The sequence below is a fragment of the Stenotrophomonas sp. a6 genome, assembly GCF_030913325.1.
Lineage (GTDB): Bacteria > Pseudomonadota > Gammaproteobacteria > Xanthomonadales > Xanthomonadaceae > Stenotrophomonas > Stenotrophomonas maltophilia.
Genome location: NZ_CP133161.1, coordinates 4,078,824 through 4,133,001, shown reverse-complemented (window position 1 = coordinate 4,133,001; position 54,178 = coordinate 4,078,824). Strand labels below are relative to the sequence as shown.

Here is a 54,178-nt window from a genome sequence, read left to right as displayed (position 1 = left end):
TCGGCGTCGGACAACGCCATCTGCCGGCTGCGCAGGTGATGCTGCTCGGGCCAGGGTTGGCCGTCGGCCGCAGCGCCCGCGCCGATGGCGTGCAGGATGGCGATGAGGCTGTTGCGGTCTGGGGCCGAAGCGCGTGACGGCGCTTCCTGGATCGGGCGCGGGGGAGGGGAGTGCGGCGTGGTCATGGCGGGCTCCGTGCAAGCAGGCAGAAGCCGCCACCGATAAAGGTGGCGGGCAGAGCGTGGCTCGAAAACCGGATGTTGGGAACCGGCGGGTACAAGACCCCCACGCCCCGCCCGCCATAGCCGGCAGACGGATTGCCAGCCGGCACCACGCGCGGTGGTGCCGGCTGGCAAGCGCAAACTACTTCCCAACAAAACGGGTTTTCGAGTCCCGACCACCGATGCACGGTGGCGCAGTAACGATTACCTGCTGTTGTTCGGAATGCCAACGAGTAGGGGTCAATGCCGCCAAAACCCGAGACGCTTTTGGCATTGTCGCATAGCGTGGAAAGGGGCGAGAGCCTTGGTGTGCTAGGCGCAGCGGCACTTCTGGAACGGAGTCGTCAGAACCTTCCGTCAGAGATGTAGGGCGCGGCAAATGCGACAGCATTGGTCTGACGGTCGCTGATGGATGCCGCGTAATTCGCCTCCATGCGTGAGTGACTTTCTGCCTATTGACCCCGTGGGGCGTCACGCAGAATCTGACTACCGTTGTAGTCACCAGGAACTATCCTGCCCGCAGCAGGAAGGTTCTGCGGCGTTTGAACGGACTCCACCCACTGGCGCAGGCCGCTACAAGGATCACTGGACGTGTTACGCCGCAATCGACTTCTTCTGTCTGCGGGTCTGCTCCCGCTTCCGTGGTTCCTGTTCTGGACCAGCGTTGCTGCCCTGTTCGCGCCGGGTTACAACCCGCTTGCCCAGCACGCCAGCGAGCTGCTGCAGGCGCCAACGCTTGCAAGCATCTGCGCCAGGATCGCCGCCATCGGCTCTGGCGTAGGCTTCGTGGCGTTTGCCATCGGGACATGGCGGGAGTCCGGTCGGCGGATTGCAGTAGGTGCAATCTGCTGGCTGGTCTTTGGCATTTCCATGCTGACCAACGGGCTCTGGCCCATGGGCCATCCGATGCACGGCTTCTACACCATCGGTATCGCCAACATCATTGCACCGGCGATGTCGCACATCGAACTGAGCGCGTGGTCGGCCAACCGAAGGGCGTACGCCGTGACTGCTATGGTGAGCATCGCGGGGATTGTCTATCTCTGGTTGAACGTGGTGGGAGCGGATCCGGAGGGCTTCAGGGGGCTGACCCAGCGGCTGTTCTCGTCGATCAACTCGCTGTGGCCGTTCCTGGTTGCGCTGTACCTGATGCGCAGGGATTCAAGCGCGCTGAAGGCGGAGCCTGTGCATTGATGGCGGCGCGCGACAGGAACATAGAGGGCCGAACAAGGGCTTCTCGATTCTCCGGCCCCAGCTCAAGGTGATCTTCTCGGGATTCATGCCAGGGTGCTCACTGTTCAAGCCGTGGGTGCTCTTCAACCATCTGTTCCTTGATGCTGGCACCACGGGTGGTAAGAGGGGAAAGGTCGTGCGCGCCTTCTGCTATAAGTAGGGACCGCGCCCAGAGGGCCTTTTGGAAGATTGTGGGCTCATGGAGTTGTACTGGCGCTTGTTCACCAGTTGCACATCGCAGCAGGCGGCTCTCAAGGTCGCGGCGCGGATGTTTGAGCAAGCAGGTCTTGAAGTCAGCAATCTCCACGCCGAGCCATATCACAAGGGCGGCTTCATGGTGAGTGCCTGCTCCCGTCATGCTGCGCAATCGTGGCCTGAGTTTGTGGTTCTTGCCCTGGCTTCGGCACAGTGCACCGGCCGCGGATGGCTCCTGAGTGGTTCAATTGCGGAAGAGCTGGATGCTTGGTCCAATCATTCCTTGGTTTCCGGTGTTTCGTCTATCCATATCCAGGCGGAAAGGCGGGAATGACGAATCGCTGAAGTAGATGCCTAGTTCCGGCTTGGAGCTGCTCCAGAGACCAAAGCCGCTAGCCGGTAATCGCCTTGCAGTAGCGTGTCACGAAGAATGAACTCGTAGGATTCCAGGTGGTTGCCATGCGTAGTGGGATGAGTCTCTGCGTACTCTCCACGTGGAAGCAGCAGCATGAAGACGAGGACTTTTTGGACATGTTCAAGTAGGGGCCGGCTCGAACATTCTCTCAGGGCCAAACCGCTTCGTGGCTGGGCGTGGTTGAGATATTGCGAGTGTCCGCATCTGGCCACAGGGCGTCATGCGAAACATAAAGGACATTGGCTCGGTCAATGAGCCCACCGCCGGGTCCGGGTACGCGCTGGCTTGTCAGCTGCGCATGGTCGGTCTAGGATCGAACTGCATTAAGGTGAAAGGCCGCCATGCGCTGTTTTGCGGATAAGCTGTATAGCCGGACCCTGGGGTCGTCTATTAGATAATTGGCCGAGAGGAGCAATTGATGGAGCTTGATGGGCTGACAACCCCGGGGCAAATAGACGCGAAAGTTCGAGACTTTTGCAAGTCAATCAGCAAGGGGGCGCCCATATTCGTTGATGTTATCCCCGAGCTTTGGTGTCGACAGTCATGTTGCGAGATGAATGTCGATAAGCTGATAGAAGGGCGTGGTGGCGAAAAGGTGCTTGGGTACAAGATCTGGTACCTGCCCAAGTCTTACATTGAGGCTGAGCGCCACGTAGTTCACAAGCTGGGCGATGTTTTTCGTGACCCTACTTTTAATGCGGATGGTGAAGATAGGATTCTTTTTGTCGCTGACGATGATCAGAGGGGCGGCTATATGGGGCGCCCAATGAAGATTCGGCGTGGTTTCACCAATCAAGCCAGAAGATTCGTTGAGGTTTCCAATGCCCATGAGTCGAGTTCTCGCATCCAGCAGTTGGATAATGATCAGTCTTGGAAAAGGATGATTACCTATGCGGATTGGTTGAATGGCAAGCGGCAAGCGAACATGTGGATTGAGCAAATCGGCTAACAATTCATCCAGGCCGACGCCGCTTCGCGGCGCGGCTTAACTAAAATTCTAGAAGGCTATGGCCAATCTTCCAGCGACCATTGAAACATCTGTTGTAGAGTCAATGAAAAGCCCGTCTTTAATTGACCTCACCCTGGAGGTTGGGGAGGTCGCTATCGACTCCCTTCTCGATGATGGGCTTGCCAAAGACATCCCTTTCTTTGGCTTAATAATGAAGGCTAATGATGCGGTTACATCAATCAGTGCCAGGATATTTGCTGCAAAGATATACAAATTTCTTAAGGTTATTGGACAGACATCAAAAGAGGAGCGGGATCGCGTCATTGACGATATATCCCGAAAAAAGGGCGGTACCGAGGCGGCGGGAACAGCTATCCTCGACCTGATTGATAGACTTGATTCAGAGAAAAAGCCAGAATTCGTTGGCAAACTATTCAATGCATGTGCTAGAAGGGATATTGCCGTCGATGAGTACCTTCGTCTCGCAGATATCATATCGAAAGTATATTTGAAAGACATTGAGCTGCTCTCAGATCCGCACCCGGGCGGACTCGCTACATCCCAGCAGAAGAATATATTCATGGCCAACGGTTTGATGATCATGGGGATAAAGAATCCGTCGCGCGGCAGTGAGTCAGGTGCAAATATGTTGAAAATTGCGTCGGACATATACGAGAAGCCGTTTGATTTGACCTATAAGCTCACGCGATCGGCGGCGCAAATATCTCTGCACTGCTTTGGGCTGGATCGCTTTTCTGATCGCGGCATTGAAGGTTTCGTTAGCTAGTCGTCGAATAATTCATTCAGGGTCGATGGCGGGTAACTGATCTAACGTCGATGAGACGTGTGGATTGGAAGAGATTCCGAAGGGACAACTGGATTCCCATGTCAGCATTCGATCATTCCCTGGTAACCCTCCGATTCTTCGGAGACGGCCTCCTGCCCGAAGAAGTCAGTGCCTTGCTCGGAGCGACTCCAACCGCATCGCATCACAAGGGCCAGGAACTCAGAGGCAACCAATCAGGCACCGTGCGTATCGCCAGGACCGGGGGCTGGCGACTTGATGCGGAGCGTCGTGAGCCTGAAGATCTGGAAGCGCAGATCTTCGAGATCCTCGATCAACTCACCGGCGATCTCGCCGTATGGCAGGCTCTGGCACGCTTCCGGCCTGATCTGTTCTGTGGCCTTTTCATGGGCAGCAGCAATGATGGTGTCTCGCTTTCGCCTCGCGCGCTGCTCGCCTTGGGTGAGCGCGGCATTGAGCTCGGGCTGGACATCTATGAAGCCGATGAAGAAGTGCGCAACGCCCAGCGCCAGCAGGCCATCAGTTGATGATCTCTCCACTCCCCGAAGCAACGAACGCCTTCAACTGCCGAATAAACTCCGCGTCGTAGAGCTCCCACTCCGTAATCTCCCCAACCACCCGCAACGGCTGCGCACTCCGATACGAACGCGTCGGGTTCCCGGGAAACTTCTTGTTGGTCACGTTCGGGTCGTCCTCGAACGGCCCGGTCGGCTCCACCACATACACGCGCGGTCGCCCTTCACCCCGGGCCATCTCCGCAGCCAACCCGGCGCCCTTGGCGATCGTGGTGAAGTAGATGTGGTTCATCACCACACTGTCGCGATAGTTGGAGCGGAAGCCCGCGCTCAGCAGCTCGCCCACCGCCAGGTCAGCGCGGGTGCCGTGATAGAACGGCCCGGCGACCTGGTCGCAGGTGTCATGCGAAACGGGCGTCCAATCGGTGTCCTGCGCCATCACTGCTGCCCCTCTCTGTGCTGCCGGATCGACAGGCCGGCGAGTCTAGGGCGCCCGCAGGGCCTTGCTGCAAGGCCCCATCCGGGAAATAATCTGTAAACGGGAGGCGCGGTGCGCCTCCTTTTTTCATTCTGCGGCGCCGCGCCCTTCCAGCTCGCGCACGGCCGTTTCCAGCGCATCCAGCTTTTCGCGGGTCTTCAGCAGCACGGCGCGCTGCACTTCGAACTCCTCGCGGGTGACCAGGTCGAGCTTGGCAAGGCCGGCCTGCAGCGCGCTCTTGAAGGTGGCCTGCAGTTCCTCGCGCGATTCGCGCAGGCCCGGCGGCACCAGGTCGCTGAGGCGACGGGCGAGGTCATCGATTTGGTTCAGGTCGATCATGGGGTGCTCCGTGGGGGTGGGCCCGTGCATCCGGCGCGAGCAGGCCATTCGGGCACAAGGATACTGCTGGCACCCACTGCCCGGACAGGCGGCAGCGGCTTCGCACGGGCCGCGTTCAGGCGCTATCCTCCACGCCGGAAGACAGGAGATAGACGATGAAGATGGTCATGGCGGTGATCAAGCCGTTCAAGCTCGACGACGTGCGCGAAGCGCTGGCCGAGCGTGGGGTCACCGGGATCACGGTGACGGAAGTGAAGGGCTTTGGTCGCCAGAAGGGCCACACCGAGCTGTACCGTGGCGCGGAGTATGTGGTCGATTTCCTGCCGAAGGTGAAGCTGGAAGTGGCGGTGACCGATGACCAGGTGGAGGCCGTGGTTGAGGCCATCGTGAAGGCCGCCGGCACCGGGAAGATTGGTGACGGCAAGGTGTTCGTGTACGACCTGGGCAGTGTGGTGCGTATTCGTACCGGTGAGTTGGACGCGGACGCGTTGTAAGCGCGCCGCGGGCTGCCGGCACACGACAGGGATGCCGGAATGGGACGAGGTAGAGTCGACTGTTAGTCGACTTGCGCGCGCAGCGCGGGGTTTTTCGGCTTCGGAACGAAGAGCAGTCGACTAACAGTCGACTCTACCTGATAGGGCGCACACAGCCGCCGAGATGTCGTCCCCATCGGCGCACGCACCCCCCGAGGCATCGTCCCCATCGGCGCACGCAGCCCGCCGGCGCTGTCCCATGTCATCGCGCGATCCATCGCCGCCCGAAAGACGCGGCGCTTACCGCCGCTTGGCCCACTTGTAGAACCGCTTCCAGCCCTGCCGCACGGCCGCGACCCAGCCCGGGTCGGCCACCAGTGCGGCCTGCGCGGCACTTGGCGCCTGGCCGGTCACGCGCTGGCGGATCTTCAGCAGGTTCTTCATGTCGCTGCGGCTCAGTTGCCGGCTCAGCGGGTTGCGGCGCAGCCAGCGTGGAGCGCGCCAGGCCGAGGTGAAGTCCAGCAGCACCGGTACGCCGCCGCTGACCACCACGTTGGTGCCATGCAGGTCGTTGTGGCTGATGCCGGCGGCGTGCAAACGGCTGAGCGCGTGCTGCAGCTGCTCGAACACCTCATTGCCCACGGCCTGTGCGGTGCTCAGGGTCTGGCCGGGGATGAACTCCATGCCCAGCGCCAGGCCACCGAGGGTGCCGAGCAGCGCGGGGGCGTGCTTCCAGCCGCCGAGGCGCTGCAGCATGCGGGCCTCGCGGCGCACCATCAGTCGCGCGATCAGCGAAACGGGAGTGCCGCGGTAGCGGGAATAGTCCTTGATGACTGCCTCGCGCCCGTCCAGGCAGGTGCGATAGACGTCAGGGGCCAGGAAGCGTTCGCCGCGCTTGAGCAGCAGCGGGGTGGCGGCCTCATCGCCGCAGGAGGAGGGGGGCAGAGCAGGAAGATACATGTCGGGGTCTCGGACGACCCGGTGGGTGGCGCAAAGCGTCAAGCGAACCGGTGTTACAGGGAGTTACTAAGTTTTCGTTAATTTTAGTACTCGCCAGTTCGCTATTCCACGATTTGTCGGAGAAATGTCAGGGGCGTGGCTGGAACAGTTCGTCGCGCTCAATCGGACAATTATGTCTCACTTGGTCGACGGTTCTTTCCGAATCAATAGGTTGGGCGCCGCATCGGTTCGTTCATCCGCGGCCCGCTGAACGTCGCGCACGTCCGGCTTGACCCCGACGCACGGCCTGCCGACCATAAGCTGTTAATTCGCGACATCGGCGGCCGCACCCTTCGGCACGTCCCCGTTCCCTGCCGCGTTCCTTACCGATGCTGGCCACCAGGCCGTGCATCGCCCCGATTCCCGTTCCGGCCGCGGCTGGAGGAAAGTGCTTTGATCATCAAAATCGTCATTGCAGCGCTGTTCGTCGCCTGCGTGCTGTACATCCACTTCCGTGGCAAGGTCCGCGCGCGCTGGTCGCGCCAGCTGCTGGACCACTCCAGTTTCATGGCCCCGATCAACGTGGTCATGTACATGTTCTCGAAGGTGCCGACCACGCCGTTCCTGGACCCGGCCAAGGAGTTCCCGCAGCTGGAGCCGCTGCGCCAGAACTGGCAGATGATCCGCGATGAAGCGCTGGCGCTGCGCGATGCGCAGAAGATCGCCGCGTCCAGCACGTTCAATGATGCCGGTTTCAATTCGTTCTTCCGCCGTGGCTGGAAGCGCTTCTACCTGAAGTGGTACGGCCCGTCGCACCCGTCGGCGAAGGCGATGTGCCCCAAGACCACGGCGTTGCTGGAGTCCCTACCGGACGTGCGTGCGGCGATGTTCGCGCAGCTGCCGTCGGGCAGCGAGCTGCGTCCGCACCGCGACCCGTTCGCCGGTTCGCTGCGCCTGCACCTGGGCCTGGCCACGCCGAACAACGACGGCTGCTACATCGAAGTGGACGGCATCAAGAAGAGCTGGCGCGATGGCGAGTGGATGATGTTCGACGAGACCTACATCCACCACGCGCACAACGAGACGCCCGACGACCGCGTGATCCTGTTCTGCGACATCGCCCGCCCGCTGCGCTTCGGCCTGCCGGGCCTGTTCAACCGCGCGGTGGCGGCCACGCTGCTGGCCGGTGGTGCCTCGCCGAACCTGCCGGGTGACCCGACCGGTGGCGTCAACAAGGCGTTCGGCAGCGTCTACAAGGTGCGCCTGAAGGCCAAGGCACTGCGCGAGCGCAGCGTCGTGGCCTACCAGCTGATCAAGTGGGGCCTGGTGGTGGCGGTGATTGCCGGTATCTGGGCGCTCTGATCGTTGCATGAGGTTGCCGGCCAGCGGCCGGTACTACCGGAACATGAAAAAACCCGCGCTGTCGCCAGCGCGGGTTTTTCTTTTGCATGGGTGGGTGCCGACCGTTGGTCGGCACGCCTTACTTCAGTGCCGCCTGCACGAACGGCGGGGTCACCAGCACGCCGGTGTGCAGCGCGGCGGTGTAGTACAGGGTGTTGAAGGTCTTGGCAGCCGAGTCGGCCTGGCGGAAATCGAAGCTGCTGTCGCCCTTGCGCGCCATGGTCACGCTCCACCAGCCGGTGGGGTAGCACGGCTGCGGGAATGGCAGGGTCTTGAACGAACCGAAGCCGGCCTTGCCCATCTCGGCGCGCATTTCGTTGATCAGCTCCAGCTGCATCAGCGGCGACTCGGACTGCTGCACCAGGATGCCGTCGTCCTTCAGGGCCTTGAAGCAGCTCTCGTAGAAGGCCTTGTTGAACAGGCCTTCACCCGGGCCGACCGGGTCGGTCGAGTCCACGATCACCACGTCCACGCTGCCCGCCGGGCAGTTGGCCATGTAGGCCACGCCGTCGTCGAACAGCAGCTCGGCGCGGGCGTCGTCGTTGGAGTCGCACAGTTCCGGGAAGTGCTTGCGCGCCATCACCGTGACCTGCTCGTCGATATCGCACTGGGTCACGCTCTCCACGCCCTTGTGCTTGAGCACTTCGCGCAGGGTGCCGCAGTCGCCGCCACCGATGATCACCACGCGCTTGGGCGCGGCGTGGGTGAACAGCACCGGGTGGCTGATCATCTCGTGGTAGAAGAAGTTGTCCTTGCTGGTCAGCATGATGGCCCCGTCGATGGTCATCAGGTTGCCCCAGTCGGTGGTCTGGAAGATCTCGATCTTCTGGAACGGCGACTGCACCTCGTCCAGCTTGCCGGTGATGCGGTAGCCGATGGCCGAGCCGGTGCGCTCGAAGTGTTCGATGTACCAGTTGTTGCTGTCAGTCATTGGAAAACAGTCCTGTTCGGAGGGGTGGAGCCGGGCTGGCGGGCGGGGCCGCGTGGCACAGATGCCACATCCGGACGGATCGGCCCGTTCAGGTTGGAACCTGTCACGGGCGCGGGCGCGCATGATAACGAACCTGTGGGCATATAGGCGTTATCATGCCCCCCCTTTTATTGCCAACAAGGCCGACTGAAATGACCGATTGGTCCCTCGACCAAGCCCGCAAGACCTACTCGATCCCGCATTGGGCGGACGGTTACTTCGACGTGGATCAGGCCGGGCACATGGTGGTGAGACCGACCGGGGCCGACGGCCCGGTGGTGTCGCTGCCCAAGGTGGTCGATGCTGCGCGCGCGGCCGGTGCCAAACTGCCGCTGCTGGTGCGCTTCCCGGACATCCTCGGCCAGCGCCTGGGCAAGCTGCAGGCGGCCTTCGCCCAGGCCCAGCAGGACTGGGAGTACAGCGGTGGCTACACCGCCGTGTACCCGATCAAGGTCAACCAGACCCGCGGCGTGGCCGGCACCCTGGCCAGCCACCACGGCGAGGGCTTCGGCCTGGAAGCGGGCAGCAAGCCCGAGCTGATGGCCGTGCTGGCGCTGTCGCGCCCGGGTGGCCTGATCGTCTGCAACGGCTACAAGGACCGCGAGTACATCCGCCTGGCCCTGATCGGCCGCAAGCTGGGCCTGCAGACCTTCATCGTCATCGAGAAGCCGTCCGAGCTGAAGCTGGTGCTGGAAGAGTCCAAGGCGCTGGACGTGAAGCCGGGCCTGGGCGTGCGCATGCGCCTGGCCTCGCTGGGCGCCGGCAAGTGGCAGAACAGCGGTGGCGACAAGGCCAAGTTCGGCCTGTCGCCGCGCCAGCTGCTGGACCTGTGGAAGTCGCTGCGTGACACCGAGTACGCCGACTGCCTGAACCTGCTGCACTTCCACATGGGCTCGCAGATCTCCAACGTGCGCGACATCGCCAACGGCATGCGCGAAGCCACCCGCTACTTCGTGGAGCTGTCGCGCCTGGGCGCGAAGATCACCCACGTCGACGTGGGCGGTGGCTTGGGCGTGGACTATGAAGGCACCCGTTCGCGCAGCTTCTGCTCGATCAACTACGGCCTGCATTCCTATGCCAGCAACATCGTGCAGCCGCTGGCCAATGCGTGCGAAGAATTCGGCCTCACCCCGCCGCGCATCGTGACCGAGTGCGGTCGCGCGATGACGGCACACCACGCGGTGCTGATCGCCAACGTCTCGGAAGTGGAAGAGGCGCAGGAAGGCCGCGTGCCGGACCAGCACGACGATGAGCCGGCGGCGATTCGCCACCTGCGCGAGATCCACGACGAGCTGGACGTGCGCCCGGCGGTGGAGCTGTTCCAGGAAGCGCAGCATTTCCATGCCGAAGGCCTGGCCAGCTACGCGCTGGGCCAGATCGACCTGCCGCAGCGTGCGCGCATCGACGACCTGTTCTACGCCATCGCCCACGGCGTGCGTGCGCGCCTGAGCTATGACGAGAAGAGCCATCGCCCGGTGCTGGACGAACTGAACGAGCGCCTGGTCGACAAGTACTTCGTCAACTTCAGCGTGTTCGAGTCGATCCCGGACGTGTGGGCGATCGACCAGGTGTTCCCGATCGTGCCGATCGAGCGCCTGGACGAAACCCCCGACCGCCGCGGCATCATCGCCGACATGACCTGCGACTCGGACGGCATGGTGGAAACCTATGTCGAGAACGAGAGCCTGGACAGCTCGCTGCCGCTGCACAAGATGAAGCCGGGCGAGAGCTACCGCATCGGCTTCTTCATGGTCGGCGCCTACCAGGAGATCCTGGGCGACATCCATAACCTGTTCGGTGATACCGACGCGGTGGAAGTGCTGGCCGATGCCGATGGCTACGCGATCACCCAGCAGCGCCGTGGTGACACCACCGACGTGATGCTGGATTACGTGGGTTACCGCCTGGACGAACTGCGTGCGACCTATGCGCAGCGCGTGGCCGAGGCCCAGTTGTCGCCGGAACGTGCGCAGGAGTTGTCGGAGGCGCTGGAAGCCGGCCTGACCGGTTACACCTACCTGTCCGACGAACCGCTGGTCTGATGTAAACGGGAACGCCGGGCGTAGGCCCGGCGCTACCGGCCCCGATGAGCGCGCGCGCGATCTTCCACCTGTTCCTGCATGCCGCCGTGCCAGCCCTGCTGGCATGGCTGTTCTGGCGCAAGCGCTTTGCTTCGGCGTGGCTGCTGATGCTGCTGGGCTGGATCATCGACCTGGACCACCTGCTGGCCGACCCGATCTACGCACCGAACCGCTGCAGCATCGGTTTCCATCCGCTGCACACCGCACCGGCGATTGCCGTGTATGCAGGCCTGTGCGTGCCGAAGAAAACGCGGTTGTTCGGCATCGGTTTGATCATCCACATCGTGCTGGACGCGATTGATTGCTGGTGGATGCATCACCGTTGATGTTTGATGTGTGTCGACCAAGGTCGACACCTACCGGGTGTACGGCGACCGGTCGGATTGGCGCTTGGTAGAGCCGGCCGCTGGCCGGCTTCCGCAGGGCGTTTCCGGTGACCACGTGGTTGCCGGCCAGCGGCCGGCACTCCCCATCGTTGGGTTGGCCAATGTCGACGCCTACCGGGCGTACGGCGACCGGCCGGATTGGCGCTTGGTAGAGCCGGCCGCTGGCCGGCTTCCGCTGGGCGTTCCCGGTGATCACGTGGTTGCCGGCCAGCGGCCGGCACTCCCCATCGTTAGGTTGGCCAATGTCGACACCTGCCGGGTGTACGGCGACCGGCCGGATTGGCGCTCGGTAGAGCCGGCCGCTGGCCGGCTTCCGCAGGGCGTTCCCGGTGACTACGTGGTTGCCGGCCAGCGGCCGGCACTACCCACCGTGAGGTTGGCCAATGTGGACACCTACCGGGTGCACGGCGACCGGTAGGATTGGTGCTTGGTAGAGCCGGCCGCTGGCCGGCTTCCGCAGGGCGTTTCCGGTGACCACGTGGTTGCCGGCCAGCGGCCGGCACTACCCACCGTTAGGTTGGCCGCTCCACCCCACCGGCAACCACAACGTTGCGCGCAGGCCGGGCTGCGCATTTTCCAGCGCCAGGCGCCCGCCATAACTGGCGGCGATATCGCTCACAATCGCCAACCCCAATCCACTGCTGCCCTCGCGCTCATCCAGGCGTACACCACGCTGTGTGACCTGTGACAGCGCATCCGCCGCCAGGCCAGGGCCGTCATCACGCACTTCGATGCGCAACTGCCCGTCGTGGGCTTCCGCTTCGACAGTGACCTGCTGTTGCGCCCACCGCCCGGCGTTGTCCAACAGATTACCCAATATCTCTTCCAGATCCGCACTGGCACCGGCGAACTGCAGCGCCGGATCAATGCCTTCCGCTGTGAACGCAATGCCGCGTTCGCCATGCACGCGTGCCATCAGCCGGCACAGCGCCTGCGCGACAGTCGCCACGTCGGTGCGTTGGCGATGGTCGGCGGCCAACCCAGCGGCCAGGTAGCGGTCGACACTGGCCTGCATGCGGGCGCTCTGCTCACGAACGGTCGCCCGCCAGTCCCTGCCGTCGCCGTCGGCCTCGGTGGCCAATACGCTCATCGGGGTTTTCAGCGCATGCGCCAGATCCTGTGCGCTGGTGCGCGCGCGCGCGACCATGCGTTGCTGGTGGTCCAGCAGCGCGTTGAGTTCATCACCCAGTGGTGCGACTTCCGCCCCAAGTCCCCGCGTCTCGATGCGCTGCACATCGCCGCGCCGAACCCGTTCCAGCTGTGCACCGAGGCGGTGCAGTGGACGCAATCCAAAGTGCACCTGGCTGGCCAGCACCGCCAGCCAGGCCGCGACCAGCACGCCCAGCGCGATGGCGGTGCGCTTGCGGAACGCGGCTACATCCGCATCCAGCGCGCTGCGGTCGGTGGCAACCACGGCCACGAACGGTGCGCTGGCGCGCGGCAGGCGCACCTGTTGCACGCGTGCACGCAGGGACTGCTGGAGTGGCCCAGCCAGATTGCGCGTGGCCGCACCTGTGGCCATGGCCGGCAGGGTTTCATCCCACAACGAGCGTGACTGCAGCAGCACGCGGCCGTCGGCACCGGCGATCTGCCAGTACGCACCGGAGAACACCCGCTGGAAGCGCGCATCGTTCGGTTCCTGGCGCAGCTGCAGCTGGTTGTCGGGGGTGACTTCCATCTGCGCGACCAGGGTCAGCATGTCCTGCTGCAGTTCGTGGTCCAGCCGATCACGCGCGCTGCGCTTGAACAGTTCGCCCAGCAGCGCACTGGCCAGCAACGAGACCAGCAGCAGGCCGACGCCACCGGCCAGCAGCAGGCGCCGCCGCAGCGAGGGCTGCCGCGTCACGGCGCCGCCAGCCGCCAACCCTGGCCGCGCACGGTCTGGATCAGTTCGGTACCGAGCTTGCGGCGCACGCGCCCCAGCAGCACATCCAGCGCGTTGGAGTCGGGATCCAGCCCGCCCTCGAACACCTGTTCGCCGAGTCGATCACGGCCGATCACCTGGCCGCTGTGGTGGATGAAGTAACTGAGCAGGCGGAACTCCTGCGGGCTCAGCGCCAGCGGCTGTCCGTCCAGTTCGAAGCGACCGGCGTTGACGTCCAGCTGCAGCGGGCCGCAGTGCAGGCGCGGGCTGGCGTGGCCGTGGCTGCGGCGGATCAGGGCGCGCAGCCGCAGCACCAGCTCGTCGGCCTGGAACGGTTTGGTCAGGTAGTCGTCGGCACCGGCATCGAAGCCGGCCAGCTTGTCGTGCCAGCGCCCGCGCGCGGTCAGCACCAGCACCGGGAAGCCGCGGCCGTTGCCGCGCCAGCGTTCGATCACGCTCAGTCCGTCCAGGCCGGGCAGGCCAAGGTCAACGATGGCCGCCTGCAGGTCCTCGATCTGGCCGGTTTCCTCGGCCTCGCGCCCGTCGGCAACCTGGTGCACCACGTAACCGGCCTGCTCAAGCAGGGGCACCAGGCGCTGTGCCAGCGCGGCATCGTCTTCGGCCAACAGGATGCGCATCAGTCGTCCAGCTCCGTCTTCAGCAGCTTTCCGCTGCGCGCATCATAGTCCAGCTCGACCACCACGCCATCGCCGCGCAGGATCTCCACTTCGTAGACGCCGTCGTCCAGCTCCACTTCCAGCAGCTGCCCCGGGTAGCGCTTGAGCGCGTCGCGCACCACGCTTTCCAGCGGCACGTAGCGGCCCTGCTGCACAGCGCGACGCGCGACCTGCTGCGCCGGATCCTGCACGGGCGCAGCGGCGGACGGGGCGTTGGCCAGGGCCAGCAGCAGGGGCAGGGTGGCGAGCATCGCGGGCGTGTGAGGGAAGGGGACCAGGCGTGAGTGTGCAGCGGCCGACTAACAGCGGGCTAACAGCGCCGGCTAAGGGGCTGTTAACCACCCCGTGCATCGTGGCGTTGCCGGGATGGTCCGGCCATGAACACGAACAGGAGAATCCCCATGTTGAAGTCGCTTGCCCTCGCCACCGTCGCCGCCCTGGCCATCGTACCGGCCGCTCAGGCCGCACCGCTGGGCATGGCCCAGGTTGAACAGACCCTGCGCAAGGCCGGTTACACCCAGATCCACGAGATCGAGCGTGATGACAGCCTGTGGGAAGCGGACGTGAGCCGCGCCGATGGCCGCTTCAGCGAGGTCTACGTGGACCCGAAGACCGGCGAGATCTTCGACGAGCACAACGGGCGCGCGCTGCTGACCACCGAGCAGGTGCTGGCACGGGCACAGGCACATGGCCTGCGCGAGATCCATTCGCTGGAACGCGATGGTGCCACCTGGTCGCTGGAAGCGCGCAATGCCCGCAACCAGAAGGTGGAAGTGCGCCTGAGCGGTTATGACGGCCGCATCCTGCACAGCGAGCGCGATGGCTGGCTGGATTGATTCCAGATCCGGTAGATGCCGACCTTGGTCGGCATACGGGGAAGAAGCGTGTCGACCAAGGTCGACACCTACCGGGCATAGGCACCGGTGGTGGCCGACCTTGGTCGGCCCAGGCGCGGGTGCCAGCCCTTACCAGCCAAACGGCGGCGGGTAATCCCAATAGCCCGGGCCGCGGCCGTAGTAGCCGCCGTACGGGCCGAAGAAGCCCGGGCCCTTGCCTTCGCTCACGTGGATGTTGACGTTGACCCCGTGGGTCTTGCCCTCATCGGTGGTGTAGTTCTTGCTCAGGTTCAGCGTGGCGGCGTTGTAGTGGCTGTTGCCACCGTTCTTGGAATAGCCGATACCGGTGGTGAAGCTGCCGGATACCTTGACCTTGTCATCGGTGACGTCGGCGATCTTCGCGTCGTCGTGCACGCGCGGGCCGCTCTTGTCACCGTAGTACGTGCCCGGCGGGTCCTGCTGCAGGGCCGGGTCGTTGAGGTAGCGCATCGGCGCCTGCGGCAGCGTCAGGTCCAGGCCGGCAGCCTGCGGCGCGGTGGCGCCGGCGGCGGACTGGGCCAGCACGGTTCCCGGCAGGGCCAGGCACAGCAGCAGGGTCAGGGGGCGGATCATGACGGTGCTCCAGCGGACAGATGGCCGCGCAACACGCGGCGGTACAGGCCGACGCTAGCAGGGGCTGCTTGAATGATGCCTGTCGGCGCCCGCTCGCGGTAGAGCCAGGCCATGCCTGGCTGCAGGCTACAACCGCCCGAACCCGAACAGCCCCGCCAGCGGATGCGCCCGCCGCTCGATCCCGGCCCGCAGCAGCTGCGCGCCGATCATCGAATAGGTGATGCCGTTGCCGCCGTAGGCCATGGCGAAGTGCACCCGCGGCCCCCACTGATCGTGCGGGCCGAAGAACGGCAGGCCGTCCGCCGTTTCGGCGAAGGTGCCGGCCCAGGAAAACGCCGGCACCGGGTCCAGCCGTGGGAACCAATGCAGCAGCTGCTTCATCAGCTTGTCGGCCTTGCTCTGAACGCGCCGGTCGCGGCGGGCGGGGATGTCGATGGCGTCGTCCAGCCCGCCCACCAGCAGGCGACGGTCGCCGGTGGCGCGCAGGTACAGGTAGGGGCGGGCGCTCTCCCACACCATGGTGGTGCGCAGCCGGCCGAGCACGTCCGCATCGATGGGATCGGTGATGAAGGCGTAGCTGCTGCGGTTGCGTGCAACCCGTTGCTTGAGCCAGCGCTGGTTGGCATAGCCCATGGCCAGCACCACGTGGCGTGCGCGGATGGTGGCACCGTCTTCGGTACGGGCGGTCACCCCGCGCGCAGTGGCGTCGAGGCTGTGCAGCACCGTGCGGTCATGCACGTGGCCGCCGCGCCGACGCAGGCGCTGCAGCAGTGCATAGGTCAGCCGATACGGATCGACCCGCGCCGCCTGGCGCGTGAGCAGGGCACCACCGGCGTCCACGTCGAAGCGTTCCTGCAGTGCCTCCGGGCCCAGCCAGCGGGCATCCAGACCGATGCTGCGCCGCGCCTCACCTTCGGCCATCAGGCGCGGAACGTCGCGATGGCGGCTGGCCAGGTACAGGCTGTCCATGCGCTGGAAATCCACGTCCTTCAACCCGCGTGCCACGTCGCCCAGCGCTGGGATTGCTTCCGCACACGCCCGGTAGGCAAGCGCCGCGGCGTCCTGGCCATAGCGCTGGGCCAGTTCCAGCAGGTGGGTGTCGATCTCGTACTGCAGCAGCGCGGTGCTGGCAGCGGTGCTGCCCCAGCCGATGTCACGCTGCTCGATCACCGCCACGTCGTGGCCATGCCCGGACAACTCGTCGGCAATCAGCGCACCGGTGATGCCGCCGCCGACCACCAGCACGTCGCAGCGCAGATCCCGCTCCAGCGGTGGGAAGGCGTGGATCAGGCCGTTGCGCACCGCCCACCACGGGTAGCCACTCTTCAGGTCCATGAGTGGGCGGCTCAGGCTGTGGGGCGACCGGTGTGCGGGGTGTGGATCAGTTCGGACAGATCGAAGCCCTGCAGGCGGGCGGTGGCCAGATAATGATCCTGCACGGTGGCGTCCAGCTGCGGTTCGCGGGCCAGCAGCCACAGGTACTTGCGGTCCGGGCTGCCGACCAGCGCCACGCTGTAGTCCGGAGCGACCTGGATCACCCAGTAGTCGCCCTTGGCGAACGGCAACCAGCGCAGGCCCTTGGGCAGGAAGCTCACCTCTAGGCGCGCGCTGTCGTTGTCGATGGCACAGGCCTCGCCGGTGGCTTCCTCGACGTCGCCGTCCATGCGGCAGCGGTTGGTGACGCCGACGTTGCCGTTGTCGAGCAGGGTGTAGTGCGCCGATACGTCGGTGCAGCCTTCCGGCTCGTGGCGCATCGGCAGGCGTGCGATTTCGTACCAGGTGCCCAGGTAGCGAGGCAGCTTGAGGTCGGCGACGGTCTTCAGCGGCGGGTGGTCGGTCATCGGCGGTCGTGGCAGGGGTGGGCCTCCACGATGCCGATGGCCTTGCCATGGGCGGGTGAAGCCGGGGCGATGGCCGTGTCCAGAACGTTCCGTCGCCGCTGCGGCGTGCCCGTTGTCACCGGCGTGGCGGTATGCTGCCGCCAGCGCCGTGTTTTCCTGATCCAACCGAGGTGGAGGTGCCGATGTACCAGGTGATCCTGTTGAAGAGTGAATCCGCGTTCGCACGCGAGCAGTGGCCGCAGGTTGATGACCTGGTCGACTACGAGGGCGTCAGCTACAGCCTGCGTGCCGGCCCGCGCCAGCCGCTGCCCACCGACCACGACTGGCACCCGGTGGCGGTGTACGCGCCCGATGAGATCACCGAGGAAGAGTTCCAGGACTGGTACGCGCTGCAGCAGCCGGCCGTCGAAGAGCTGCGCCTGAAGTACTGACTTCGCCGGCGTGGCGAGCGTGCGCGCGGAAACGCAGGCGGGGTGAACCGACGGGGTAGAGTCGACTGTTGGTCGACTGCTCTTCGCTGGACGCTGTGCAAAGCCCGCGCTGCGCGCGATAGTCGACTAACTGTGTAAACCCACCACGTTGTTCAGCAGGACTCTGGAAATAGGTGGCTGGCCACCGATCCCCATGTGAGGGCGGTGCCAGTTGTAGTGGTGCAGCCATTGGGTCAGCACGGAATTGCGCTGGTCCGAGGAGGCGTATTCGCGGGCGTAGGCCCATTCGCGCAGGCTGGTTTGGATGAAGCGCTCGGCTTTGCCATTGGTCCGCGGCGTGTAGGGCTTGGTTCTGATGTGCTTGATCCCAAGGGATTTGAGCAGCTTGGCAAAGGCGGTGGAGCGATAGCAGGCACCGTTGTCGGTCAGGATCCGCTTGAAGGTGATTCCCAGGCTGGCGTAGTACTGCAGAGCGCCCAGCAGCGCCTGGCAGGCGGTTTCGGCCTGTTCGTTGGGGTGGACGCTGCTGAAGGCGACCCGGGAGTGATCGTCGATGGCCACGTGGACGTAGCCCCAGCCACCGCCAGCGGCGTTTCCCCGACGTTTGGCATCGGTTCTGTGCCCTGGCCGCTGGAAGTTGCCCAGCTTCTTGATGTCCAGGTGCAGCAGCCCTCCGGGCTGATCGTATTCGTATCGGATGACCTCCTTGGGCGGTTCAAGCCGACACAGCCGATTGAGGCCGTGGGCACGCATCAGCCTTGAAATCGTACTGTGGCCGACCCCCAGCGCCTTGGAGATGGTCAGGTAGGTCTGCCGTTTACGGCGGTGCTCCTTGATTTGCTCGATTACCGGAGCAGGTGTGGCATGCGGCGTCTGGTGAGGCCGTGAGCTGCGGTTTTCCAGCCCCGGTGCCCCGAACTGGCGGAATCGGGCCAGCCATTTGTAGGCCGTACGCACACTTACGCCGCATGCTTGGGCTGCTTCCTCTGGGCGCAGGCCCTCGTGGAGGATGCGGCGAATAAGAAGTGCTCGACTATGGACGGTCAAACGGGCATTTTTATGGTGGTTCATCCGGGCTCTTTGGGGTCTGGAGAGGTGTGGTAACCACCATTTTCCAAAGATGTCCCGGATGAACAACGTACAGAGAGATCACAACTAACAGTCGACTCTACCCAGTCGATTCGCCCGGCCACGATCACCCCGCCGCAATCGCCAGGCCGTTATCGCCCCGTCGTGACCACCCCGCGCCATCACCCCGTCGAAGCTCCCATCGCGGTGGGTGTGGTCCTCTGCCCCACCATCCGGCCTTTACCGCCTGTGCCGTATAGTCGCGCGCAGGCGCGGTGGTCCGCGCGAAACGGTGTGGCTGGCGTGTCTTCTTTCCTGCGATCGATCCGTGCACGGGGGCCTTGGCTGGCCCTGCTGCTGTGCACTGCCTTCCTGCTGTCCGCACCGGTGCTGGCCCAGGATGAGGACCCCACGCCGAAGCAGCAACTGGCGGACATCGATTCCAGGCTGAAGGAGGTCGAGCGCAAGCGGGGCGATGCAGAGGCCATCGAGACACTGGCGATGCTGTCCGAGAATGCCTCGCAGGCCCGGCGCGATGCCGAAGCGCTGGAGAAGGCGTTGCAGCCGCAGCTGGATCGGATCAGCGAACAGCTGGCGCAGCTGGGCACGCCTGCGGAAGGCACCACCGAACCGCCGGAACTGGCCGCGCAACGACGCACCATCACCAAACAGCGCGACGGCCTGGCCGCGTCGGTAGCGCAGGCCAAGGCCAGTGCCGTGCGTGCCCAGCAGCTGGCAGCCGACATCGACCAGCAGCGCACTGCGCAACGCGCCGAAGACATGGGGAAGAAGGTCGCCTCGCCGTTGTCTCCGGCGCTGTGGAGCAAGGTGGCCGAGCGCCTGCCGATCGATATCGCACGCGTCGCGCCGTTGGCCGAGCAGGGGCGCGATACGTTTGTTGCTGGTGTCCGGGCCAATGGCTGGGGCACGCCGTTGCTGGGCCTGCTGGCCGCGTTGGTGATGATGTTCCCGCTGCGGCTGTGGCTGCGCAGGCTGGGGCGGCGCTTTGCGGCGTCCGAGCGTGCGCCGGACGGTCGCCTGCGCCGCTCCGGCCTGGCCATGTGGCTGCTGCTGGTCGGTACGCTGCTGCCCGGCTATGCCGTGGTGGTGCTGATGGCAGCGCTCGATGCGATCGATGCGATCGCGCCGCGCCTGCAGGTGGTGGCCGACGGCCTGGAGACGGCCACCTTCCGCGCCGCCTTCATTGCGGCGCTCAGCGCGTGCATGCTGGTACCCAAGCGTCCGTCGTGGCGGTTGCTGAATCTGGATGACACCGCCGCACTCAAGCTGCGCAAGTACGCGTGGGGCGCGGCGGCGCTGGCCTGGCTGAGCACGGTGCTGGTCGCCCTCGATCAGGCCACGCGTACCAGCGACGTCACCACGGTGGCGCTGGACGGCCTGATTGCGCTGACCTACCTCGGCCTGATCATGGCCATGCTGGTGACCCTGGCACGTCTGCATCGCCGGCAGACCGCCGAGGCCGAGGCCAAGCTGGAGGCACAGGCCGATGGCGTGGGCGCGGCCACGCCGGTGCGTCGCAGCAGCTGGCTGGTACTGGCCCGGGTAGCGGGCAACATCGCGGTGGTGGCGGCCATCATCGCCACATTGCTGGGCTACCTGAACTTCGCCAAGTTCGTGAACCAGCAGCTGATCGGCGGCAGCATCGTAGTGCTGGCCGCGACCCTGCTGTTCAAGTTCGTCGATGACCTGAGCACCTGGATGCTCAACGCCGACAGCAAGGTTGGCCAGACCATCCTGCTCAGCACCGGCCTGAGCGTATCGCGGCTGGAGCAGGCCGGTGTGCTGCTGTCGGCGGCGTTGCGTACCATCGTCGTACTGATCGCGCTGCTGGCCCTGGTGGCGCCGTTCGGCAACATCGGCGCAGTGGTGGAGCGCTTCACTTCACTGTTCACGACCGGATTCGATATCGGTGGCACCAAGCTGGCACCGGCGGGGATCGTGTTGGCGGTACTGGCGCTGCTGGCCGGCCTGGCGATCACCCAGCTGGTGCAGCGCTGGCTGACCGACACCTACCTGCCCAAGACCGAACTGGATCTGGGCGCACGCAATTCGGTCAGTACGGTTGCCCGTTACGTGGGCATCATCATCGCGGTGATCTGGGCGCTGAGCGCGATGGGCCTGCAGCTGAGCAAGCTGGCGTTGCTGGTCAGTGCGCTGTCAGTGGGTATCGGTTTTGGCCTGCAGGTGATCACCCAGAACTTCGTCTCCGGCCTGATCCTGCTGGCCGAGCGCCCGGTGAAGATCGGCGACTGGGTGAAGCTGGGCGACCAGGAGGGCGACATCCGCCGCATCAGCCTGCGTTCGACCGAGATCCAGGTGGGCGACAAGTCGACGCTGATCGTGCCCAACTCCGAGCTGGTCACCAAGACCGTGCGCAACATGACGATGGGCAACAACCAGGGCCGCATCCAGATCCAATTCGCGGTGCCGCCCAGCACCGATGTCGGCAACCTACGGCAGGCGTTGCTGGATGCGTACACCGCGCATACCAACGTGCTGAAGCAGCCGGCGCCGACGGTCTACATCGACAGCATTGCCGGTGGCCAGATCACCATCAACAGCTTCGCGTACGTCGCCAGCCCGCGGCAGGTCTACGCCACCCGCAGCGATCTGTACTTCAGCCTACTGCAGATACTGGCGGAGCGGAACATTCCGCTGTCGACCCCGACCGATATCCACATCACCCGCGATCCGCAGGAGTAGAGGGTTTTTTGCAGGGCGCAGCCCTGCAAAGAACCCTATCCCCGCGGTCGGCCGCGCGAGGGCACCAGTGCGAACGTATCCACCGCCAGCTTCTCGGCATGGTTCAACCACGCGCGGATCTCCAGATCATCCACTTCGTGGTCCAGCCCGAACGACACGTTGATCTTGCCATTGGCATCGGGCTGCACCCACTGCTGGGCCAGCACCACCTTGCGCTGCGATGACACCGCCTCGATCCAGAAACCACGATCCGGGCGCGTGCTCGCCACCAGCTGCAGCATGTACTGGCCGGCACGGGTGCGGCGGCCCTTCTGCGTGATCATGTGCGCCTGGCGCACGCTCGGGCGCGGGCCCTGGAACGCATCCAGCGGCGCATCCACGGCAATGCCGCCGCGCAGGTCATCGTCGCGGTACAGCTTGATGCCGTTATCGCGGTTGACCAGCAGGGCGCACCAGTCACCGTCGGCCGAGCCGTCCTCGAACGCGGTGCAGCGATCGACATAGGCCAGGGTGTTGTCCGGGTCGGCATCATCGAACTGGCGTGACGTGTTCTCCAGGTACACCGATTTCAGGCCCCAGTCCTTGTCGTACTCCAGCAGCACCGGTGGCTGCACGTGCTGCAGGCCGACCACCACCTGGTCGTCGCCGTCGATCTTCAATTCACGGGTCGGTTCGCCCAGCCACAGCGAGCGGGCGAACGCCAGATACTGTGGATAGTCGCGGCCACCGTCGCGGTGCGCGGCCACGCTGGCGCTCGGTGCGCGCTTGTCATCCAGCAGCGAGCGGCCAAAGCCCATGGTCTGCAGGTTCGGGTCGAGCAGGCTGAGCAGGGTGGCGCCGGAATCCAGCGTTGAACCGTCTTCCACCGCCAGCTGGCGAGGCGCCACGCCGTCGCCGAGGAACAGCAGCAGGTTTTCGCGCTGCTGCTTGGCCAGCACATGGCTGAGGTCGTTGGGCATCGCCAGATGATCGGAAGCGATCACGATCAACGTGTCCTTGCCATACGGGCTGGCCTGGATGCGTTCGACCAGCTGCGAGATCAACCGGTCACTGCACTTGAGCGCGTTGAGCATGTTGATGTTGCCGTACTGGCTCTGGTAGCGCTCGCCCTTGCACGACACCGGCAGGTGGCCCGCCGGGTGGTGGGTGTCCATGGTCAGCGTGGTGAGCATGAACGGCGAGCCGGCGCGCGAGAGCTGTTCGAAGCGCTGGTAGGCGGTATCCAGCAGCACGTCGTCGTGCACGCCCCAGGCGGAGTAGTGGATGCGCCCGATCTTTTTCTGCTGCTTGAACCAGGCGAGGTCATGCACTTCGTCAAAGCCGTGGCTGGCGAGGAACTGGCCCTTGCCGGCGAACTGGCCGTTGGCCCCGCCCAGGTAATGGTTGGTATAGCCCTGCTGCTTCAGGTAGTCGCCCAGGCACACCGCCTTGGGCAGGAAGCTGCCCATCCGGTCCATGCTGTTCTCATCGCCCTGCGAAGTGGTCAGCGGCACGCCGCACATCGACGACACCAGGCCGGCGATGGTCCAGCCGCTGCCCTCGGCCGAGGCCAGGTTGCGCACGTCCAGCGACTCGGACGCCAGCCGGTTGAGATTGGGCATCAGGCCTGGGAATACGTTTTCGTCCAGGTACGTGCGCTCCAGGCTCTCGCCGTAGATCCAGACGATGTTGCGCGGGCGCTGCAGCGGCTGCGTCGGCACCTGGTATTCGGGGGCGATGCGGGCGAAGTCGACCGGGCGCAGCTGCTGGTACAGGCGTTGGCCGTCGCGGGCCAGCGGGCTGATCATGATAGTGGCCACCCACACGGCCGCGAAGCCCGCGAACAGCGCGCCACCGTGGCCGGGCCGGCGCCAGCGCTTCACCCGCGTGGCGAACAGCGGCAGCAGCGAGACCAGCGCCAGCACGATGAAGCCGGCGATGTAGCCCTTGAAGTCGGAGACTCCGGCGCCTTCCATGTCGGCGCCGAGGTGGTACAGCGTGGCGGCGTTGAGCCCATCACCGGACAGCTTGTCGATCAGCCACCATGCGCTGAGCGTGAGCAGCAGCAGCGAGAACGCACTGGCCTTCCACCACACCCATTTGCCGGACGCGAGGAACAACCAGCACAGCAGCAACAACGACAGCAGCAGTATCCAGAGCATAGGCAGCTTCGGCAGTGACGGGGTGGTGGTGATGGACGTCGTACCGACGCGTGTCCATCCGACCGGCGCTGCCGCAAGCACATGCATGTGACAGGCCGATGACCCGATAGTGCATGCACGAACCTGACTGAAATGTTTGTTGGAATGACGCGCGCGAAATCGCGCTCAGTAGGTAAAACGAGCGTGAAAGGCTTCGTTGGATTGCATTAAAAACCGCATGAATACGGTTGTTTTCGCAGATTCGCTAGCGATGCCCGCGCTCTTCGCGTGCCCGCGCGCGACGATCGAACAGCAATGCACTGGTCACGATGCCAAGGCCGAGCACTACGCCGATGAACAACAGAATCAGGGCGATGAGCGGGTAGCCGAACAGATGCCAGCCGGTGTCGATCTTCATCATCATCGCGGCGGCCATGATCAATGCCGCGCTGATGATGCCGGCCGCCACGCGGTTGGCGATCTTCTGCAGGTTCTCCATCAACCGCGATTCTTCCAGGCCCGTCACCTTCATCTGCAGACGGTTCTCGGCCAGCAGCGCCATGATGTCCGACAGCTTGCGCGGCCCATCGCGCAGCAGCTGCTGCAGCTCCATCGCCTCGCTGGCGATGTTGGCTGCCGACAGGGACTTTTTCAGGCGCGCACGCATCACATGCTGCAGCTGGCGCTCGACGATGCGGCGGGTCTCCAGTTCGGGTGCCAGCAACCGGCATACGGTTTCCAGGTTGAGCAGCGCCTTGCCGAGCAGGCTCAGTTCCGGCGGGGTGCGCAGGCCGCAGGCGGTGGCGATGCGCACCATGTCCAGCACCACGCGGCCTTCGGAGAAACTGCCGCTGGCGGCGTAGCGCGCGATCAGCTGGCCGGTCTCGCGCAGGTAGCGCTCTTCGTCGAAGGCCTCCAGCCGCGTGCTGATGCTGATCAGATCGTCGGCTACTTCCTCGCCACGGCCATCGACTGCGGCGAACAGGATCTTCAGCAGCCGCTCGCGCAGGCGTGGCGGCATGTGCGCGACCATGCCCAGGTCGAAGATCGCCAGCCGTCCATCGGGCATCACCCGCAGGTTGCCGGGGTGCGGGTCGGCGTGGATCTCGCCGTGCACGAAGATCTGGTCCAGGTAGCCGCGGATCAGCGCCGCCGCCAGCGGGTCCATCGATTGTTCGGTGCGGCGCACGTCGGGAATCGCATCCACGCGCACGCCGGTGGCCAGTTCCATGGTCAGCACGCGCTGGCTGCTGTAGTCCCACAGCGGCTGCGGAATCCACAGGCGGCGGAACGGCTTCAGGTGTCGGCCGAAACGGGCCAGGTTCTCGGCCTCGGCGTGGTAGTCCAGCTCCTGCATCAGGGTCTTTGCGAACTCGTTGAGCCAGTCGCGCAGGCGCACGCGGCGGCCTACCTGGGTCAGGTGGTCGGCGGCCAGCGCGAAGCTGCGCAGCGCCTCCAGGTCCGAGCGAAGTTGTGCAGCCACTTCAGGCTTCTGCACTTTCACTGCCACCTGGCGTCCGTCGTGCAGCACCGCGCGATGCACCTGCGCGATCGAGGCACAGCCCAGCGGTTCGGGATCGAATGAGGCGAACAGCTTGTTCACCGGTGCGCCCAGCTCCTGCTCGACGATCGCATGGATACGCTCGACCGGAATCTCGGCCACCTTTTCCTGCATGCGCTCCAGGGCTGTGGCGAACTCCACCGGCACCATGTCCGGGCGCGTGGACAGCATCTGGCCCAGCTTGACGAAGGTCGGGCCCAGCGCTTCCAGATCGCTGACGAACTGTTCCGGGTTGCCGTCCGCGGGAACGTCGGCTGGATTGCCTGCGGCATCCAGGTTCATGCCCGAGAACACCCCTGAATGGCGATAGCGCATCAGCAGGCGCAGGATCTGGCTGCGCCGGTTCATGCCTTTGACCAGCGGAGGATTGCCATTGGCGGTGGGCGGATTGCTCAAGCGGAACTCCCATGCGACGAAGACAGGTAGCGCCGGCCACGGGCCGGCAATGTCCGGATTCCGCAGTGTCGCCGGGGGGCGGTGGGCACGCGGTGAATCCGACGTCTTCCGCAGTCCACACCGGATCGGTCAGAATCCGCTCATTCCCTCTCTGGACTTCCCATGGCCGGTGCCAGCCTGTTCGCCCTGCTCGACGATATCGCCACCCTCCTCGACGATGTCTCGGTCCTGACCAAGGTCGCGGCGAAGAAAACCGCCGGCGTGCTGGGCGACGACCTGGCGCTGAACGCGCAGCAGGTCACCGGGGTCAACGCCAACCGCGAACTGCCGGTGGTGTGGGCGGTGGCCAAGGGCTCGCTGGTCAACAAGGTGATCCTGGTGCCGGCAGCATTGGCGATCAGTGCGCTGGAGGCCTGGCTGCACAGCCGCGGCTGGAACGTGCCGCTGATCGTACCGCTGATGATGATCGGCGGCGCGTTCCTGTGCTTTGAGGGCGTTGAGAAGCTGGCGCACCGGTTCCTGCACTCAGCCGAGGACGACGCCGAGCATCAGGCCGAGCGGCGCAAGGCGCTGGCCGACGCGCAGGTGGACATGGTGGCGTGGGAGAAGGACAAGGTAAAAGGCGCGATCCGCACCGACTTCATCCTCTCGGCCGAGATCATCGTACTGACCCTGGGCGTGGTCGCCACCGCATCGTTCACCAACCAGCTGGTCACGCTGGCCGTGGTTGCACTGGCGATGACGGTCTTCGTCTATGGGCTGGTGGCGGGCATCGTGAAGCTTGATGACGTCGGCCTGTACCTGTCGCGCAAGGGTGGGGCCGTGGCCGCCTTCGGTCGCGGCCTGGTGGCCTCGGCGCCGTGGCTGATGAAGTTCTTGTCGGTGGCCGGCACCATTGCCATGTTCCTGGTGGGCGGCGGCATCCTGGTGCACAACGTACCGGCGCTGCACCACGCAGTACAGGCGATGGGCGGCGAGGGGCAGTGGGGCTGGCTGGTCAGCGCGGTGGGTAACATGGTGGTCGGCATCATCGCCGGCGCCATCGTGCTCGCGGCCGTGACCGGGTTCCAGAAGCTGCGCGGCAAGTAATCACCGGCGGGTCGCAAGGTAGAGGCCGACCTTGGTCGGCGCTTTGTTTCCTGCGTGTGCCAACCAAGGTTGGCACCTACCAAAGCGGTTCGCGACGGGCCGGACGGTCAGCCCGCCTGCACCCGGTTCTTGCCCTGTCGCTTGGCCGCATACAACGCGTCATCCGCACGGCGCAGCAGGGCCTCGGTATCGTCGCCCGGCTGCCATTGCGCCAGCCCGGCGCTGAAGTGCACCGGCACGCGGCGGTCCTGCACGGTCAGCACACGGTGCGCCAGTGAGCGTTGCAGGCGCTGCACGGTGGCCATGCTGTCGGCACCCTGGGTTTCCGGCAGCACCAGCACGAACTCGTCGCCACCCAGCCGTGCGATGCCGTCAGTGGCGCGCAGCAGCAGCCTGCAAACGGCCACCAGGTGCTGCAGCAACGCATCGCCGCCGGCGTGGCCGTGCGCCTCGTTGGTCAGGTGGAAATCATCCAGGTCGATCACCGCCACGCCCAGCGGTGAGTTGTTGCGCGCAGCACGCGCCAGTTCACGCTGCAGCAGTTCGTCCAGGCCGCGGCGGTTCAGCGCCTGGGTCAGCGGATCGATACGCGCCAGGTCACCGGCGGCACGCAGTTCCTGCTCCAGCTCGGCAATGCGCTGTTCGGCGCGTTCCACTTCCTGCCGCGCATTGGCCAGGTGATCGCGGGCCTGCGCGGCCTGTTGCTGCACTTTGCCGGTGTCGCGCATCACGTCCTGCAGCAGCTGGTTGAGGTCGGCGATGCTACGCGCCTCGCGCAGCTGCAGTGCGTAGCTGCCGATGCGGTCGTGGTATTCGCCGGTGCTGGTGGCCATGCCATCCATGCGCTCGATGAACTCGCCCATCAACCCGCGCATCGCCGCCTTCGAATCGTCGATGCCCTGGCGCAGCAGGCCCTGCTTGTAGATCACTTCGCGCAGTTCGGCACGGGTGCGCTCGACTGCCTCGGCTTCCAGCGGCCCGTCCAGCAGCTGGCGCACCGCCGCGATCTGGCCCTGCAGCCAACTGCGGTCGTCCAGCAGCTCGCTCACGTTTTCCAACAGCAGCGCGAACAGTTCCAGCAGCAGCGCCTGCTGCTCCTGCCAGCTCTCGGCACGCACGCCGACCTGGTGCCCGAGTTCGCGCACGCCCTGTTCGATCGGCTCCAGTGCGGTACCCGGCTGCCACTGGCGCAGGCGCGTGGCCAGCGCCTGCGCTTGTTCGCGCAGATCCGGGTCGTGCTGCAGCAGGGCCACCACGGCGCCACCCAGCAGCAGCCGCAGCTGCTCGGACAGGCGCAGGCTTTCCGGCTGTCCGTCCGGCGAATGCTGTTCGATGGTGCGGATGTACTTGTCGATCAGCTGCCGCATCGCACGCCCGTAGCGCGGCCAATCGGCACTGGCCTGCGCCGACTGCAGGCGGTCGCCCATGTCACCCAGTTCGCCGGGCAGGGTGGCCATGCCGTTGGCGAAGGCGGCCAGCAGCGGTTCCGGCGCGTCGGCGCCGGCGAACAGCTGCTGCAGTGCCACGCCACCACCGCCCTGCAGTACCACGCGGTCGCCCAGCCCATCGTCCACCACCGCGCGCACGCGTGCCGGCGGCCCAAGGGCGGTACCGGGGGCAGGGCGGTGGTCGGGCTGGTCCGTCATGGAGCGAATCCTGGGGGGTGGCAGGGACTGGTTCCAGCATATCGGCGCGGCCGCCGACGGCTTGAACGGCTAGGATGGGCGACAGGATGCCGCAGTGGAGGTGGTGATGCGCGTGATGTTGCTGGGGGCAACCGGCCTGGTCGGCGGGCTGACCCTGTCCCGGCTGCTGGACGACCTGCGCTGCAGCGCCGTGGTGGCACCCACCCGCCGCCCGTTGGGCATGACCCACGGGAAGCTGGAGAACCCGGTGCTGGCCTTCGATGCGTTGCCCACTTCGCCAGCATGGGCGCGCGTGGACGCGGTCATCTGCGCGCTCGGCAGCACCATTGCCCAGGCCGGCAGCCGCGAGGCTTTCCACCGCATCGATCATGACTACCCGCTGGCGTTCGCCCGCCTGGCGCAGGCACAGGGTGCACAGACTTATGTGCTGAATTCCGCGGCCGGCGCCAATCCACAGTCGTCGATCTTCTACAGCCGGGTGAAGGGCGAATTGGAACGTGACCTTCGTGCGCTGGGCTTCCATTCGTTGACCCTGGTCCGCCCAGGGCTGATCGGGGGCGAGCGCAACGAGGTGCGTCGTGGCGAGCGCCTGGCGCTGACGGTGCTCGGTGCTTTGGGGCCGATGTTGCCACGGGCGTGGCGGATCAACCCGGCCAGCGAGATCGCCAAGGCACTGGTCGAGGCCGCGCTGGCCCCGCAGCCGGGTGAGCACGTGGTTGCATCGAGCGCACTGGTCGGCTGATGTCGCGTGCGCTGCGCCTGACCCAGTTGCTGCAGCTGCTGCGCCGCCATCGGCGGCCGGTGGGCGGGCAGACGCTGGCCGAAGCGCTGGGCATCAGCCTGCGCACGCTGTACCGCGATATCGAGACCCTGCGTGAGCAGGGCGCTGACCTGCGTGGCGAGGCCGGCGTTGGCTACCAGCTGGCGCCGAGCGACACCCTGCCACCGATGACCCTGCCGCCGGCCGAGATCGATGCGCTGGTGCTCGGCCTGCGCTGGGTCGCCGCGCGCACCGAGCCGGCGCTGGCCGAGGCAGCGCGTGATGCCCTGGCGCGCATCGCGCATGTGCTGCCAGCAGCGCGCCGGGAAGCCTTGCGTGACAGTGGCCTGCGCGTTGGCCCTTCGCGCGCTGCGGCCAAGGTGCCGGCTGCGCGTCTGCAGGCCGTGCGCGAAGCAGTGGGTTCACAGCAGCGCCTGAAGTTCGGCTACGAGGACGCGCACGGCCAGCGCAGCGAGCGCATCGTCTGGCCGTTCGCGCTGGGCTACTTCGATGAGGTGCCGATGCTGGCGGCGTGGTGCGAGCGCCGCGAGGATTTCCGCCATTTCCGTCTGGACCGCATCCGCCAGGCGCGTGTGCTGGAGGATCACTACCTCGTGCCACGCGCCACCCTGCTGCGACGCTGGCAGAAGGCGCAGGGCATCGCGCCGGACTGGCTGGACCGTTCATAACCACAGCAACAGCCGGGATCCGGGGCGTGTAGAGTCGACTGTTAGTTGTGTAAACCCACCACGTTGTTCAGCAGGACTCTGGAAATAGGTGGCTGGCCACCGATCCCCATGTGAGGGCGGTGCCAGTTGTAGTGGTGCAGCCATTGGGTCAGCACGGAATTGCGCTGGTCCGAGGAGGCGTATTCGCGGGCGTAGGCCCATTCGCGCAGGCTGGTTTGGATGAAGCGCTCGGCTTTGCCATTGGTCCGCGGCGTGTAGGGCTTGGTTCTGATGTGCTTGATCCCAAGGGATTTGAGCAGCTTGGCAAAGGCGGTGGAGCGATAGCAGGCACCGTTGTCGGTCAGGATCCGCTTGAAGGTGATTCCCAGGCTGGCGTAGTACTGCAGAGCGCCCAGCAGCGCCTGGCAGGCGGTTTCGGCCTGTTCGTTGGGGTGGACGCTGCTGAAGGCGACCCGGGAGTGATCGTCGATGGCCACGTGGACGTAGCCCCAGCCACCGCCAGCGGCGTTTCCCCGACGTTTGGCATCGGTTCTGTGCCCTGGCCGCTGGAAGTTGCCCAGCTTCTTGATGTCCAGGTGCAGCAGCCCTCCGGGCTGATCGTATTCGTATCGGATGACCTCCTTGGGCGGTTCAAGCCGACACAGCCGATTGAGGCCGTGGGCACGCATCAGCCTTGAAATCGTACTGTGGCCGACCCCCAGCGCCTTGGAGATGGTCAGGTAGGTCTGCCGTTTACGGCGGTGCTCCTTGATTTGCTCGATTACCGGAGCAGGTGTGGCATGCGGCGTCTGGTGAGGCCGTGAGCTGCGGTTTTCCAGCCCCGGTGCCCCGAACTGGCGGAATCGGGCCAGCCATTTGTAGGCCGTACGCACACTTACGCCGCATGCTTGGGCTGCTTCCTCTGGGCGCAGGCCCTCGTGGAGGATGCGGCGAATAAGAAGTGCTCGACTATGGACGGTCAAACGGGCATTTTTATGGTGGTTCATCCGGGCTCTTTGGGGTCTGGAGAGGTGTGGTAACCACCATTTTCCAAAGATGTCCCGGATGAACAACGTACAGAGAGATCACAGTTAGTCGACTGTCGCGCGCAGCGCGGAGTTTTAGGCAGGTTGAGGGAAGAGCAGTCGACTAACAGTCGACTCTACCAACAGTCGACTCTACTGACAGAATCTGTCAGCAGGCTCGTTCCACCATGATTGCTCCCAACAACGGAGCTTCCCCATGTTCACGCCCAGCACCCTGCTGCAGTACGTGCGCGACGTCGCCGCCAGCGCCACCTTCTACGGCGGCATCCTCGGCAAGCCGCCGGTCGAGCAGTCGCCCGGCTTTGCCCTGTTCCTGCTCGGCGATGGCGCCGCACTCGGCCTGTGGCAACGCGACGACGTGCAGCCTCCGGTGTCCGCGCAAGCAGGCGCCGCCGAACTGGCAATGGTGGTGGCCAACCCCGACGCCGTGCAGCAGATGCACGATGCGTGGCGCGCTCTTGGTGTGGAGATCCTGCAGGCGCCGGTGACGCTGGAGTTCGGCCATACTTTTGTCGGGGCAGATCCTGATGGCCACCGCCTGCGTGTGTACAGCCGCGCCGAGGGCCTGGTCGCGCGCGATTGATCGCCCGCATTGTGTAGATCCACGCCATGCGTGGATGGAGCGCGACGGAGCAGGCACAAAAAAACGCCGGGCAATGCCCGGCGTTTTCTCCAAGTCATGTGCCAACCAACGGTTGGCACCTACCGGTCAGGTGGCCGATCAGCTGGCCAGTGCCAGGTCGTCCATCATCGCGCGCAGGAAGCGCGCCGCTTCGCCGCCGGTGGCCGCGCGGTGGTCGAAGGTGACCGACAGCGGGATCACCTTGTGCGCTTCCACGCCGCCCATCACCGGGGTCATCTGGTGGCGGGCACGGCCGGCACCGACGATGGCCACGCACGGCGGCACCACGACCGGGGTCGCGTAGCGGCCGGCGAACATGCCGAAGTTGGACAGCGAGATGGTGTAGCCGCTCAGTTCCGAGGCGGCGATGGAACGCGATTCCACTTGCTCGCGCAGGCGGTTGACGCCTTCGCGGATGCCACGTGCATCGAGCATGTCGGCATTGCGCAACGCCGGCACGAACAGGCCGTCGTCGGTGTCCACGGCGATGCCGATGTCCACCTGTGCGTGCAGGGTGCGGGTCAACGCTTCACCGTCGAACCAGGCGTTCATCGCCGGCACCTTCTGCGCGGCGACCACGATCGAACGCACCAAGCGCGCGGTGACGTCGTTGCCCGGCAGCCAGGCGTGGATGTCGGCGTCGTCGTTCAGCGTGGTCGGCACCACCTTGCTGTGCGCATCGGCCATCACGCGTGCCATGTTGCGGCGCACGCCCTTCAGCGGTTCCGGCTGGCCCTTGGCGACCACGCCCGGCGGCTGGGTGCGCATCGGCTTGCCGGCGGCGGACAGCGGGGTGCGGGCTTCGCTCTGCACCGGGGCAGACACCTGCGCCGGGGCCGGCGCGGCATAGGCAGCAGCGGCAACCGGTGCCGGAGCACCGCCGAGCTTGGCGGTGCCGTTGGCGGCAGCCTGCTTGACGTCGGCCATGGTGACCGCGCCATCGGTGCCGGTAGCGGCCACGCGGCTCAGGTCCACGCCCAGCTTGCGCGCCATCGCACGCACGGCCGGCACGGCCTTGACGCCACCGACGGCCAGCGCCTGTTCGGCGTGCACGGCGTTGGAGCTCTGCATGGCGCCGACCACAGTACCGGCATCATCGCGCTCGGCAGCGGCGGGCTTGGCTTCCTCTGCGGCAACCGGAGCGGCCGCAGCCGGCAGCGGCGGCGGGGTCGGTGCGGCAGCCGGCGCGGCCGGTGCGGCATGACCATGGCTGTGGCCGGTGTCCTGGCCATCGGCACGCTGCGGCAGGTTCGGGTCCAGTTCGAAGCTGGCCAGCACCGAGCCGGTCGGGATGATGTCGCCGGCACCGCCGGACAGCTTCAGCACCTTGCCGGAGAACGGCGAGGGCACTTCCACCACGGCCTTGGCGGTCTCCATCGACACCAGCGGCTCGTCCAGCTTGATCACATCGCCTTCCTTGACGAACCACTCGACGATGGTCGCGTCCGGCAGGCCTTCGCCCAGGTCGGGCAGGTTGAAGTTCTTGGTCTGGCTCATTTGCAGTTCTCTTCCAGCAGTTCCAGTTCGCGGGCCGGCAGCCAACCCGTCGCGCCATTGGCGCGCTCGGACCACCACCACCCGCCGTGTTCGTGATGAAGCTTCACCATCTCGCCGCTTTCCACATCCAGCTCGCGGGCGTCGTAGTCGCACAGCGCTTCGGCGCGACCCTCGTCCAGCAGCTGCAACCAGGCGATGGGCGCCCATCCAGCGCGCCCATCGTTGGTGCGTACCCAGGCAAACGCCGGCCATTCCTCGTCACGGACACCTACTTCGACGATCTGGCCGGTGTGGAACCGGAGCGGGTTGGGATACTGGCTGCGGTAAGCCCCCAGAAGGCGGGCCCGCATGTCAGCCGGCCGCCACCGCGCGCTTGGCCGCAGCCACGATCCGCTCAACGCTCGGCAGGTACTTCATTTCCAGGCGGAACAGCGGAATGTGGGTGTCGTAGCCAGTGACGCGCTCGACCGGGGCCAGCAGGTCGTAGATCGATTCCTCGGCCAGGCGCGCGGCGATCTCGGCGCCGAAGCCCGCGGTTTTCGGGGCCTCCTGCACGATCACGCAGCGGCCGGTCTTGGCCACCGATTCGGCGATGGTGGCGAAGTCCAGCGGACGCAGCGTGGCCACGTCGATGACTTCGGCACTGATGCCTTCGCCGGCCAGCTTGTCGGCCGCTTCCAGCGCTTCCTTCACCTGCGCGCCCCAGGTCACCAGGGTCACGTCGGTGCCGTCGCGCAGCACGAAGCAGACGTCCAGCGGCAAGGCTTCGCCGTCGTTGACGACCACTTCCTTGTACTGGCGGTAGATGCGCTTGGGCTCCATGTAGATCACCGGATCCGGTTCGCGGATCGCGGCCAGCAGCAGGCCGTAGGCGCGCTGCGGCGACGACGGCAGCACCACGCGCAGACCCGGCACGTTGGTGAAGATCGCCTCGTTGGCTTCGCTGTGGTGTTCCGGCGCGCGGATGCCACCGCCCCACGGCACGCGCAGCACCATCGGGCAGTGCAGGCGGCCACGCGTGCGGTAACGCAGGCGTGCGGCGTGGCAGACGATATGGTCGACCATCGGGTACATGAAGCCATCGAACTGGGCTTCGGCCACCGGCTTCATGCCCTGCGCGGCAAGACCAATCGTCAGGCCGGCGATGGTGGTTTCATCCAGCGGGGTGTCGAGGATGCGGTCCGAGCCGAAGCGCTGCTGCAGACCGGCAGTGGCGCGGAACACGCCGCCGTTGACGCCCACGTCTTCGCCCAGCACCAGCACCGACGGGTCGTGTTCCAGCTCCCAGGCCAGCGCCTGGGTGATGGCTTCGATGAGGGTGATCGGGGTGGTGGTCATGCTCTCTTCTCCGCGCGCGACCGCAGCGCTGTCGGCGGCGTTGGTGTGCGCGCCGGGCGCGCCGTTCTTGATCTCATCCATGGCGCTTCTCCAGGGCGATCGCCTGGGCACGCTGGGCCAGCAGGTCCGGCGGCGGATCGGCATACAGGAAGTCGAACATCGCCTCGACCGGCTGCACCGGCGTGTTGAGGTACAGGTTCACTTCCTCGTCCACGCGCGTGCCGCACTCGGCGACCCAGGCAGTCTCTTCGTCCTCGCTCCACACACCGGCGTTGATCAGGTACTTGCGCAGGCGCAGCATCGGCTCGCGCTGCCAGGCATCCTTCACTTCGGCGTCGTCACGGTAGCGGCGCGCGTCATCGGCAGTGGTGTGGTCGGACAGGCGATAGGTCATCAGTTCCAGCACGGTGCCGCCGTCGCCGGCCAGCGCACGTTCGCGCGCCTGCTCCATTGCCGCCAGCACCGCGATCAGGTCATTGCCGTCCACCTGCAGGCAGTGCAGGCCACCGGCCAGGCCTTTCTGCGCCAGCGTTTCGGCACCGGTCTGGGCCGAACGCGGAACCGAGATGGCCCAACCGTTGTTGACGATGCACAGGATCAGCGGGAGCTTGTAGGCGCCGGCCGAATTCAGTGCTGCGTAGAAGTCGGTCTTGGAGCTGCCGCCGTCGCCGCACACGGCCACCGCGATCTGCGCTTCCTTGTTGAGCTTGAACTTCAGCGCCGCGCCTGCGGCATGCAGGCACTGGGTGGAAATCGGCACGCAGAACGGGAAGTCCTTGGCCGCGTTGCCGCCGTAATCGTTGCCGCGTTCGTCGCCGCCCCAGTACATCAGCACGTCGTGCGGACGCACGCCACGCATGAACATCGCGCCATACTCGCGGTACGAAGGCGCGAACACGTCGTCCTTCTGCATCGCAGCGCCGATACCCACGTGCGCGGCTTCGTGGCCCAGGCAGGCGGCATAGGTGCCGAGCTTGCCGGTGCGCTGCAGCGCGATGGATTTGCTGTCGAACGTACGTACGAACAGCATCTGCTTGAACAGCGGTACCAGGACCTTGGGGTCGCGCAGCGACGCGGGCAGGTCATCGCGGACGAGCGTGCCGTCCGTATCCAGGTACTGCAGGTATTCGATCTTGAATTCAGCGGCAACCGTCATTGCGTACTGCACCTTCGACAGAGAAGTTACAAATGATATGAATCGCCATGTTAAGGAACGCGTACGGAATAGCCTTCCTGCGCCGCAACACGGCGATTCCCCGTTTTACCCCTGCCGGCGGGTGGGGGGCCAATAACAACAACGTATTCAGTCGTTGCTGCAAAGCATCAGAATACGCCTCTGGCTGACCGCCAGTACAACGCCCTGGACGGTTCCACGCGCAGGCCCGGGATCGGCCGATGCTCCACGGCCAACCGCACGCCCGGGTATGGATCTGGCGGCTGCCAGCGCGGCGGCAACGCGCTACCCTTGCCGCCCCCGATCTGGTCCCGCCCATGTCCGTCGACAACAACCAACGCGATCTCGAAGCCGGCATCCACACCGACCTGCAGGGACGCCTGACCTACGGCGGCTACCTGCGGCTGGACCAGCTGCTCAGCGCGCAGCAGCCGCTGTCCAACCCGCCGCACCATGACGAGATGCTCTTCATCATCCAGCACCAGACCTCGGAGCTGTGGCTGAAGCTGCTGGGCCATGAGCTGCGTGCCGCAATCGGCTTCCTGCAGCGCGATGAAGTCTGGCAGTGCCGCAAGGTGCTGGCGCGCAGCAAGCAGGTGCTGCGCCAGCTGACCGAGCAGTGGTCGGTGCTGGAAACGCTGACGCCGTCCGAGTACATGGGCTTCCGCGACGTGCTGGGCCCGTCCTCGGGCTTCCAGTCGCTGCAGTACCGCTACATCGAGTTCCTGCTGGGCAACAAGAACGCGCAGATGCTGCAGGTGTTCGAGCACGATGCGGCCGGGCAGGCGCAGCTGCGCACCGTGCTGGAGGCGCCCAGCCTGTACGAGGAATTCCTGAAGTACCTGGCCCGCTTCGGCCATGCGGTGCCGGCGGTGTACGAGGCTCATGACTGGACCCAGCCGCATGTGGCCGACGACGCACTGCAGCCGGTCTTCGAACGCATCTACCAGGACACCGACCGCTATTGGCGCGAGTACTCGCTGTGCGAGGACCTGGTGGACCTGGAGACCGCCTTCCAGCTGTGGCGATTCCGACACATGCGCACCGTGATGCGGGTGATCGGCTTCAAGCGCGGCACCGGCGGCTCGTCCGGCGTGGGCTTCCTGGCCAAGGCGCTGGAACTGACCTTCTTCCCCGAACTGTTCCAGGTGCGGACCAGCCTGCAGGCCGCGCCCCCGGCAGAACAGGGCTGATCCGTATTCAGCTTGGATCCCGGCCGGTGGCTGGATCGTTTCAGATGCAAGTTCAGGGAGCAGGCTGGCACCTGCCTCAAACGGCGTGTATTTGACGTGAACGCCAGAAGTCGGTGATCCTCGCGCGTTGCTCCATCTGCACACCGGACGTGCTCGTCATCCACCGAACCAGGAAATCCGCATGAGCGTAAACGCCACTGCGAACACCCCAGAGCCGGCGCTGCCGGACTTCAAGACCACGCTGGGCCACCCGCGCCCGTTGTGGATGCTGTTCATGACCGAGTTCTGGGAGCGCTTTGCGTTCTATGGCATCCGCTGGGCCTTGGTGCTGTACATCGTCGCCCAGTTCTACAACGGCAGCGCTGCCGGTGAAGGCGACGCCAGCCGCATCTACGGCGCCTACCTGGCCCTGGTGTACGCCGCGGCGATCTTCGGTGGCTACGTGGCCGACCGGGTACTGGGCTACCAGCGCTCGATCCTGACCGGCGCGATCATCATGGCCGCCGGCCTGTTCATGATCTCGCTGCCGCAGGAGCACATCTTCAAGCTCGGCCTGGCCACGATCATCGTCGGCAACGGCCTGTTCAAGCCCAACATCTCGACCATGGTCGGCAAGCTGTATGGCCTGAAGGACGAGCGCCGTGATTCGGGCTTCACCATCTTCTACATGGGCATCAACATCGGCGCGATGATCGCCCCGGTGCTGACCGAGTACCTGGCCCGCAAGGTCTTCGGTACCGACGCGATGCCGTCCTACAAGGTCGTGTTCATTGCCTCGGGCGTGGGCATGCTGATCTCGCTGGTGTGGTTCTACATCGGTCGCGCCGGCCTGAAGGGCATCGGTGCACCGCCGGCCGGCGCTGAAGGTTTCGGCCGCATCATCATGGTGCTGGTCGGTGCCGTGGTCGCCATCCCGGTTGCGTACTTCCTGCTGGCCACCGGCGCCACCGCGCTGGCCTGGATCCTGGGCGCGATGTTCACCGCGCTGGCCATCCTGCTGCTGGTCGAGGGCATCCGCGAGGGCAAGGTGCAGCGCGACCGCGTGATCGCGATGCTGATCATCTTCGCCTTCAACGTGATGTTCTGGATGTTCTTCGAACAGGCCGGCAGCTCGTTCACCTTCCTGGCCGAGAACATCGTCAACCGCCAGTTCGGTGACTGGACCTTCCCGACCGCGTGGTTCCAGTCGGTCAACTCGGTGGCGATCATCACCCTGGCCCCGGTGATCGCCTGGATCTGGGTGGCCATGGGCCGCGCCAATCCGTCCATCCCGCGCAAGTTCGGCCTGGGCCTGCTGTTCAACGGCGCCGCCTTCGCGCTGCTGATGTTCGCCCTGTCGCAGATGGTCGTGGACGGCAAGATCCCGTTCTGGACCCTGTTCATGGTCTACGTCATCCAGTCGGTGGGTGAGCTGTGCCTGTCGCCGATCGGCCTGTCGATGGTGACCAAGCTGGCCCCGGTGCGCCTGGTCGGCTTCGGCATGGGCGGCTGGTTCCTGTCCACCGGCATCGGCAACAACCTGTCGGGCATCTTCGCTGGCGTGGTCAGTGGTGAAGGCGGCATGACGGTCGAGTCGGCCCTGAAGGGGTATACCTTCGGGTTCTGGGCCCTGATCGGCTCCGGCGTGGTGCTGTTCCTGATCGCCCCGCTGATCAACAAGCTGATGCACGGCGTCAAGTAATGATGAGAGGGTAGAAGGCATGCGTAGCAAGCTCGGTACTGCGGCAGTGGTGGTCTGTGCGGCGCTGATCGGCGCCTGTTCCCAACCGCAACCGCCTGCCACCGCCGAGCCCACGCAGCCCCTGGATACCCGACCCACCGAGCCACCGGTCGCTGACCCCAGCGAACCGGTGGCCTCGGGCAACACCCCGGTGGCGGCAGACATCGCCGCCATCGCCGGGCTCGGTGCGCAGTTCGACCCGGCCCGCAACCCCGCCGATGATCTGGCCACCGCCAAGGTGGAAGCCCAGCGGGGCAAGAAGCGCATCCTGCTGGAGGTCGGCAACGCCGCCTGCGAGCGCTGCCGGGCGCTGGACGATGTGGTGGAAGGCAACGGCGACCTGCGTCGCTTCCGCGATGCCCACTACGTGTGGGTGAAGGTCAACGCCAGCGACGAGCAGCCCAACACCGCCTTCTTCGCCCAGTTCCCGGTGATGGAGCGCGACTACCCATACATGCTGGTACTCGATGCCGATGGAAGCCTGCTGGTCTCGCAGGCCACCGGCGAACTGCGCAGGGGCCAAGCCTTCCAGCCGGCACGGGTGAGCGCGTTCCTGAAACAATGGGCGCCTGACAAACCGGAATAGGGGTAGTGCCGGCCGCTGGCCGGCAGGGGTGGTGGTGGGTGGGTGCCGACCGCTGACCGGCAGGAGTGGTGGTGGGTGGGTGCCGACCGCTGACCGCCATCCCCGGTGTGTGCCGACCGTTGACCGCCATCCCGGTGGGTGCCGACCGTTGGTCGGCACAGAAGTGCATCCACGCATGGCATGGATCTACTGTGGTTGCGGTCACATTCCCGGAATCGGCATCTCAATATCGCAACGCGCTCGCCGTTACCGGCAAGGACCTCAGTCGACATCCCGTCGATGCAACCTTCCGGAACGCCCATGCACAGCGACCACGCCGAACGACTGCCCGAACCCGCCAGTGAGTTGGCCGAGGGTGGAGCAGGCGAGGGCGTAACCTTGCCGCCGCAGGAGGCGCTGCTGGATGACACCGGAACCGGCGAGGCCACCGTCGACCTGGCGCCGCCGCGTCATCGCCTGCCGCAGATCGCGCTGCCCGACAACGTGGTGCTGAAGGGGGCGGTGCAGAAGCTGGTCGAGCAGAAGTCCCGGCTTGATGCGCTGGCCGCCGACGGCCAGCTGGCCGGGCTGCTGCCACCGGAGTGGCAGGGGCACGGCGTGCGTGCGATCGAGCTGTCCACCTTCATCCAGGGCGTGCTGCCGTTCCTGCAACCCGGCGAACGTGGCGAAACCGCTCCCGCGCGCCTGCCGGTGCGCCATGTGCTGGGAGACGACAGCCGCTGGGGCCTGGACGATGTCGCCGAACCGAAATCGCTGGCCTGGTACCTGGCCAGCGACGAACGCGCCACCGCTGGCAGCAAGGACGTGGCCGAGGCCTATCTGGTGGGTGCGCTGGGACTGGCGTGGATGCAGGAAGGGCGCAGCCGCCCCGGCTTCCTGCGCGCGATGGGGCAGGACAGCCTGGCCGCGCGGGTGACCATGCTCGGCTACCCGCCGGCCAACGAACTGGCGCTGTACAGCGTCACCGCGCATGGGCATCAACAGATCTGGTGCGTGCATGGCCGCCGTCGCATGCGCCCGCTGGTGGCGCCGTGGCTGAGCGTGCCGGTGCTGACCGCGTATGGCGTGCCGGCGCCGGTCGCGTGGCCGTCCAGTTTCCCGCCGGTGGAGGCCGTAGCCGAGCTGCTGGCGACCGCACGGCAGGGGCGCGCGCTGCCGGAAGTGGACCTGGCCAAGGCGGTGGCGAAGATCGCCGAGGACGCCGCCTCGGAAGCCTGGCAACCGGTCAGCCTGCTGCAGCTCAATACCTGGTCACCGCGTTGGCATTTCTTCCTGGGCACCTTCGTCGGCCTGCCGTCGCTGCTGCTGGTGGCGGCAGCGCTGGCGCTGCCGGGGGCAGTCGAAGCCGCCACGGTTGCGGCTTCCCTCGGCTTCGCCGGTGGTGCCATCGCGGCGCTCGCGGTGCCGTGGATCCATGCACGGCGCAAGCATCTGAGCTGAAGCATGAACGCCATCCGCGCGTGGCGTAGATCTACGGGAGGCCGGGCGCCGCGGTCTGCAGCTGCTGCCGCGCCCGCTCCATGGCAGTCTGCAATCTTTGCTTGAGGACCTCACGGGAGGGCAGCGTGGTCAGGTACTCCGCAACATGGATGCCTGAGCGGTCCAGCTCCAGCAATTCAATCTGGCCCGCCTTCTTCCCTGTGCAGAGGATGATGCCCAACGGCGCCTGCTCGCCGTCCTCACGTTCGTACCGGTCCAGCCAGCGCAGATAGAGTTCCATCTGTCCCTTGTAGGCCGGCTTGAACTCGCCGATCTTCAACTCGATGGCAATTAGTCTGCGCAGGCGCCGGTTGTAGAACAGCAGGTCCAGGTGGAAGTCATCGCCGTCGATCTGGATGCGCTTCTGGCGGGCGACGAAACTGAAGCCCGTGCCAAGTTCAAGCAGGAAGCCCTGCATCTCGCGAAGGATCGCGGTTTCAAGGTCCTGCTCGTCCCAGCTGTCCTTGAGGCCAAGAAAGTCCAGTACGTAGGGATCACGCAGTACCAGCCCTGGAGACAGCTGCTGGTTGCCGCGCAGTGCCGCCAACTCTTCGGCGATGGTCTGCTCTGGCTGACTGGAGAGTGCCGTGCGCTCATACAGCATCGAATCGACGCGCTGGCGCAGCGTACGTACACTCCAGCCCTCGGTGGCGGCCATCTGTGCATAGAAGTCGCGCTTGAGTGGGTCCGCCAGTGGGATCAGCGCGATGAAATGGGTCCAGCTCAATTGTCGTATCAGCGATACGACAATCTGCTCGTCTGCAAATGCGATGGAGAACTGCACCATCCGGCGCAGGCTCTTCTCACCGAAGGATGTGCCGAACTCGGCAGACAGCGCCTTGGCGATCCGGGTGAAGAGAACCTCTCCGTAGCGCGCACGTCGCCCAGCCATCTGGTCAACATGGATGCGACGACCGATTCGCCAGTACAGCAGCGTCAACTCGGCGTTGATGGACCTGTGCATCCTGCTGCGCGCTGCGCAGATCAGCTCTCTGAGATCGGCCAGCAATTCCTGGCCATGCGGCGACGTTGAACGCGAGTCATCCATGAGGGAGCCCGTTCGATGTGGATGGCCGGGCTGTACCCGTTGAACGTGTACCGTCCGGCCGCACACGTGAGCAGTCCAATAGGAGAATTCACTGGATCAGCCCGTTTCGATACACCAGCCTGGCGGAAACGGGCCGTATCGGGCCAATGCGGAAATGCCGCTGGGCGAGGGCGACACTTCAGGGCGGGATCTGCGGAAGGTGAATGCGTCCGATGGCATCGTTTGCGGTCGGTCCGCAGTCCGCCAAAGAGCGGGTCCCGTCAGATCAAAGGGAGTGGACGACAATCGCCCAGCCACTGTTCCGCTACCGGCCGGGGTCGGCACCCGCGACTTGGGGCCCAAAACGACTTAATCCCCTCCGTCCCCTTTTTCTTTCAGACCCCTTCGCCCATCCGTTCCAGGCCTTCGCCGGCCAGGCGCAGGATCAGCTTCTCCAGCACCTGCTCTTCCTCTTCGCTCAGCACCGACATCAGCTTGCGGGTGATCTCGATCACCATCGGCGCGATGGTCTCGTACACCTCGAAGCCGGCTGCCGACAGCGCCAGCACCGAGCGGCGGCGGTCGTCGCCGTGGGTCTCGCGCTTGATGAAGCCGCGCTCCAGCAGGCGGGCCACGGCGCGGCTGACCGCCACCTTGTCCATCGCCGTGCGGTCGGAGACCTCGCTGGCCGAGGAGCCCGGGTACAGCGCCAGGATGGTGATCACCCGCCATTCGGGAATCGCCAGACCGTAACGATCGCCGTATAGCTTGGCGATGTTGCCGCTGACCCGGTTGGACAGCACGCTCAGCCGATACGGCAGGAACTGTTCCAGGTCGAGCAGGACGTGCGAGGAACGCAGGCGGGTCGAAACGGGATCGGCGGGGCTCATGTTGCGGTGCACCTTGCTGGTGGTTTCAAGTGTAACTATAAGGGGTAGGTCCAGACCCTGCATTCTCGCCGGGTCCCTACCTGCCCGCACCTGGTTTGTACCGATGCGGTACCGATTCGGAGCCACGCCATGAATACCGCAGTCCCGACCGCCTCGCATCCCAACCCCGGCATGCAGGTCACCACCTTCGAGAACCCGATGGGCATCGACGGCTTCGAGTTCGTCGAATTCGCCGCCCCGGCCGGCCGTGGCCAGGAGCTGCACGAGTACTTCCGGAAGATGGGCTTCAGCGCGGTGCTCAAGCACAAGCAGCGTCCGATTACCGTCTATCGCCAGGGCGACGTCAACTTCCTGGTCAATGAGGACCCCGATTCGTTCGCCGCCGACTTCGCCGAGAAGCACGGTCCGTGCGCCTGCGGCTTCGCCATCCGCTTCAAGAAGCCGGGCCAGGAGGTCTACCAGACCGCGCTGGGCAACGGCGCCGAAGCCATCGCCTTCAAGCCGGACAGCAAGGCGGTCAGCGCGCCGGTCATCAAGGGCATCGGCGACTGCATGCTGTACCTGGTCGATCGCTACGGCAGCGCCGGCAGCATCTACGACGGCGACTACGAGCCGATCGCCGGTGCCGACCTGCACCCGGTGGGCTTCGGCCTGACCTTCATCGACCACCTGACCCACAACCTGTATTTCGGCAACATGCAGCAGTGGTCGGACTACTACGAGCGCCTGTTCAATTTCCGCGAGATCCGCTACTTCGACATCAAGGGCCTGAAGACCGGCCTGGTGTCCAAGGCGATGACCGCGCCGGACGGCATCGTGCGCATCCCGCTGAACGAATCGTCCGACCCGAAGAGCCAGATCAACGAATACCTGGACGCGTACAAGGGCGAGGGCATCCAGCACATCGCCTGCTTCACCGAGAACATCTACGAGACCGTCGAAGCGATGCGCGCGCAGGGCGTGGACTTCCTCGATACGCCGGAGACTTACTTCGACGTGATCGACCAGCGCGTGCCGAACCACGGTGAAGACGTGCCGCGCCTGGCGAAGAACAAGATCCTGATCGATGCGGATCCGGAAACCCACCAGCGCAAGCTGCTGCAGATCTTCACCCAGAACTGCATCGGCCCGATCTTCTTCGAGATCATCCAGCGCAAGGGCAACGAAGGCTTCGGCGAAGGCAACTTCACCGCACTGTTCGAGAGCATCGAGCGCGACCAGATCCGCCGCGGCGTGCTGTAAGGTCTGCAGGCAATGTCGGCGTCCCGCCGGCATTGCCTGTCCGAATGGTCGTGCCGGCCGCTGGCCGGCAATCTCTGGAGTTCCCATGTCCCCCGCCATCACCGCCCGCGGCTACCAGTCCGGCTTCGGCAACGAATTCGCCACCGAGGCCGTTGCCGGCGCGCTGCCGGTCGGGCAGAACTCACCGCAGAAGGTGGCCCACGGCCTGTACGCCGAACAGTTGACCGGCACCGCCTTCACCGCGCCGCGTGGCAGCAACCGCCGCAGTTGGCTGTACCGGATCCGCCCGGCGGTGACCCATGGCGAGTTCACCCCGTTCGCGCAGTCGCAGCTGCAGTGTGATTTCGGCGCACAGCCGGCTTCACCGAACCAGCTGCGCTGGAGCCCGCTGCCGCTGCCGGAGCTGCCGACCGATTTTGTCGAAGGCCTGTACACGATGGGTGGCAACGGCTCGCCCGATGCGCATGCCGGCGTGGGCATCCACCTATACGCTGCCAACCGCGACATGGTCGGCCGCTACTTCTACGACGCCGACGGCGAGCTGCTGATCGTGCCGCAGCTGGGCGCGCTGCGCCTGCTGACCGAGCTGGGCGTGATCGAGATCGAGCCGCAGCAGATCGCGGTGATCCCGCGAGGCGTGCGCTTCCGCGTTGAACTGCCCGATGGCCCCAGCCGCGGCTATATCTGCGAGAACTACGGTGCGCTGCTGAAGCTGCCCGACCTCGGCCCGATCGGGTCCAACGGCCTGGCCAATCCGCGCGACTTCGAGACCCCGCATGCGGCGTTCGAGGACGTCGATGGCGATTTCGAACTGATCGCCAAGTTCGAGGGCCGCCTGTGGCGTGCGCCGATCGACCATTCGCCGCTGGACGTGGTGGCCTGGCACGGCAACTACGCGCCGTACCGCTACGATCTGCGCCGCTTCAACACCATCGGTTCGATCAGCTACGACCACCCGGATCCGTCGATCTTCCTGGTGCTGCATTCGCCCAGCGACACCCCGGGCACCAGCAACATGGACTTTGCGATCTTCCCGCCGCGCTGGCTGGTGGCGCAGAACACGTTCCGTCCGCCGTGGTTCCACCGCAACATCGCCAGCGAGTTCATGGGCCTGGTGCATGGCGCCTACGATGCCAAGGCCGAAGGCTTCGTCCCGGGTGGCGCCTCGCTGCACAACTGCATGAGTGGTCACGGCCCGGACGCGCCGACCTTCGACAAGGCCTCCAGTGCCGATCTGTCCAAGGCCGATGTGATCAAGGACACGATGGCCTTCATGTTCGAGACCCGCGCAGTGATCCGCCCGACCGCACAGGCGCTGGCCGCCGGCCACCGCCAGGGCGATTACCAGCAGTGCTGGAACGGCCTGCGCAATAACTTCCGCTGACCCTAAAAAGGGGACGGAGGGGATTAAGCCGCAATCAGCACACGTGTGCCTGAAACGACTTAATCCCCTCCGTCCCCTTTTTCTTCAGGCGACCTCGGCGAACGCGTCGCAATGCTCCAATGGCAACGCCTCCAGCAGGCGCTGCCGTACGCGCTGGCAATAGCCATCCGAAGTGAGCGTGGGCAGCAGCTGCATTGCCGACTGCAGTCGCTGCAGCACCTCGTCCTCCGCACGCGCTTGCTGCAGGTCGCGGAACAGCGCCGCCGCCTGTGGATGCCGCTGCATTTCCAGGATGCCCAGCACGTAGATGCGCGCTGCCACCAGTGAGCGCCGGCGTTCGACCGCGGGTGCAGCAGGTGTCGCTGCCGGCGGCGTGGGCACCGGCGCCACCGCGGCTGCGGTCGACGGTGCTGGGGTCGTGGCGCCCGTGCCGGTGCTCAGGTACCCCGCCTGTACCAGCTGGATGACCATCGCCGGTGCTTCCTGGCCGAGCAGACCGGTCAGGTCGGCGACGGTACGCTGGCCGTCGCACAGGATCAGCAGCCGGCGCTGGCGCATGTCCAGCGGCGCGCGGTGGGCCTGCAGCGCGGTTCGGGCGAGATCGGTCTTGCGCGGTTGCATGGAAGGGACGGCCAGGTCGGTGCTCGCCGAGCCTGAACGAAGGCGATGAAACCGCGATGACAATGCAGCGCCTGCACACCGGATGGGCTAGCGTGCAGCCATCCTTGTGCCAGGGAACCGCACCGATGAAGCACCTTCCGCTTGCTGGTCTGTTGCTCCTTTCGCTCACCGCCTGCAGTGCTGGCCCCGACAAGCAGGGGGCGGCCGGCAGCGGCAGCGACACCCCGGCGGAAACCGCCTCGGCGACCGGACCCGCGCAGTCGACGGATCCCGACCTGGCCACCCGTCCAGCCAATGACCGTCGCGAGGACAGTCCCGCGCGCCTGGATGGCTTCGCTGGGGCGAAGCTGGGTGCCGGCATCGCCGAGGTCCGTGCCGGCTTCGGCACGCCGCTGCAGGGTCTGGGCACCGATGCGGCCGGCAAGCCACTGCCGGCTGACGACAGCAACGACGGCTGCTACTTCCTGCGCCCGCAGGATGCCGAAGATCCGCGCCTGATGATCGAGGGCCGCAAGCTGGTGCGCTACGACGTGCGCAGCGCCGCCATCACCGCACCGGGCGGTGGCAAGGTCGGCATGACCCTGGGTGAGCTGCAGGTGCTGTATCCCGAGCGCGCGGACGTCGGCCCCGACAAGTATGACGAGAAGGCCCAGCACCTGCGCGTGCGCCCGGCGCAGGAGGGCGGGGCGGTGATCGACTTCGCACTCGGTGCCGATGGCCGGGTGGGTGCCTGGCGCGTCGGACAGACCCCGCAGGTCGATTATGCGGAAGGCTGTGGCTGATCCTTGATCCACGGCCCAGCCGCGCGTACGGGCCAGGCGTAGAATCGCGCCACGACCGCTGGGGGAGTGCTCGATGATCGCCATTGCCATTGCCTGGTTCCTGCTCGGCCTGCTGCTGCTGGCGCTGGGCGGGGACTCCATCATCAAGGCCGTGTCCGGCCTGGCCCAGCGTTTCGGCGCCAGCCCATTCACTGCCGGGCTGTTGCTGCTCGGGGTGACCACCTCGTTGCCGGAACTGGCAGTCAACGCGCGCGCCTTGGCGGTGGGCCAACCGGAGCTGGCACTGGGCAACGCAGTGGGCAGCAGCATCGTCAACCTGGGCGTGACCCTGGCCGTGGCGGCCATGGCTGCGCCCCTGCTGCTGCGCGCGCGCCTGCAGACGGTGCTGTGGTGGTCGCTGCTGGCGGCGGGTGTGCTGCTGATCCTGTTCGGGCTTGATGGCGGCCTGGCACGCTGGGAGGGCGGCATACTGCTGGCCGGCTTCATCGTGGTGCAGGTGCTGCTGCTGCGCCGTGGTCGTAGCGAGAGCGCCGAGGTGCAGGTGGCCATCGCCGAGTCCGCACTGAGCCGCACCAGCCTGCCGTTGAACGTGCTGCGCGTGCTGATTGCCGCGTTGGCGCTGTACTGGGGCGCGCGCCTGGTGGTGGGCGCCGCCGCCGACTTTGGCGTCGCCCTGGGTTGGACGCCGCTGCTGGTCGGCCTGCTGCCGGTGGCGATCGGTACCGCACTGCCGGAGGTGGCCACCGCCATCGCCGCCGCGCGTCGCGGGCATGGCGACATGGTGCTGGGCCACGTGCTGGGTTCCAGCGTGGTCAACCTGCTGCTGGTGATCGGTGCGATGGCCGTGCTGCAGCCGCTGGCGCTGCCGGCCTCGTTCGTGCGCCTGGAACTGCCGGCGCTGCTGGCGTTCGCGCTGGTGCTGTACCCGATGCTGCGTGGCGACCTGAAGATCAGCCGCGGCGAAGGTGTGATCCTGCTGGTCGCGTTTGTCGGCTGGTTCGTGCTGGAGCTGCTGCTGGTCGGCGCGGCATGAGGTAGTGCCGGCCGCTGGCCGGCAACCTCACTGCCTCTGACGGAACCCTTGCCACTGCCGGCCAGCGGCCGGCACTAACGGTTCTGCGTGGTTTCTTCTTCCCGCACCGGCTCTGGCGGCGGCAGCTGCTCCTCGGCGGCACGTTCGTTGCCTGGCAGGGTGGGGCGGGTCTCCATCAGCAGCGACAGCGCGGCCTTGGCCATCATGTGCGCGCTGATTGGTGCGGTGATGAACAGGAACACGGTGATCAGCAGCTCGCGCGGCTGCGGGTCCTGGCCGAGGAAGATGTGGTAGCAGACCGAGCACACCAGCACGCAGCCCACGCCCAGCGTGCTGGCCTTGGTCGGCGCGTGCAGGCGCTTGAAGAAGGTCGACAGCTTCACCAGGCCCAGTGCGCCGACCAGGATGAAGAAGCAGCCGAACAGCAGCAGGATCGACAGGCCGATCTGGATCGCGGTGATCATTCGACGATGTCCCGGCGCAGCACGAACTTGCTCAGCACCACGGTGCTGCCAAAGCCGAGCATGGCAATGATCAGCGCCGCCTCGAAGTAGATCGGCGAATTGAGGTACATGCCGAACAGCATCAGCTCGGCGATCGCGGTCACCGACAGGGTATCCAGCGCAAGGATGCGGTCGGGCACGGTCGGCCCGCGCAGCAGGCGCCAGGTGGCCAGCAGCATGGCCAGGCCGACCACGTGCATGCACACCACCAGGGTGGTCTGGATGACTTCAAAACCGGTCATGGGAAGATCTCCATCAACGGCGCCTCGTAACGGCGCTTGATCGTATCGATCAGGTCCTGTGGGTCCTCCAGGTGCAGCACATGCACCAGCAGGAACTTGCGGTCGTCGCTGAGCGCGGCCGAGACCGTGCCCGGGGTCAGGGTGATCATGCTGGTCAGCGCGGCGATGCCGTGGATGTTGGCGATGTCCAGCGGCAGCCAGATGAAACCCGGGTGGATGTTCTTTTCCGGGCCCAGCACCTGCAGGGCGACGCGGATGTTGGACATCAGGATGTCCCACAGGGTCACGCACACCAGCCTGGGCAGTGGCCGCAGGGTGCCGATACGGGCGAACTCGCGGTCCAGGCGCGCGGCGAACAGCGGCACCACCACGCCCAGCAGCAGCCCCAGCACGATCTGGCCGAGGGTGAAGCTGTCGGACATCAGCAGCCAGAACGCCACCACCATGATGCTGAGCATCGGCGAGGGAATCAGGCGACGGAACAGGGAGCGCTGGGCGGTCATGGCTGGCGGATCTCCGGCGTGGTCGCACGCAGTTGCTGCACGTACTCGCTGGGTTGCAGCAGCTGTGCGGCGGTGGCGTCGGTGTAGCGCATCAACGGTGCCGCGGCCACGGTCATGCCGATGCCGTAGGCCAGCAGCAGGCAGGCGGCGTAGAGTTCTACCCGGCGCAGGGGAGCCTTGCGCGGCTTCGGTGCATCGGGATCGACCGGCGGCACGCGCCAGAACAGGCGGATGCCGCCGCGGGTCAGGCCCATGATCACCAGCAGGCTGCTGACCAGCACGGCGGTCCAGACCGGGCCGGTGTACTGCTGCGCCGGCATGCCGGCCAGCAGCGCGGCCTTGGCCAGGAAGCCGGACAGCGGCGGCAGGCCGGCCACCGACACTGCCCCGATCAGGAACAGCACCGCCGGCGTTTCCTTGCCCGGCATCGGCGCCACCACCTCCTTGCGGTCGCTGGCGCCACCACGGCGGCGGCGGATCAGGTCGGCAACCAGGAACAGCGCAGCGGCCACGAAGCTGCTGTGCGGCAGGTAGTACAGGCCGGCCGAGAGCACCTGCGGCGTGCCCACCGAGAAGGCGATGAACAGCGTGGCTGCCGACACGATGACCAGGTAGGAAATCAGTACGCGCAGGCGGGTCGCGGCCAGGGCGCCGAGCCCGCCCAGCACCAGCGTCGCCACGCCGGCCCACAGCAGCCAGTCGCGGCCATAGCCGGCCATCGCGCCGGCATCGTCGCCGAACCACAGCATCTGGATGCGCAGCACCGAATACAGGCCGACCTTGGTCATGATCGCGAACAGCGCCGCCACTGCGGCCGGCGCGCGCGAATAGGCTTCCGGCAGCCACAGGTACAGCGGCATCAGCGCGGCCTTGGCGCAGAACACCAGCAGCAACAGGCCCATCGTGGCCTTCACCAGGGTCAGCTGCGTCGGCGGCACCGCGGCAATGCGCTGCGACAGCTCGGCCATGTTCAGCGAACCCAGCGTGGCGTACAGCAGGCCCAGCGCGATCAGGAACAGGGTCGAGGCGGTGACGTTGAACACCACGTAGTGCAGGCCGATGCGCATGCGCAGGCCGCGGCCACCGCTGAGCAGCAGGCCGTAGGAGGCGATCAGCATCACCTCGAAGAACACGAACAGGTTGAAGATGTCGCCGGTCAGGAACGCGCCGTTGAGGCCGACCAGCTGGAACTGGAACAGTGCATGGAAGTGCGGTGCGCGGCGGTCCCAACCCGAGCAGGCGTGCAGCAGGCAGGGAATGGCCAGCAGCAGGGTGGTCAGCAGCATCCATGCCGACAGCCGGTCGGCCACCAGCGCGATGCCCAGCCGCGACGGCCAGTCGCCCAGCAGGTAGACGTTGATGTCACCGCCCGCGGTCGACGCGAACAGCAGGCCCACCGCCAGCGCCAGCGCCGACAGCGAGGTCCACGCGACCGCGCGCTGCACCCTGGGGCCGTAGCGGCGGTGTTCGACGAACAGCGACAGCGCGGCGCCGAGCAGCGGAATCAGGATCGGCAGGATCACCAGATGGTTCATGCGCGATCCTCGCCCTGGCGCGCCGATGCGTTCTCATCCTGCAGGTCGTCGTCGGGCTCGTGGGCGTCCACATGGTCGCTGTGGTTGTCGCTGCGGCTGCGCATGGCCAGCACGATGCTCACTGCGGTCATCGCGAAGGCGATCACGATCGCGGTCAGCACCAGTGCCTGCGGCAGCGGGTCGGTGTAGTTGCCCAGGTGGCTGTCCACGCCCTCCTGCAGCACCGGCGCCTTGCCCAGCACCACGCGGCCACCGGCGAAGATCAGCAGGTTGGTGGCGTAGGACAGGAAGGTCATGCCGAGGATCACGTCGAAGCTGCGCGCACGCAGCAGCAGGTAGATGCCGATGGCGGTCAGCACGCCGATCGCGGTAGCCAGGGCCAGTTCCATCAGTGCATCTCCCCGGTGCGGGCCGAACGGCGTTGCAGGTCGATCTCACCCTTGCGGGCAGCGCGGGTACGCGACGGCTTGATCGTGCCCATCATCGACAGCATCAGCATGGCGCCGCCGAACACCACCAGATACACGCCGATGTCAAAACCGATCGCGCTGGCCAGCGGCACGTCGCCGATCAATGGCAGGTGCAGGTCGAGGTGGCCACTGGTCAGGAACGGCACGCCGAACAGCATCGAGGCGCTGCCGCTGAGCAGGGCGATCAGCAGGCCCATGCCGATGCAGCGGATGTAGTCGAAGCCGAAGCGCGATTCCACCGACGCGGTGCCCTGGATCACGTACTGGATCAGCAGCGGCACCGCCAGCACCAGGCCGGCGATGAAGCCGCCGCCCGGTGCGTTGTGGCCGCGCAGGAACAGGAAGATCGACACGGTCAGCGTCAGCGGGAACATGATCTGCGCCAGGTCGGCCGGCACCGGCAGCTTGATCGGCGGGCCGGGCATGATCTGTTCCGGTGCCATCCGCGTGCGCCGCAGCAGTGCGTGCACCACCAGCGCGGCGATGCCGAACACGGTGATCTCGCCGAAGGTATCGAAGCCGCGGAAGTCGACCAGGATCACGTTGACCACGTTCTGGCCGTAGGCCTCGGGCAACGCACGGGCGAGCAGTTCGCCGGCCATGGTGTTCGGCGGCAGGGTCATCGCCGAATAGGCCAGCGCACCCAGCCCGGCGCCGGCGATGATCGCGATCACCGCATCGCGGCGCTTGCGCCAGCGCGGACGTTCCGGCCCGGACTGCGCGGGCAGGTAGTTCATGCCCAGCAGCATCAGCACCAGGGTCACCATCTCCACGAGCAGCTGGGTCAGGGCCAGGTCGGGTGCGGACAGGAACACGAAGGTCAGCGCCACCATCAGGCCGACGCCGCCGACCAGCAGCACCGCCAGCAGGCGCTGCTTGTAGATGCGCAGGGTGGCCACGGCGCAGGCCATCATCACCAGCCACAACGCCCAGCCCAGCAGCGGCATCGGCTGCGGCGCGGTCCAGTTTGGCGACGCCGGATCTGCCACGAATGGCGCAGCGGCAACTGCGATCGCCACCAGCACCAGGCCCAGCAGCATGCGCTGCAGGCTGCCGTTGGCGATGCCGTTGGTCAGGCGCATGGCCAGTGCGGACACGGCATCCAGCTGTGCATGGAACACATTGCGGCCAGTGCTGACGTTGGTCACGGCATGCAGGTTGATCAGCTTGCGCAGGCCGAAGTACAGCGCCACGCCGCCGATCACGCCGATCGCGCTCATCGCCAGCGGCAGGTTGAAGCCGTGCCATACCGCCAGGCTGTACTCGGGCATGGCGCTGCCGAGGATCGACGCCGCAGCGGCATGCAGCACCGGTGCCACGGTCAGTGCCGGGGCGATGCCAACTGCCACGCAGATCACCACCAGCAGTTCCACCGGTACCTTCATCCAGCGCGGCGGCTCATGCGGCACGCGATCCAGGTCGTGCGGGCCGGGGCCAAAGAAGGTGTCGTGCACGAAGCGCAGGCTGTAGGCCACCCCGAATACGCCAGCCAGCAATGCGGCGATCGACACCGCCGTGCGCATGATTCCCGGGCCTCCGGCCGTGATCGCCTCGGCAAACAGCATTTCCTTGGACAGGAAGCCGTTGAGCAGCGGGATGCCGGCCATCGCCAGCGAGGCGATGATCGCCAGCGCGCTGGTGAACGGCATCAGCCTGCGCAGGCCGCCCAGCTTGCGCATGTCGCGGGTGCCGGTCTCATGGTCGATGATGCCGGCGGCCATGAACAGCGAGGCCTTGAAGGTGGCGTGGTTGAGGATGTGGAACACACCGGCCACCACCGCCATCGGCGTGGACAGGCCGAACAGCAGGGTGATCAGGCCCAGATGGGAAATGGTCGAATAAGCCAGCAGGCCTTTCAGATCGTGCTGGAAGATCGCGTTCCAGGCGCCGATCAACAGCGTGATCGCACCGATGCCGCTGACCGTGTAGAAGAACAGGTCGCTGCCGGCCAGCGCTGGATGCAGGCGCGCCAGCAGGAACACACCGGCCTTCACCATGGTGGCCGAGTGCAGGTAGGCAGAGACCGGAGTGGGCGCGGCCATCGCGTGCGGCAGCCAGAAATGGAACGGGAACTGCGCGCTCTTGGTGAAGATGCCCGCCAGCACCAGGAACAGCGCGTACGGGTACAGCGCGCTGGCGCGGATCTGCTCGCCGGCGGCCAGCACCACGTCCAGGTCGAAGCTGCCGACGATGCGCCCGATCAGCAGTACGCCACCGAGCAGCGCAAGGCCGCCGCCGCCGGTGATCACCAGCGCCATCCGCGCGCCCTCGCGCGCGTCCTGGCGATGTGACCAGAAACCGATCAGCAGGAACGAGCTGATGCTGGTCATTTCCCAGAAGATCATCAGCAACAGCAGGTTGCCCGACAGCACCATGCCCAGCATGGCGCCCATGAACAGCAGCAGGTAGCAGTAGAAGCGGTGCGCGTTGTCCTGCTGGCTCAGGTAGTAGCGCGCGTACAGCACCACCAGCGCGCCGATGCCCAGCACCAGCCCGGCGAACATCCACGCCAGCCCGTCCAGGCGCAGGGTGAAGTCCAGGCCGATCTGCGGCAGCCAAGGGACCATCGTCCGCACCACCTGGCCGTCGAGTACGGACGGGGTCAGCCAGCCGAGGATGGCCAGTCCGCCCAACGGCGCCAGCGCCGCCAGCCAGGCAGCAGTCGAGCGCGAACTACGGGGGAAGGCCGCAACAGCCGCTGCCATCAGGAACGGCAGGGCCAGCAGCAGGGGCAGGCTGGGGAGCATGCAGGGAATCCATGATTCACGAGCAGGTCAGGGAGGATAACAGGCTGCGAAATGTCGCTGAAACCCATCGAACAGCGATCAATTGCATGTAACGTCCGCTGATTCATATTTTCTGCGACGCAACATCGCGTTGCTGCAGTCCCTCCCCGGTTGCCCTCGGGGGACGCCCTACGCCCACGCAGGGAGACCGCAGGCCCTGTCGCACAGGGGCTGCCGTCGACGGGCGGGAAGTGGGGAGCGGATCACCGGCGCAGGCTGGCAGGGCCGTCGTGGAGTGCGGGTGATGGAATCTGCCCGTTCAGGAAACGAGGGGCGCCGTCGACCCTGGGCAGGTCAGTAGCGCCAGTCGAGCTTGCGGTAGAACTTGGCCATCACCCAGGCCGGGCCGATCAGCAGGTAGGTCAGGTCGGTCAGGAAGCTGGGCTTGCGGCCCTCGAACTTGTGGCCGATGAACTGCGCGATCCAGGCCACCACGAACACGCCCACCGCCAGCCAGAACAGGTTGTGCAGGCCGATTTCGGCCTCCAGCAGGCGGCACAGGCAGCCGAACACGAAGAACTGGATGAGCATGCCGATGCCCAGCGGGCGCGACAGTTTGTTGTAGAAGCACCAGGCGCTGAACATCGCGAACGCCGACCAGATGCCGTACTGGAACCAGGTGATCAGCGGCGGCAGGCACCAGAGCAGGGCCACCACCGACCACAGGATCGCCGGGACCGCCACCACGTGGATGCGCTGGTTGATCACATTGCGGTGGTCGTCGGAGTAGCTGGCGAAATAGCGGTCGATCGGCCGCGCAAGCTCGGTGGATGTCTGCATGCTGCGTTGCTTCCTCGGACAACGGTAGTGCC

General features: G+C 65.8%; 54 protein-coding genes and 1 pseudogene (1 of these 55 running past the window's edge). 25 read left to right on the top strand and 30 right to left on the bottom strand.

What is annotated here, in order from left to right; genetic code table 11:
* On the bottom strand, positions 1-185 hold the 5' portion of the coding sequence (locus Q9Q79_RS19005; RefSeq protein ID WP_043034263.1) for a hypothetical protein. 172 nt of this gene lie to the left of the window's left edge; 185 of the gene's 357 nt are visible here — the first part of the coding sequence; it begins with the start codon at positions 183-185; the stop codon falls past the left edge of the window.
* A gap of 627 nt (positions 186-812) precedes the next feature.
* Between Q9Q79_RS19005 and Q9Q79_RS19000 the strand changes: the two genes are divergently transcribed.
* The 5 genes from Q9Q79_RS19000 to Q9Q79_RS18980 all read left to right on the top strand — a co-directional run bounded on the left by Q9Q79_RS19000 (position 813) and on the right by Q9Q79_RS18980 (position 4,345).
* Entirely contained in the window at positions 813-1,415 is a 603-nt protein-coding gene (locus Q9Q79_RS19000; protein ID WP_099527044.1) for a DUF998 domain-containing protein, read from the top strand.
* A 238-nt stretch (positions 1,416-1,653) separates the two neighbouring features.
* The gene (locus Q9Q79_RS18995) at positions 1,654-1,983 is read left to right on the top strand and encodes a hypothetical protein (protein ID WP_012481479.1); all 330 of its coding nucleotides are present in this window, start codon (positions 1,654-1,656) and stop codon (positions 1,981-1,983) included.
* A 634-nt stretch (positions 1,984-2,617) separates the two neighbouring features.
* Positions 2,618-3,013: a hypothetical protein gene (locus tag Q9Q79_RS18990; protein ID WP_143566062.1), complete on the top strand. Its 396-nt coding sequence runs from the start codon at positions 2,618-2,620 to the stop codon at positions 3,011-3,013.
* A 58-nt stretch (positions 3,014-3,071) separates the two neighbouring features.
* The gene (locus Q9Q79_RS18985) at positions 3,072-3,800 is read left to right on the top strand and encodes a hypothetical protein (RefSeq protein ID WP_139338733.1); all 729 of its coding nucleotides are present in this window, start codon (positions 3,072-3,074) and stop codon (positions 3,798-3,800) included.
* A 98-nt stretch (positions 3,801-3,898) separates the two neighbouring features.
* On the top strand, positions 3,899-4,345 hold the full coding sequence (locus tag Q9Q79_RS18980; protein ID WP_012481476.1) for a DUF4279 domain-containing protein: 447 nt from the start codon (positions 3,899-3,901) through the stop codon (positions 4,343-4,345).
* Here the strand turns inward: Q9Q79_RS18980 and arr are convergent.
* Positions 4,338-4,772 (bottom strand): NAD(+)--rifampin ADP-ribosyltransferase, encoded by a 435-nt coding sequence (arr, locus tag Q9Q79_RS18975; RefSeq protein ID WP_044571000.1) that lies wholly within the window; start codon positions 4,770-4,772, stop codon positions 4,338-4,340. The genes Q9Q79_RS18980 and arr overlap by 8 nt on opposite strands.
* Before the next feature lie 126 nt (positions 4,773-4,898).
* A complete protein-coding gene (locus Q9Q79_RS18970; protein WP_005411375.1) occupies positions 4,899-5,150 on the bottom strand; it encodes an accessory factor UbiK family protein in 252 nt (83 codons plus the stop codon).
* A 155-nt stretch (positions 5,151-5,305) separates the two neighbouring features.
* Here Q9Q79_RS18970 and Q9Q79_RS18965 point away from each other — a divergent pair, with 155 nt between their 5' ends.
* Positions 5,306-5,644, top strand: coding sequence for a P-II family nitrogen regulator (locus Q9Q79_RS18965; RefSeq protein WP_005411374.1), 339 nt, complete (start codon positions 5,306-5,308; stop codon positions 5,642-5,644).
* 279 nt (positions 5,645-5,923) lie between these two features.
* On the opposite strand, the gene Q9Q79_RS18960 is transcribed toward Q9Q79_RS18965, so the two are convergent.
* Positions 5,924-6,583: an RIO1 family regulatory kinase/ATPase gene (locus tag Q9Q79_RS18960; protein WP_099527042.1), complete on the bottom strand. Its 660-nt coding sequence runs from the start codon at positions 6,581-6,583 to the stop codon at positions 5,924-5,926.
* Between the two features lie 435 nt (positions 6,584-7,018).
* On the opposite strand from Q9Q79_RS18960, the gene Q9Q79_RS18955 reads away from it, so the two are divergent.
* Entirely contained in the window at positions 7,019-7,924 is a 906-nt protein-coding gene (locus Q9Q79_RS18955) for an aspartyl/asparaginyl beta-hydroxylase domain-containing protein (protein ID WP_024957655.1), read from the top strand.
* Positions 7,925-8,042: 118 nt separating this feature from the next.
* Here Q9Q79_RS18955 and speE read toward each other — a convergent pair whose 3' ends face one another.
* Entirely contained in the window at positions 8,043-8,894 is an 852-nt protein-coding gene (speE, locus tag Q9Q79_RS18950) for a polyamine aminopropyltransferase (protein ID WP_111174003.1), read from the bottom strand.
* Positions 8,895-9,085: 191 nt separating this feature from the next.
* Between speE and speA the strand changes: the two genes are divergently transcribed.
* Genes speA through Q9Q79_RS18935 form a run of 3 tightly spaced genes read left to right on the top strand, consistent with a single transcriptional unit; the run spans position 9,086 to position 11,818 of the window.
* Positions 9,086-10,975 (top strand): arginine decarboxylase, encoded by a 1,890-nt coding sequence (gene speA / locus Q9Q79_RS18945; protein WP_005411370.1) that lies wholly within the window; start codon positions 9,086-9,088, stop codon positions 10,973-10,975.
* Positions 10,976-11,019: 44 nt separating this feature from the next.
* Entirely contained in the window at positions 11,020-11,340 is a 321-nt protein-coding gene (locus tag Q9Q79_RS18940) for a DUF6122 family protein (protein ID WP_005411369.1), read from the top strand.
* A gap of 10 nt (positions 11,341-11,350) precedes the next feature.
* Positions 11,351-11,818, top strand: coding sequence for a hypothetical protein (locus tag Q9Q79_RS18935; protein WP_171956666.1), 468 nt, complete (start codon positions 11,351-11,353; stop codon positions 11,816-11,818).
* 84 nt (positions 11,819-11,902) lie between these two features.
* On the opposite strand, the gene Q9Q79_RS18930 is transcribed toward Q9Q79_RS18935, so the two are convergent.
* From Q9Q79_RS18930 to Q9Q79_RS18920, 3 genes are read right to left on the bottom strand one after another with little or no spacing between them, the layout of a single operon-like run.
* On the bottom strand, positions 11,903-13,246 hold the full coding sequence (locus Q9Q79_RS18930) for a HAMP domain-containing sensor histidine kinase (RefSeq protein WP_201861673.1): 1,344 nt from the start codon (positions 13,244-13,246) through the stop codon (positions 11,903-11,905).
* Positions 13,243-13,902, bottom strand: coding sequence for a response regulator transcription factor (locus tag Q9Q79_RS18925; protein WP_099484168.1), 660 nt, complete (start codon positions 13,900-13,902; stop codon positions 13,243-13,245). Before Q9Q79_RS18925 ends, Q9Q79_RS18930 begins: the two co-directional genes overlap by 4 nt.
* The gene (locus Q9Q79_RS18920; protein WP_099484169.1) at positions 13,902-14,192 is read right to left on the bottom strand and encodes a PepSY domain-containing protein; all 291 of its coding nucleotides are present in this window, start codon (positions 14,190-14,192) and stop codon (positions 13,902-13,904) included. The genes Q9Q79_RS18925 and Q9Q79_RS18920 overlap by 1 nt, the downstream gene beginning before the upstream one ends.
* A 150-nt stretch (positions 14,193-14,342) precedes the next feature.
* Here Q9Q79_RS18920 and Q9Q79_RS18915 point away from each other — a divergent pair, with 150 nt between their 5' ends.
* On the top strand, positions 14,343-14,777 hold the full coding sequence (locus Q9Q79_RS18915; RefSeq protein ID WP_043034271.1) for a PepSY domain-containing protein: 435 nt from the start codon (positions 14,343-14,345) through the stop codon (positions 14,775-14,777).
* A gap of 129 nt (positions 14,778-14,906) precedes the next feature.
* Here the strand turns inward: Q9Q79_RS18915 and Q9Q79_RS18910 are convergent, their stop codons facing one another.
* The 3 genes from Q9Q79_RS18910 to Q9Q79_RS18900 form a co-directional block, all read right to left on the bottom strand.
* A complete protein-coding gene (locus Q9Q79_RS18910; RefSeq protein WP_005411364.1) occupies positions 14,907-15,389 on the bottom strand; it encodes a hypothetical protein in 483 nt (160 codons plus the stop codon).
* A 126-nt stretch (positions 15,390-15,515) separates the two neighbouring features.
* The gene (locus tag Q9Q79_RS18905; RefSeq protein WP_012481468.1) at positions 15,516-16,724 is read right to left on the bottom strand and encodes an FAD-dependent oxidoreductase; all 1,209 of its coding nucleotides are present in this window, start codon (positions 16,722-16,724) and stop codon (positions 15,516-15,518) included.
* Positions 16,725-16,735: 11 nt separating this feature from the next.
* Entirely contained in the window at positions 16,736-17,230 is a 495-nt protein-coding gene (locus tag Q9Q79_RS18900; protein ID WP_012481467.1) for a lipocalin family protein, read from the bottom strand.
* Positions 17,231-17,412: 182 nt separating this feature from the next.
* Here Q9Q79_RS18900 and Q9Q79_RS18895 point away from each other — a divergent pair, with 182 nt between their 5' ends.
* The gene (locus tag Q9Q79_RS18895; RefSeq protein WP_005414723.1) at positions 17,413-17,661 is read left to right on the top strand and encodes a hypothetical protein; all 249 of its coding nucleotides are present in this window, start codon (positions 17,413-17,415) and stop codon (positions 17,659-17,661) included.
* A 126-nt stretch (positions 17,662-17,787) separates the two neighbouring features.
* On the opposite strand, the gene Q9Q79_RS18890 is transcribed toward Q9Q79_RS18895, so the two are convergent.
* The gene (locus Q9Q79_RS18890) at positions 17,788-18,732 is read right to left on the bottom strand and encodes an IS481-like element ISStma1 family transposase (protein WP_012479022.1); all 945 of its coding nucleotides are present in this window, start codon (positions 18,730-18,732) and stop codon (positions 17,788-17,790) included.
* A gap of 291 nt (positions 18,733-19,023) precedes the next feature.
* On the opposite strand from Q9Q79_RS18890, the gene Q9Q79_RS18885 reads away from it, so the two are divergent.
* Entirely contained in the window at positions 19,024-21,453 is a 2,430-nt protein-coding gene (locus Q9Q79_RS18885; RefSeq protein ID WP_049397258.1) for a DUF3772 domain-containing protein, read from the top strand.
* Between the two features lie 35 nt (positions 21,454-21,488).
* On the opposite strand, the gene Q9Q79_RS18880 is transcribed toward Q9Q79_RS18885, so the two are convergent.
* Together Q9Q79_RS18880 and Q9Q79_RS18875 are read right to left on the bottom strand one after the other, a co-directional pair.
* Positions 21,489-23,594 carry a phosphoglycerol transferase I gene (locus tag Q9Q79_RS18880; protein ID WP_201862583.1) on the bottom strand — a complete coding sequence of 702 codons (2,106 nt, stop codon included), beginning with the start codon at positions 23,592-23,594 and terminating at the stop codon, positions 21,489-21,491.
* A gap of 244 nt (positions 23,595-23,838) precedes the next feature.
* Positions 23,839-25,494 (bottom strand): annotated as a pseudogene (locus Q9Q79_RS18875) (AarF/UbiB family protein); the annotation flags it as partial.
* A gap of 198 nt (positions 25,495-25,692) precedes the next feature.
* Here Q9Q79_RS18875 and Q9Q79_RS18870 point away from each other — a divergent pair.
* Positions 25,693-26,619, top strand: a complete 927-nt coding sequence (locus tag Q9Q79_RS18870; protein ID WP_005411357.1) for a DUF808 domain-containing protein — start codon at positions 25,693-25,695, stop codon at positions 26,617-26,619.
* A gap of 107 nt (positions 26,620-26,726) precedes the next feature.
* On the opposite strand, the gene Q9Q79_RS18865 is transcribed toward Q9Q79_RS18870, so the two are convergent.
* A complete protein-coding gene (locus Q9Q79_RS18865) occupies positions 26,727-28,265 on the bottom strand; it encodes a GGDEF domain-containing protein (RefSeq protein ID WP_005411356.1) in 1,539 nt (512 codons plus the stop codon).
* 106 nt (positions 28,266-28,371) lie between these two features.
* Between Q9Q79_RS18865 and Q9Q79_RS18860 the strand changes: the two genes are divergently transcribed.
* Together Q9Q79_RS18860 and Q9Q79_RS18855 are read left to right on the top strand one after the other, a co-directional pair.
* Positions 28,372-29,007: an NAD-dependent dehydratase gene (locus Q9Q79_RS18860; protein ID WP_012481462.1), complete on the top strand. Its 636-nt coding sequence runs from the start codon at positions 28,372-28,374 to the stop codon at positions 29,005-29,007.
* Positions 29,007-29,714 carry a YafY family protein gene (locus Q9Q79_RS18855; RefSeq protein ID WP_049417955.1) on the top strand — a complete coding sequence of 236 codons (708 nt, stop codon included), beginning with the start codon at positions 29,007-29,009 and terminating at the stop codon, positions 29,712-29,714. Before Q9Q79_RS18860 ends, Q9Q79_RS18855 begins: the two co-directional genes overlap by 1 nt.
* Before the next feature lie 41 nt (positions 29,715-29,755).
* Here the strand turns inward: Q9Q79_RS18855 and Q9Q79_RS18850 are convergent, their stop codons facing one another.
* Entirely contained in the window at positions 29,756-30,700 is a 945-nt protein-coding gene (locus Q9Q79_RS18850; RefSeq protein WP_012478995.1) for an IS481-like element ISStma1 family transposase, read from the bottom strand.
* A gap of 235 nt (positions 30,701-30,935) precedes the next feature.
* Here Q9Q79_RS18850 and Q9Q79_RS18845 point away from each other — a divergent pair, with 235 nt between their 5' ends.
* Positions 30,936-31,322 (top strand): VOC family protein, encoded by a 387-nt coding sequence (locus tag Q9Q79_RS18845; RefSeq protein ID WP_012481460.1) that lies wholly within the window; start codon positions 30,936-30,938, stop codon positions 31,320-31,322.
* Between the two features lie 138 nt (positions 31,323-31,460).
* Here the strand turns inward: Q9Q79_RS18845 and Q9Q79_RS18840 are convergent, their stop codons facing one another.
* Genes Q9Q79_RS18840 through pdhA form a run of 4 tightly spaced genes read right to left on the bottom strand, consistent with a single transcriptional unit; the run spans position 31,461 to position 35,352 of the window.
* Positions 31,461-32,858 (bottom strand): dihydrolipoamide acetyltransferase family protein, encoded by a 1,398-nt coding sequence (locus Q9Q79_RS18840; RefSeq protein WP_201864024.1) that lies wholly within the window; start codon positions 32,856-32,858, stop codon positions 31,461-31,463.
* Positions 32,855-33,208 (bottom strand): SH3 domain-containing protein, encoded by a 354-nt coding sequence (locus tag Q9Q79_RS18835; RefSeq protein ID WP_005411349.1) that lies wholly within the window; start codon positions 33,206-33,208, stop codon positions 32,855-32,857. The genes Q9Q79_RS18840 and Q9Q79_RS18835 overlap by 4 nt, the downstream gene beginning before the upstream one ends.
* A gap of 1 nt (position 33,209) precedes the next feature.
* Positions 33,210-34,277 (bottom strand): alpha-ketoacid dehydrogenase subunit beta, encoded by a 1,068-nt coding sequence (locus Q9Q79_RS18830; RefSeq protein WP_005414714.1) that lies wholly within the window; start codon positions 34,275-34,277, stop codon positions 33,210-33,212.
* Complete coding sequence (pdhA, locus tag Q9Q79_RS18825; protein ID WP_111197029.1) at positions 34,270-35,352, bottom strand: pyruvate dehydrogenase (acetyl-transferring) E1 component subunit alpha; 1,083 nt, start codon at positions 35,350-35,352, stop codon at positions 34,270-34,272. Before pdhA ends, Q9Q79_RS18830 begins: the two co-directional genes overlap by 8 nt.
* Positions 35,353-35,687: 335 nt before the next feature.
* On the opposite strand from pdhA, the gene Q9Q79_RS18820 reads away from it, so the two are divergent.
* The 4 genes from Q9Q79_RS18820 to Q9Q79_RS18805 all read left to right on the top strand — a co-directional run bounded on the left by Q9Q79_RS18820 (position 35,688) and on the right by Q9Q79_RS18805 (position 40,309).
* Positions 35,688-36,563 carry a tryptophan 2,3-dioxygenase family protein gene (locus tag Q9Q79_RS18820; protein ID WP_049417474.1) on the top strand — a complete coding sequence of 292 codons (876 nt, stop codon included), beginning with the start codon at positions 35,688-35,690 and terminating at the stop codon, positions 36,561-36,563.
* A 181-nt stretch (positions 36,564-36,744) separates the two neighbouring features.
* Positions 36,745-38,244: an oligopeptide:H+ symporter gene (locus Q9Q79_RS18815; protein ID WP_049417472.1), complete on the top strand. Its 1,500-nt coding sequence runs from the start codon at positions 36,745-36,747 to the stop codon at positions 38,242-38,244.
* Positions 38,245-38,263: 19 nt separating this feature from the next.
* Positions 38,264-38,869 (top strand): thioredoxin family protein, encoded by a 606-nt coding sequence (locus Q9Q79_RS18810; RefSeq protein WP_201864022.1) that lies wholly within the window; start codon positions 38,264-38,266, stop codon positions 38,867-38,869.
* Positions 38,870-39,169: 300 nt separating this feature from the next.
* Positions 39,170-40,309 carry a hypothetical protein gene (locus tag Q9Q79_RS18805; RefSeq protein ID WP_154329636.1) on the top strand — a complete coding sequence of 380 codons (1,140 nt, stop codon included), beginning with the start codon at positions 39,170-39,172 and terminating at the stop codon, positions 40,307-40,309.
* A gap of 31 nt (positions 40,310-40,340) precedes the next feature.
* Here Q9Q79_RS18805 and Q9Q79_RS18800 read toward each other — a convergent pair whose 3' ends face one another.
* On the bottom strand, positions 40,341-41,396 hold the full coding sequence (locus Q9Q79_RS18800; protein WP_201864021.1) for a PDDEXK nuclease domain-containing protein: 1,056 nt from the start codon (positions 41,394-41,396) through the stop codon (positions 40,341-40,343).
* A gap of 374 nt (positions 41,397-41,770) precedes the next feature.
* Entirely contained in the window at positions 41,771-42,265 is a 495-nt protein-coding gene (locus Q9Q79_RS18795) for a MarR family winged helix-turn-helix transcriptional regulator (RefSeq protein ID WP_043034279.1), read from the bottom strand.
* A gap of 129 nt (positions 42,266-42,394) precedes the next feature.
* Between Q9Q79_RS18795 and hppD the strand changes: the two genes are divergently transcribed.
* Positions 42,395-43,507 carry a 4-hydroxyphenylpyruvate dioxygenase gene (gene hppD, locus Q9Q79_RS18790; protein ID WP_005411340.1) on the top strand — a complete coding sequence of 371 codons (1,113 nt, stop codon included), beginning with the start codon at positions 42,395-42,397 and terminating at the stop codon, positions 43,505-43,507.
* Positions 43,508-43,592: 85 nt separating this feature from the next.
* Positions 43,593-44,891: a homogentisate 1,2-dioxygenase gene (gene hmgA, locus Q9Q79_RS18785; protein ID WP_012481453.1), complete on the top strand. Its 1,299-nt coding sequence runs from the start codon at positions 43,593-43,595 to the stop codon at positions 44,889-44,891.
* Between the two features lie 84 nt (positions 44,892-44,975).
* On the opposite strand, the gene Q9Q79_RS18780 is transcribed toward hmgA, so the two are convergent.
* Positions 44,976-45,512 carry a hypothetical protein gene (locus Q9Q79_RS18780; protein WP_005411338.1) on the bottom strand — a complete coding sequence of 179 codons (537 nt, stop codon included), beginning with the start codon at positions 45,510-45,512 and terminating at the stop codon, positions 44,976-44,978.
* Positions 45,513-45,637: 125 nt separating this feature from the next.
* On the opposite strand from Q9Q79_RS18780, the gene Q9Q79_RS18775 reads away from it, so the two are divergent.
* Together Q9Q79_RS18775 and Q9Q79_RS18770 are read left to right on the top strand one after the other, a co-directional pair.
* Complete coding sequence (locus tag Q9Q79_RS18775; protein WP_012481452.1) at positions 45,638-46,294, top strand: hypothetical protein; 657 nt, start codon at positions 45,638-45,640, stop codon at positions 46,292-46,294.
* A gap of 73 nt (positions 46,295-46,367) precedes the next feature.
* Positions 46,368-47,327 (top strand): sodium:calcium antiporter, encoded by a 960-nt coding sequence (locus Q9Q79_RS18770; RefSeq protein WP_049460383.1) that lies wholly within the window; start codon positions 46,368-46,370, stop codon positions 47,325-47,327.
* A 74-nt stretch (positions 47,328-47,401) separates the two neighbouring features.
* Here Q9Q79_RS18770 and Q9Q79_RS18765 read toward each other — a convergent pair whose 3' ends face one another.
* From Q9Q79_RS18765 to Q9Q79_RS18735, 7 genes are all read right to left on the bottom strand, one after another.
* Positions 47,402-47,791, bottom strand: a complete 390-nt coding sequence (locus tag Q9Q79_RS18765; protein WP_012481450.1) for a Na+/H+ antiporter subunit G — start codon at positions 47,789-47,791, stop codon at positions 47,402-47,404.
* On the bottom strand, positions 47,788-48,072 hold the full coding sequence (locus Q9Q79_RS18760; RefSeq protein WP_005411334.1) for a K+/H+ antiporter subunit F: 285 nt from the start codon (positions 48,070-48,072) through the stop codon (positions 47,788-47,790). The genes Q9Q79_RS18765 and Q9Q79_RS18760 overlap by 4 nt, the downstream gene beginning before the upstream one ends.
* Positions 48,069-48,575, bottom strand: a complete 507-nt coding sequence (locus Q9Q79_RS18755; RefSeq protein ID WP_005411333.1) for a Na+/H+ antiporter subunit E — start codon at positions 48,573-48,575, stop codon at positions 48,069-48,071. Before Q9Q79_RS18755 ends, Q9Q79_RS18760 begins: the two co-directional genes overlap by 4 nt.
* Positions 48,572-50,110 carry a monovalent cation/H+ antiporter subunit D gene (locus tag Q9Q79_RS18750; RefSeq protein ID WP_049460382.1) on the bottom strand — a complete coding sequence of 513 codons (1,539 nt, stop codon included), beginning with the start codon at positions 50,108-50,110 and terminating at the stop codon, positions 48,572-48,574. The genes Q9Q79_RS18755 and Q9Q79_RS18750 overlap by 4 nt, the downstream gene beginning before the upstream one ends.
* Positions 50,107-50,499, bottom strand: a complete 393-nt coding sequence (locus Q9Q79_RS18745) for a Na+/H+ antiporter subunit C (protein ID WP_024957677.1) — start codon at positions 50,497-50,499, stop codon at positions 50,107-50,109. Before Q9Q79_RS18745 ends, Q9Q79_RS18750 begins: the two co-directional genes overlap by 4 nt.
* Entirely contained in the window at positions 50,499-53,327 is a 2,829-nt protein-coding gene (locus Q9Q79_RS18740; protein ID WP_005411330.1) for a monovalent cation/H+ antiporter subunit A, read from the bottom strand. Before Q9Q79_RS18740 ends, Q9Q79_RS18745 begins: the two co-directional genes overlap by 1 nt.
* A 333-nt stretch (positions 53,328-53,660) precedes the next feature.
* The gene (locus Q9Q79_RS18735) at positions 53,661-54,146 is read right to left on the bottom strand and encodes an Mpo1-like protein (protein WP_005411329.1); all 486 of its coding nucleotides are present in this window, start codon (positions 54,144-54,146) and stop codon (positions 53,661-53,663) included.
* Positions 54,147-54,178: the final 32 nt, after the last annotated feature.

What these genes read in the sequence shown, in the direction of transcription:
- Q9Q79_RS18995 (WP_012481479.1), top strand. Translation starts at nt 1,654, where the DNA reads ATGGAGTTGTACTGGCGCTTGTTCACCAGTTGCACATCGCAGCAGGCG.
- Q9Q79_RS18990 (WP_143566062.1), top strand. Translation starts at nt 2,618, where the DNA reads ATGAATGTCGATAAGCTGATAGAAGGGCGTGGTGGCGAAAAGGTGCTT.
- Q9Q79_RS18985 (WP_139338733.1), top strand. Translation starts at nt 3,072, where the DNA reads ATGGCCAATCTTCCAGCGACCATTGAAACATCTGTTGTAGAGTCAATG.
- Q9Q79_RS18980 (WP_012481476.1), top strand. Translation starts at nt 3,899, where the DNA reads ATGTCAGCATTCGATCATTCCCTGGTAACCCTCCGATTCTTCGGAGAC.
- arr (WP_044571000.1), bottom strand. Translation starts at nt 4,772, where the DNA reads ATGGCGCAGGACACCGATTGGACGCCCGTTTCGCATGACACCTGCGAC.
- Q9Q79_RS18970 (WP_005411375.1), bottom strand. Translation starts at nt 5,150, where the DNA reads ATGATCGACCTGAACCAAATCGATGACCTCGCCCGTCGCCTCAGCGAC.
- Q9Q79_RS18965 (WP_005411374.1), top strand. Translation starts at nt 5,306, where the DNA reads ATGAAGATGGTCATGGCGGTGATCAAGCCGTTCAAGCTCGACGACGTG.
- Q9Q79_RS18960 (WP_099527042.1), bottom strand. Translation starts at nt 6,583, where the DNA reads ATGTATCTTCCTGCTCTGCCCCCCTCCTCCTGCGGCGATGAGGCCGCC.
- speE (WP_111174003.1), bottom strand. Translation starts at nt 8,894, where the DNA reads ATGACTGACAGCAACAACTGGTACATCGAACACTTCGAGCGCACCGGC.
- speA (WP_005411370.1), top strand. Translation starts at nt 9,086, where the DNA reads ATGACCGATTGGTCCCTCGACCAAGCCCGCAAGACCTACTCGATCCCG.
- Q9Q79_RS18940 (WP_005411369.1), top strand. Translation starts at nt 11,020, where the DNA reads ATGAGCGCGCGCGCGATCTTCCACCTGTTCCTGCATGCCGCCGTGCCA.
- Q9Q79_RS18925 (WP_099484168.1), bottom strand. Translation starts at nt 13,902, where the DNA reads ATGCGCATCCTGTTGGCCGAAGACGATGCCGCGCTGGCACAGCGCCTG.
- Q9Q79_RS18920 (WP_099484169.1), bottom strand. Translation starts at nt 14,192, where the DNA reads ATGCTCGCCACCCTGCCCCTGCTGCTGGCCCTGGCCAACGCCCCGTCC.
- Q9Q79_RS18915 (WP_043034271.1), top strand. Translation starts at nt 14,343, where the DNA reads ATGTTGAAGTCGCTTGCCCTCGCCACCGTCGCCGCCCTGGCCATCGTA.
- Q9Q79_RS18910 (WP_005411364.1), bottom strand. Translation starts at nt 15,389, where the DNA reads ATGATCCGCCCCCTGACCCTGCTGCTGTGCCTGGCCCTGCCGGGAACC.
- Q9Q79_RS18905 (WP_012481468.1), bottom strand. Translation starts at nt 16,724, where the DNA reads ATGGACCTGAAGAGTGGCTACCCGTGGTGGGCGGTGCGCAACGGCCTG.
- Q9Q79_RS18900 (WP_012481467.1), bottom strand. Translation starts at nt 17,230, where the DNA reads ATGACCGACCACCCGCCGCTGAAGACCGTCGCCGACCTCAAGCTGCCT.
- Q9Q79_RS18895 (WP_005414723.1), top strand. Translation starts at nt 17,413, where the DNA reads ATGTACCAGGTGATCCTGTTGAAGAGTGAATCCGCGTTCGCACGCGAG.
- Q9Q79_RS18890 (WP_012479022.1), bottom strand. Translation starts at nt 18,732, where the DNA reads ATGAACCACCATAAAAATGCCCGTTTGACCGTCCATAGTCGAGCACTT.
- Q9Q79_RS18880 (WP_201862583.1), bottom strand. Translation starts at nt 23,594, where the DNA reads ATGCTCTGGATACTGCTGCTGTCGTTGTTGCTGCTGTGCTGGTTGTTC.
- Q9Q79_RS18870 (WP_005411357.1), top strand. Translation starts at nt 25,693, where the DNA reads ATGGCCGGTGCCAGCCTGTTCGCCCTGCTCGACGATATCGCCACCCTC.
- Q9Q79_RS18865 (WP_005411356.1), bottom strand. Translation starts at nt 28,265, where the DNA reads ATGACGGACCAGCCCGACCACCGCCCTGCCCCCGGTACCGCCCTTGGG.
- Q9Q79_RS18860 (WP_012481462.1), top strand. Translation starts at nt 28,372, where the DNA reads ATGCGCGTGATGTTGCTGGGGGCAACCGGCCTGGTCGGCGGGCTGACC.
- Q9Q79_RS18855 (WP_049417955.1), top strand. Translation starts at nt 29,007, where the DNA reads ATGTCGCGTGCGCTGCGCCTGACCCAGTTGCTGCAGCTGCTGCGCCGC.
- Q9Q79_RS18850 (WP_012478995.1), bottom strand. Translation starts at nt 30,700, where the DNA reads ATGAACCACCATAAAAATGCCCGTTTGACCGTCCATAGTCGAGCACTT.
- Q9Q79_RS18845 (WP_012481460.1), top strand. Translation starts at nt 30,936, where the DNA reads ATGTTCACGCCCAGCACCCTGCTGCAGTACGTGCGCGACGTCGCCGCC.
- Q9Q79_RS18840 (WP_201864024.1), bottom strand. Translation starts at nt 32,858, where the DNA reads ATGAGCCAGACCAAGAACTTCAACCTGCCCGACCTGGGCGAAGGCCTG.
- Q9Q79_RS18835 (WP_005411349.1), bottom strand. Translation starts at nt 33,208, where the DNA reads ATGCGGGCCCGCCTTCTGGGGGCTTACCGCAGCCAGTATCCCAACCCG.
- Q9Q79_RS18830 (WP_005414714.1), bottom strand. Translation starts at nt 34,277, where the DNA reads ATGGATGAGATCAAGAACGGCGCGCCCGGCGCGCACACCAACGCCGCC.
- pdhA (WP_111197029.1), bottom strand. Translation starts at nt 35,352, where the DNA reads ATGACGGTTGCCGCTGAATTCAAGATCGAATACCTGCAGTACCTGGAT.
- Q9Q79_RS18820 (WP_049417474.1), top strand. Translation starts at nt 35,688, where the DNA reads ATGTCCGTCGACAACAACCAACGCGATCTCGAAGCCGGCATCCACACC.
- Q9Q79_RS18815 (WP_049417472.1), top strand. Translation starts at nt 36,745, where the DNA reads ATGAGCGTAAACGCCACTGCGAACACCCCAGAGCCGGCGCTGCCGGAC.
- Q9Q79_RS18810 (WP_201864022.1), top strand. Translation starts at nt 38,264, where the DNA reads ATGCGTAGCAAGCTCGGTACTGCGGCAGTGGTGGTCTGTGCGGCGCTG.
- Q9Q79_RS18805 (WP_154329636.1), top strand. Translation starts at nt 39,170, where the DNA reads ATGCACAGCGACCACGCCGAACGACTGCCCGAACCCGCCAGTGAGTTG.
- Q9Q79_RS18800 (WP_201864021.1), bottom strand. Translation starts at nt 41,396, where the DNA reads ATGGATGACTCGCGTTCAACGTCGCCGCATGGCCAGGAATTGCTGGCC.
- Q9Q79_RS18795 (WP_043034279.1), bottom strand. Translation starts at nt 42,265, where the DNA reads ATGAGCCCCGCCGATCCCGTTTCGACCCGCCTGCGTTCCTCGCACGTC.
- hppD (WP_005411340.1), top strand. Translation starts at nt 42,395, where the DNA reads ATGAATACCGCAGTCCCGACCGCCTCGCATCCCAACCCCGGCATGCAG.
- hmgA (WP_012481453.1), top strand. Translation starts at nt 43,593, where the DNA reads ATGTCCCCCGCCATCACCGCCCGCGGCTACCAGTCCGGCTTCGGCAAC.
- Q9Q79_RS18780 (WP_005411338.1), bottom strand. Translation starts at nt 45,512, where the DNA reads ATGCAACCGCGCAAGACCGATCTCGCCCGAACCGCGCTGCAGGCCCAC.
- Q9Q79_RS18775 (WP_012481452.1), top strand. Translation starts at nt 45,638, where the DNA reads ATGAAGCACCTTCCGCTTGCTGGTCTGTTGCTCCTTTCGCTCACCGCC.
- Q9Q79_RS18770 (WP_049460383.1), top strand. Translation starts at nt 46,368, where the DNA reads ATGATCGCCATTGCCATTGCCTGGTTCCTGCTCGGCCTGCTGCTGCTG.
- Q9Q79_RS18765 (WP_012481450.1), bottom strand. Translation starts at nt 47,791, where the DNA reads ATGATCACCGCGATCCAGATCGGCCTGTCGATCCTGCTGCTGTTCGGC.
- Q9Q79_RS18760 (WP_005411334.1), bottom strand. Translation starts at nt 48,072, where the DNA reads ATGACCGGTTTTGAAGTCATCCAGACCACCCTGGTGGTGTGCATGCAC.
- Q9Q79_RS18755 (WP_005411333.1), bottom strand. Translation starts at nt 48,575, where the DNA reads ATGACCGCCCAGCGCTCCCTGTTCCGTCGCCTGATTCCCTCGCCGATG.
- Q9Q79_RS18750 (WP_049460382.1), bottom strand. Translation starts at nt 50,110, where the DNA reads ATGAACCATCTGGTGATCCTGCCGATCCTGATTCCGCTGCTCGGCGCC.
- Q9Q79_RS18745 (WP_024957677.1), bottom strand. Translation starts at nt 50,499, where the DNA reads ATGGAACTGGCCCTGGCTACCGCGATCGGCGTGCTGACCGCCATCGGC.
- Q9Q79_RS18740 (WP_005411330.1), bottom strand. Translation starts at nt 53,327, where the DNA reads ATGCTCCCCAGCCTGCCCCTGCTGCTGGCCCTGCCGTTCCTGATGGCA.
- Q9Q79_RS18735 (WP_005411329.1), bottom strand. Translation starts at nt 54,146, where the DNA reads ATGCAGACATCCACCGAGCTTGCGCGGCCGATCGACCGCTATTTCGCC.